Source organism: Pseudomonas sp. YuFO20, from assembly GCF_035064975.1.
Taxonomy (GTDB): domain Bacteria; phylum Pseudomonadota; class Gammaproteobacteria; order Pseudomonadales; family Pseudomonadaceae; genus Aquipseudomonas; species Aquipseudomonas putida_AE.
On the sequence record NZ_JAXDEO010000029.1, the window covers coordinates 1 to 56,726 of the forward strand.

Genomic DNA, 56,726 nt, shown 5'->3' on the forward strand with positions numbered 1-56,726 from the left:
GTCAGTTTCGCATCCTGTTTTCCGAGGCGGCGCTGGAGAGTGAGGAGTTGCATCGGTTGATCGAGATAGCGTTGGGTCAATAAAGCCGCCTTCGCGAGCAAGCTCGCTCCTACAAGGGATCGCGGCCCCCTGTAGGAGCGAGCTTGCTCGCGAAGAGGCCCGGTCAGACACCCGAGATCCAAGGGCCTTTATCCCTGCGACACCCCGCCACGCCACGACCTTGGTCGACACTGACTAACCCCTGCCATCGTGCGAGACTGTCTGTCCGGGCGGGAGGCTCGGGTGTCTTTGGTTGCCTGGAGTTCCCATGTCGCTGTCCAGCGGGCTGATTGCCGTCGTCGCCCTGGCCTATATGGCCATCATGTTCGCCATCGCCTTCTACGGCGACCGTCGCAGCGCGCCCCTGCCGCCGCGGGTGCGAGCCTGGGTGTACAGCCTGTCGCTGGCGGTCTACTGCACCAGCTGGACCTTCTTCGGCGCGGTGGGTCAGGCCGCCGAGCAGCTCTGGTCCTTCCTGCCGATCTACCTCGGGCCGATCCTGTTGTTGATCGGCGCGCCGTGGGTCCTGCAGAAAATGGTGATGATCAGCAAGCAGGAGAACATCACCTCCATTGCCGACTTCATTGCCGCGCGTTATGGCAAATCGCAATCCCTGGCGGTGGTGGTAGCACTGATCTGCCTGGTCGGCGTGCTGCCCTACATCGCGTTGCAGCTCAAGGGCATCGTGCTCGGGGTGAACCTGCTGATCGGTGCCGGCGCCGACGCCATGGGGGTTCGCGCGCAAGACACCGCGCTGGTGGTGTCTCTGGTACTGGCGCTGTTCACCATTGTCTTCGGCACGCGCAACCTCGACGCCACGGAACACCACCGCGGCATGGTGCTGGCGATTGCGTTCGAGTCGCTGGTCAAGCTGTTCGCGTTCCTGGCGGTGGGCGCCTACGTGACCTTCGGCCTGTACGACGGCTTCGACGATCTGTTCGACCAGGCCATGCTCGCCCCGCGCCTGGAAGAATACTGGAAGGAAACCATCAACTGGCCATCGATGGTGGTGCAGACCGGCGTGGCGATGATGGCGATCATCTGCCTGCCGCGGCAGTTCCACGTGACCGTGGTAGAAAACATCGACCCGCAGGATCTGCGCCTGGCCAAATGGGTGTTCCCGGCCTACCTGGCCCTGGCGGCTTTGTTCGTGGTGCCGATCGCGCTGGCGGGGCAGATGTTGCTGCCCAGTTCGGTGTTGCCCGACTCCTTCGTGATCAGCCTGCCCTTGGCCCAGGCGCATCCTGCCCTGGCGCTACTGGCCTTCATCGGCGGCGCATCGGCGGCCACCGGCATGGTGATCGTGGCCAGCGTGGCGCTGTCGACCATGGTCTCCAACGACATGCTGCTGCCCTGGCTACTGCGCCGCAACAATGCCGAGCGCCCGTTCGAGGTGTTCCGCCAGTGGATGCTGTCGGTGCGCCGTGTCAGCATCGTGGTCATCCTGCTCCTGGCCTACGTCAGCTATCGCCTGCTAGGATCGACCGCCAGCCTGGCGACCATCGGCCAGATCGCCTTCGCTGCCGTGACGCAACTGGCGCCGGCGATGCTCGGCGCTCTGTACTGGAAACAGGCCAACCGCCGCGGCGTATTCGCCGGCCTCGCCGCCGGAACCTTCCTGTGGTTCTACACGCTGATCCTGCCGATCGCCGCCCACAGCCTCGGCTTGTCCCTGAACAGCTTCCCGGGCCTGGCTTGGCTGCACAGCAACCCGCTGAACCTGCCGATCACCCCGCTGACCCAGGGCGTGGTGCTATCGCTGGCCGGCAACTTCACGCTGTTCGCCTGGGTCTCGGTGCTGTCTCGCACCCGCGTGTCGGAACACTGGCAGGCAGGCCGCTTCATCGGCCAGGAAATCAGTGCCAGGCCCAGCGCCCGCTCGATGCTCGCGGTACAGATCAACGATCTGCTGCAACTGGCCGCACGCTTCGTCGGCGAAGAACGCGCCCGGCAGAGCTTCATCCGTTTTGCCTACCGCCAGGGCAAAGGCTTCAATCCGAACCAGAACGCCGACGGTGAATGGATCGCCCACACTGAACGCCTGCTCGCCGGTGTGCTGGGGGCCTCATCGACTCGCGCGGTGGTAAAAGCCGCCATTGAAGGCCGGGAAATGCAGCTTGAGGACGTGGTGCGCATCGCCGACGAAGCCTCGGAAGTGCTGCAGTTCAACCGCGCGCTGCTGCAAGGGGCGATCGAGAACATCACCCAGGGCATCAGCGTGGTCGACCAGTCGCTGAAACTGGTGGCCTGGAACCGTCGCTACCTGGAGCTGTTCAACTACCCGGATGGCCTGATCAGCGTCGGCCGACCGATTGCCGACATCATCCGCCACAACGCCGAGCGCGGTTTGTGTGGCCCCGGTGAAGCGGAAGTGCACGTCGCCCGCCGCCTGCACTGGATGCGCCAGGGCCGCGCCCACACCTCCGAACGGCTGTTCCCCAACGGCCGGGTGATCGAGCTGATCGGCAACCCGATGCCCGGTGGCGGCTTCGTCATGAGTTTCACCGACATTACCGCGTTCCGCGAAGCCGAGCAGGCGCTGACCGAAGCCAACGAGGGCCTGGAACAGCGCGTCACCGAGCGCACCCACGAGCTGTCGCAACTCAACGTGGCACTGACCGAGGCCAAGGGCACCGCCGAGGCCGCGAACCAGTCGAAAACCCGGTTCCTCGCGGCCGTGAGCCATGACCTCATGCAACCGTTGAACGCCGCGCGCCTGTTCTCCGCCGCCCTTTCCCACCAGGACGACGGCTTGTCCAGCGAGGCGCAAAAACTGGTCCAGCACCTGGACAGTTCGCTGCGTTCGGCCGAAGACCTGATCAGCGATCTGCTGGATATTTCCCGCCTGGAAAACGGCAAGATCAATCCGGATGCCAAGCCGTTCGCGCTCAATGAGCTGTTCGACACTCTCGGTGCCGAATTCAAGGCGCTGGCGCGGGATCAGGGGCTGGAGTTTCGCGTCAGGAGCAGTACGTTGCGCATCGACAGCGACATCAAGCTGTTGCGGCGCATCCTGCAGAACTTCCTGACCAACGCTTTCCGCTATGCCAAAGGGCCGATACTGCTGGGCGTGCGCCGTCGCCAGGGTGAGTTGTGCCTGGAAGTCTGGGACCGTGGGCCCGGCATTCCGGAAGACAAGCAACAGGTGATCTTCGAAGAATTCAAACGCCTCGACAGCCACCAGACCCGCGCCGAGAAGGGTCTTGGGCTGGGGCTGGCGATCGCCGACGGACTCTGTCGCGTGCTGGGCCACAAGTTGCGCGTGCGCTCGTGGCCGGGGCGCGGCAGTGTGTTCAGCGTCAGCGTGCCCCTGGCCCGCGCGCAAGCCGCGCTGCCGGCCAAGGCGGCCGAACTCAATGGCAAGTTGCCCAGCGGCGCCCACGTGCTGTGCGTCGACAATGAAGACAGCATCCTGATCGGCATGAACAGCCTGCTCACCCGCTGGGGGTGCCAGGTCTGGACCGCGCGTAACCGCCAGGAGTGCATGGCGCTGCTCGGCGATGGGTTGCGCCCGCAACTGGCGCTGGTGGATTACCACCTGGACGATGGCGAAACCGGCACCGAGTTGATGGCCTGGCTACGCACCCGGCTGGGCGAGCCGGTACCCGGGGTGGTGATCAGCGCCGACGGCCGACCCGAGACCATGGCGCAGGTGCACGCGGCGGGGCTCGACTACCTGGCCAAACCGGTGAAACCGGCGGCGTTGCGGGCGTTGTTGAGTCGGCATTTGCCGTTGTAACAACAGAGATCTCAGCCCTGTAGGAGCTGCCGAAGGCTGCGATCTTTTGATGTTTTATTCCGGCAACTCGACCAACCCATCCACATCGGTCATCGCCCGCTCCAGCAAATCTGCCGGCAGACTCTTGCTCGCCCGCGCGCCCAGCAGCTTGAGCTGCTCGCTGCGGCTGACCAGATTGCCGCGTCCTTCTGTCAGCTTGTTGCGCGCCGAGCTGTAGGCCTTGTCCAGTTGCTGCAAGCGATTGCCGACTTCGTCCAGGTCCTGGATGAACAGCACGAACTTGTCGTACAGCCACCCGGCCCGCTCGGCGATTTCCCGGGCGTTCTGGCTTTGCCGCTCCTGCTTCCACAGGCTGTCGATGACCCGCAGGGTCGCCAGCAGCGTGGTCGGGCTGACGATCACGATGTTGCGGTCGAAGGCTTCCTGAAACAGCGTCGGCTCGGCCTGCAACGCGGCGGAAAACGCCGCTTCGATCGGCACGAACAGCAAGACGAAATCCAGGCTGTGCAAGCCGTCGAGACGCTTGTAGTCCTTGCCCGCCAGGCCTTTGACGTGATTACGCAAGGACAGCACGTGCTGCTTGATGGCGATCTGGCCGATAGCGTCGTCTTCGGCCGCTACGTATTGCTGATAGGCCGTCAGGCTGACCTTGGAGTCGACCACCACCTGTTTGTCGCCCGGCAGGTAGATGATCACGTCGGGCTGGAAACGCTCGCCGTCAGGGCCCTTGAGATTGACTTGGGTCTGGTACTCGCGGCCCTTCTCGAGCCCGGCATGCTCGAGCACGCGCTCGAGGATCAACTCGCCCCAGTTGCCTTGGGTTTTCTGCCCTTTCAGGGCCCGGGTCAGGTTGGTGGCTTCGTCGCTCAGGCGTAGATTGAGCTGTTGCAGGCGCTCCAGCTCCTTGGCCAGGGAAAAACGCTCCCGGGCTTCGGCCTGATAACTTTCCTCGACGCGCTTTTCAAAAGACTGGATGCGCTCCTTCAACGGATCGAGCAATTGCCCCAGGCGCTGCTGACTGGTTTCGGCAAACCGCTGCTCGCGCTCATCGAAGATTTTCCCCGCCAGCTCGGCGAACTGCGCACGCAGCTCGTCCCGCGAGCCCTGCAGGTCGTTGAGGCGCTGCTGATGGCTTTCCTGCTGCTCACGCAGCTCGGCCTTGAGGGACGCGGCCTGGGCGTCGAGGCGGCGCAATTCGACGTCTTTGCCAGCGCGTTCGATGTTCCAGGCATGGGCCGCATCGCGGGCATCGTCACGCTCGATCTGCAGCAGCTCGACCTCACGCCGCACGGCGGCGAGGTCCGCATGTTTGGCAGCGTTGGCCTGGCCGAGATCGGCGACTTCATCGCGACTGGCCTCGAGCTGCGCATTCAGGCCATCCTGCGCCAGATTCGCCATGGCCAGGCGCTCTTCCAGCAGCGCCGCCTGGGCCTGGGCGGTGCTCGCCCGGCGCTGCAGTTGCCAGGCCAACACCAGCAACGGCGCCGCCGCACCCGCCAGCCCCAGCAATGCGCTGGTCAAGTCCATAGCCATAGCCACTCCTGCCATTGAAATAAAGCCTGAAGGTTAACCAAGGCGTCAGGTCTTGGACAGCTCAGTCTTCGATCAGGCCCAGTTCCTGTTGTGCGCGCAAGTCCCCTGCCCGCGCCGCCTGGCGCAAGAGATCCTGGCCAATCCGGCGATCCCGGGCATTGCCGCACTCACGGCACATCAGCTGCCCCAAACGGCTCTGTGCGGCGACGACGCCTTCACGGGCCGGTTGCTTGAGCAAGCGGCCGGCGATGTGTTTGACGTTCGGGCTTTCGCCCAGGCGCGGGCTGTCCAGCAGCCACTCGGCCACCCGCATCGAAAAGCGCTTGGGTGAGGCAACCGTGGACGATTTGTCGGAGGAGGAAGTAGGTGGTGTACGAAACTTCATAAAGCACTGTGGGCAGATCGGAAGGCGCGCCACTCTACTCTCTTTTTCTTACAGGTAAAGCCGAAAAAAAACCCGGCACGCCCGTCCTAGAGCAAGCGCTCGGGACAATCCACAGAAGCTGTGGATAACTCAGTGGACAACCGCCATTGAACTCGCGCAAAGGCTTATGGAACGGGGCCTGCAGTCAAACTGACGATTTTTTCACCAGTTAAAAAAAGCGATGTTTTTCATTGACTTAAATTTTGGTTACAGGCACCCACTGCGCTTGAAGGCTGGATGACAGCGCCGTGACAGTCCACGCAACTAATGTGCACAACTACCTTCGTGACGGTTATATCGCTGTGCATTTTCGGCGCGTTTTTCATCGAATGTTGGGGATAACCCCCGGTAAACCCGCGTCCCAGGCCACTTGCGACGGGTCGAATGAGGATGACCGCCGGTCGTTTTCCGGGCTATGACAGGGCAGCTTCCCGGTATCGCCAAGCCGCCGACGGACCATGACGATGAGCCGGCATCAGAGTTTTTTTGCTAGTGCCCTTCCCTTTGCCTGTTCGATCCGTTAGTATCCGCGGCGTTAGTACCAAGCTGAAAGTCAATTCTGGTCGAACAAATCCCCCCGGCACAGCCTTCCAACAGGAAGCTGCCACCGAACAAGCGGGATCGACCACCTCGATGGTTTCCAGGTAAATCTTGCGCCAACACAGCCTTTGAATCGAATGCAAAGGGTGTTGCCAGGCTCACTTACTCTGACCGAACCAGCCTGCAAATTGATCAGGATCTTCACCCCGGGCCCAGAACCTTTGCCCTCGATGTGTTGCCTGCCCTCCTAAGTACCTACCTGCCAGCCCAAGCGCGCCAATTTTTAGCGCTTCAAACTGGCTGCTTTGTTCCAGTCGGGTTCTTCGTTCGACCAACGGTGGTCGTCGTCACTGGAACGTTTTAATTTTGCACGGCTCTTATCCGTGTCGCTTGTAGGAACACCCAATGACTATGTCTACTCAAATCCACACCCAGGATGCCATCCGCACCCTCACCAACGCTTTTGCACCAATGAACTGCCTGATCATGGCCGCTCGCAAAGGCTGTTTCAGCTTCACCCTGGTCAATGAACACGGCATCGCCCGTCACAGCGAACGCCTGTACCCCGACCAGTACTCCAGCGCCGAGCCGCTGCAGGCAGTGATCGAGCGTACGCGCCAGGCCCTGGTGGCCTGAAGCGCCAGCACGACTGAAACACCAGAAGCCCCGCCCCGAAAAGCGGGGCTTTTTGTTGCCCGACGTTTCATGGCGACTAAGCACGGATAGATATAAGGTTTATAACTCGCCAGCGGAAATATTTTAAAAACAGTCCTTTACGCGGTGAATATGACACTAGACTTCAACTCAAGCGGCCTGTTCCGCTTCCGACGAGCCTGAGTCGATTCACCGCTGCCAAAGCCTTTCAGGTTCGTCGCCATATTGATGTATCGAGGGCTTTATGGGTATCGCTGCCAGCGAACTGTGCCGTTATGTGATCCGTCCGACCTTGATCTACCTTGGACGCCATAGCGCAACCGCCGAATCCCTGCTGCTAGGCATCGCCGCCAGCCAGTCAGCCCTTGGTTCCGCCCTGCATGACCGCCGTGGACACGGCCTGTACCGAATCGCCGAACCCCGCCACCAGGCACTTTGGGACCACTACCTGGCACTCGATCCGGAACGCGCGAGCCTGGTTCGTGGCCTGGCCAGCCAGCATGCCTTCCTCAGCGGCCCGCACCTGGAATTGACCGTCAACCTGCGTTACGCCACTGCCATCGCCTGGCTGCTGGTCGAAGAACAGAACACCCCCCTCCCCGAAGCCGACGACCTGCTGGGCATGGCGCGAATCTGGCGCCAGACCTTCCAGCCCCAGGGACGCCTGAGAGACTTCACCTGCGCCTGGCAAACCTGTGTATCACCGCTGAATCAGGTCGCCTGCTGAAACCTCTGGATCCAAAATCGCTCAACTGGTAGCGAATTTGGTCGGATTGTCCTACAAAACCGCTCTAAATCAAGCATTACAGCCTATGGCGCTGGGACGAAAATGTTGGTAATTTTCGCCCCGGTGATCACCAGGAGTTCTAATAATGAAAAAAGTAATGCTCAAAACCACCATTAGCCTCGCCGTTGCCTTGGCATCCACCCAGATCTTCGCAAGTGGCTTTGCCCTCAACGAACAAAGCATCAGCGGGATGGGGACAGGTTTTGCCGGGCGATCTTCTTCTGCCGACGACGCATCCACAGTTGTTGGCAACCCTGCCGGCATGTCTCGCCTAAAGCGCGAGCAAGTGACCGGCGGCGTTGCATTCATCGACGCGCACACTGACATCAGTGATGCCAGCGCCCGCAATGGCGGCACCAACAAAGGTGACATGGTCCCTTTCATGGGCGTGCCGATGGGCTATTACGTCAAGCCTATCGATGACCAGTGGGCGGTCGGTTTCGGCGTCTACGCTCCATTCGGCCTGGTGACCGACTACGAGAACGGCTTTGCCGGCCGTTACTTCGGCAGCAAGAGCGAAGTGCAAATCATCACCCTCCAGCCAACCGTCAGCTATGCCTTCAACGACAAGGTGTCGATCGGTTTCGGCCCGACCATCAACCGTATCGACGGCAAGTTGGAATCGAACCTGTCGCTGAGCCCGAATCCGGCCGCACCGGACGGTGAAGTCAAAATCAAGGGTGACGACACTGCGCTGGGCTACAACATCGGTATCCTGGTTCAAGCCACCGACTCCACTCGCGTCGGCTTGACCTATCACTCGAAAGTGAAATACAAGCTCGACGGTGACACCAAGCTCAGCTACAGCCCGCTCGGCCCACTGGGTCAACAGAAGTTTGATGCTTCGCTGGACATTACCACCCCTGAGTCCGTGGACTTTTCGGTCACTCATCAGCTGGACGACCAGTGGACCCTGTACGCAGGCAGCACCTGGACTCGCTGGAGCCGCCTGAAAGAAATCTCCGTCGAGAACAGTGGCGTGCCTGCTCCTTTGAACCCAGCGTTCGGCACCATCACTGAAGAGCAGAACTGGCATGACACCTGGGCTCACGCAATCGGTGCTTCGTACCAGCTGAACAAGCAGTGGGTACTGCGTACCGGTCTGTCGGTTGACCAGTCGCCAACCAACAACGAAAACCGCTCCCCACGCATCCCGACTGGCGATCGCACGATTTTCAGCCTGGGCGCCGGCTGGAGCCCGACCGACGACCTGACCATCGACTTGGCGTACTCGTACCTGCGTGAAGAGTCGGTGAAGGTCAACGACAACAATGGCCGTCAGAACTACAGCGCCAAGTATGAAAACTGGGCGAATGGTTTCGGTGTCGGTGCGACTTACCGCTTCTGATGACGTGCGGCGAGCCTGAACCCCTCGCCCGAAGCAAAAAAGCCCCGCTCTCTGGCACAGAGGCGGGGCTTTTTCATTTCAACCCGATAACGCAATACCAGTAGGAGCTGCCGCAGGCTGCGATCTTTTGATCTTGTTTGTAAAAATCAAAGTCAAAAGATCGCAGCCTGCGGCAGCTCCTACAGGGTTGCGTCAGGTTCGGTAATGGGTGTCGATCAGGGCGTGGCAGCCAGAGGCGGCGAAGCCAGTGCCTTCTCCACAGCCTCAATGAATTCAGGATCATCGGGCTTGGTCAGGCTGGAGAAGCTGGCGATCACCTTGCCCTGGCGATCGACCACGTACTTGTAGAAATTCCACTTCGGCGCACCGCTCTGATCGGCGAGCACCTTGAACAGGTTGGTTGCATCGTCGCCACGGACTTTCTGCGGTTCGGTCATGGTGAAGGTCACGCCGTAGTTCACGTAGCAGACCTTGGCCGTCTCGGCGCCGTCCTTGGACTCCTGCTTGAAGTCATTGGACGGCACACCAATCACCTCCAGCCCCTGCGCCTTGTAACGCTGATTGAGCGCCTCAAGGCTTTTGAACTGCGGGGCAAAACCACAGAAGCTGGCGGTATTGACCACCACCAGCGGCTTGCCGGCGAAGCGCTGGCACAAATCGATGGATTCGTTGGCGCGCAACTTGGGCAACGAGCCTTGCAGCAGCGCCGGGCACTCGTCCGCCTGAGCCAACCCGGTAAATGCTACCAGTAACGCGGGAACCGCCAGCCAGCGCATCAGCATATCGGTACTTCCTTGAGGATTCTTGTGAGGTCGACGTTACTCGCCCTCGCTTCCTTCTAGCAAGTCTCTAGCAAGCCGCCTTCTAGCATGCCCCGCCCAACTGCATCAGCGCCAGGCCTCCCTGGTGCCAGCCCCACCACGCCAGCGCCAGCAGCAAGGCGCAGACAGCGACGAGCACGATCCGCGGCAAGAGGCTGTTCATGTCGCACTCATCTGGCTTTGCAGGCGCGCCACCGGCCGCTCACGCACAGGCCAGTTCAGGGCCGCGGCCATCAGGCTCAAGAGAATCGCCACCTGCCAGATCAAGTCGTAGCTCCCGGTCCGGTCATACACCACCCCGCCCAGCCAGCCACCGAGAAATGACCCGAGCTGGTGAAACAGGAAAACAATCCCACCGAGCATGGACAGGTTTCGTACGCCGAACAAGGTGGCCACGGTGCCGTTGGTCAAGGGCACGGTCGACAACCACAGCAATCCCATGCCCATCCCGAACAGGTATGCGCTGGTGGTCGTCACCGGCGCCCACAGGAACAGCGCGATCACCACCGCTCGCAACAGGTACAGGGCGGTGAGCAAGCGCGGCTTGGACATGCGCCCGCCGAGCCAGCCGGCGGTATAGGTGCCGAAGATGTTGAACAGGCCGATCAGCGCCAGCACCGTGGTGCCCACGGTCGCCGGCAGATGTTGATCCACCAGGTACGCCGGCAGGTGCACGCCAATGAACACCACCTGGAATCCACAGACAAAAAAACCGAACGCCAGCAGCCAGAATCCCGAATGGGAACAGGCCTCGTGCAGCGCTTCAGAGAGGGTTTGCTCGTGGCCGAGTACCGGCAGCGGTTTGTCCTTGAGCATGCCCACCAGCGGCACGATCAGCGCCACCAGCAGCCCCAGCGCCAGCAACGCCGCGGACCAGCCGAGCCAGCCGATCAACCCGAGCGTGCCGGGCAGCATGGCGAACTGGCCGAACGAACCGGCGGCGCTGGCGATGCCCATGCCCATGCTGCGTTTTTCCGGCGGCACCGCGCGCCCGACCACGCCGAGGATCACCGAGAAGGAGGTGCCCGACAGACCGATCCCGATCAGCAGGCCGGCGCTCAGGGACAAGGTCACCGCCGAGTCAGAGAGCCCCATGCACACCAGCCCCGCCGCGTACAGGACACCGCCGACCAGCACCACTTTCGCCGCGCCAAAACGGTCGGCCAGGGCGCCGGTGAACGGTTGCGCCAGGCCCCAGATCAGGTTCTGCAGGGCGATGGCGAAGGCGAAGACTTCACGCCCCCAGCCGAATTCGGCGCTCATCGGCGCCAGGAACAGCCCGAAACCGTGTCGCACCCCCAGGGACAACGCCAGGATCAGCGCACTGCCCACCAACACCCAACCGCACGTACGCCACATCGAGGTCATTCTTGTTCTCCTGTCGCGGGTATATACCCGCTTATAATCGTACAAACCGGCTTCATGCCAGTTCGTCCAGCAACTTGAGTAACGTTTCGCGCTTTTCGGCGCCCAGGCGATCTACCAATCGCTGTTGCGCCGCCTCCCACGCCGGCAAGGCTGCTTCCAGGCGCTGGGCGCCCGCTTCGGTCAGCCGGACGATGCGGTTGCGCATGTCCTCGCCCTCCACCAGCGTTACCAGGCCTTCACCTTCCAGCACGCGCAAATTGCGCCCCAGGGTGCTGCGATCCAGCCCCATGGCCTCGGCGAGCGTAGAGATACTCGGTTGATCCAGGCGCTGCAGATTGCACAGCAAAGAATACTGGGCAACGTTGATCCCGAAGCCATCGAGAGCGCCGTCGTAATGCCTGCTGACGCCACGGGCGGCGCGACGCAGGTTGATACATAAACATTGGGAGTCGAGCATGATGCGTGTATATACCCGTGGTTACATAAGTGCAAGTCCTGCGAGGATCGCAACTTCCAGCAATTCCAGCAACGCCCCCGCCGTGTCTCCCGTCGTGCCACCCAATCGACGCAGCATCACCTGCCTCAGCCAGACGAAAATCAACGCTGCCAGCAACAGCGCCCATACGGCGCTGAGACCAGCGATCAGCACACACAACAGGCTGCTTGCCGCCAACACCTGCTTGCCCGCCAAGCGCGGAAGATGATCGGCCAGCGCCTGACCCAAGCCACCGGGACGCACGTAAGACGTGGTGAGGAATAATCCCAGCAGCGCACTGCGACTGATCAAGGGAACGATGATCAGGGCCAGTGCATGCTGCTGTTCGATCAGCGCCACCAGTGCGGTAAATTTCAGCAGCAACACCAACACCAGTGTGACCACTGCGATCGGCCCGCTGCGTGGATCCTTCATGATCGTCAATGTACGCTCACGATCGCCGAATCCGCCCAGCCAGGCATCGGCGCTGTCGGCCAGGCCGTCCAGGTGCAGCGCGCCGCTGAGCAGCACCCACACCGCCAGCAACAATGCCGCATGAAGCAACAATGGCGTGCCCAGCAACAGCCAGTTCAGCGCCCATAGAATCGCGCCGAACAGCAAACCCACCAGCGGATAAAACAGCAGCGAGCGCCCCAGTTCCTCAGGCGTTGGCATGCCCGGCAGGCGAATCGGCAGGCTGCTGAGAAATTGCAGGGCGATCCAGAACGGCAACATGTTCAGCGCACTTCCTTTAATACACCACCGGGCTCGACCGCCAGCGAGAACAGCGCCCCATGCGCCACTTCGACATTCAGCAGTTGCTCTCGTGGCAGGCCCCGGGCATGGGCCAGCAATAATCGCATGACCCCGCCATGACTGATCAGCAGCACACGCTCCCCGGCGTACCGCTCATGCAAACGCGCCACCGCCGCCAGCACCCGCGCGGAAAAGTCCGTGACCGGTTCGCCCTCGGGCGGGGTAAAGGCATAAGGATCCGCCCAGAACAAACCCAGGGCCTGGGCGTCGGTTTCCATCAGTGCCGCGGCACTCTGCCCTTCCCAGGCACCGAAGTGCAGTTCTTGCAGGTTGCCGTCCAGCTCGATCGGCAGCCTTGATTGCACCGCCAGTTCATCGGCGAAGCGCGCACAACGCTGCAACGGCGAACTGACCAGGCGATCCCAGGGCCCCTGCTGCGCCACCGCTTCGCGCATCTGCGCCCAGCCCTTGTCCGTCAGCGCGTCGTCGAGACTGCCGCGCAAGCCGCCGCCGAGTTCGGTTTCACCGTGACGCAACAGATCCAGATGCAAAATCATGCCGGACGATCCGCCACCGCCGCTTCGGCGAACGTCGCCATCTGCCCGTGCAGGTCGCAGGCCAGGCGCAGCAATGGCACGGCCAACGCGGCACCACTGCCTTCGCCCAGGCGCAACCCGAGGTCCAGCAAAGGTTGGGCATTGAGGGTTTCCAGCACATGACGATGGCCCGGCTCGGCACCGCGATGACCGAACAACAACCATGGCTGGCACGACGGATTCAAACGCACCGCCACCAACGCCGCGACGCTGCAGATGAACCCGTCCACCAACACCGCGATGCCTTGCTGGGCGCACGCCAGATAGGCGCCAACCAATGCCGCGATTTCAAACCCACCGAGGTTGAACAAGGTCTGCAGCGCATCGCCACGCTGAGCGCCGTGCAAGGCCAACGCACGTTCGATCACTTGAGCTTTATGACTGACACCCGTCGCATCCAGCCCGGTACCCGGCCCGGTCAGATGCACCACCGGACAATCCAGCAAGGCACAGGCCAGGGCGCTGGCCGCCGTGGTGTTGCCGATGCCCATTTCGCCACCAATGAACAGTTGCGCGCCCATCGCGATGGCACGCTGCACGCTGTCGCGACCGGCCTGCAAGGCGCGTTCGCCCTGAGCCACGGTCATCGCCGGACCCTGGGCGAAATTCGCCGTGCCCGGACCGATGTTCAGGTGACGCACACCCGTCAGGTGCAACGACGGCGTGATGGTGCCGAGGTCGACCACTTCCAGGGAGGCGCCCAACTGCCGCGCCAACACGCTGATCGCCGCACCACCGCTGACGAAGTTGTGCAGCATCTGCCCGGTGACTTCCTGGGGATAGGCCGAGACGCCCTCGGCCACCACACCATGGTCACCGGCAAAAATCGCGATCCACAACCGCTCCAGACTCGGCTTGACCTGCCCCTGGAGCCCGGCCAGTTGCACCGCTACCGCCTCAAGCTGGCCGAGGGAGCCGGCCGGTTTGGTCAGTTGCTGTTGACGGGCTTGCGCCTGCTCGATCGCCTGGGCGTCGATCGGTTGGCACGGGGTCAGCCACCACGATGGGCTCATAACGCAGTTCCTTTCAAAGTCAGGGGCAGGCCGGCGACGGTCAGGATGACACGCTGACAACGCTCGGCCAGGGCTTGATGCAGCCAACCGGCTTCATCGACATAACGACGAGTCAATTCGCCCAGCGGCACGACACCCATTCCGGTCTCGTTGCTGACAAAAATGATTTCACCCGGCAATGAGGCCAGGCATTCGAGCAAGGCTTCGCGCTCGGCGTTCAGGCGTTCGGCATCGTCCAGCATCAGCAGGTTGGTCAGCCACAGCGTCAGGCAATCCACCAGCAGGCAGCGCTCGGCGCTGGCGTTCTCGCGCAGGACGCGGGCCAGTTCCAGCGGCTCTTCGATCAACGCCCATTCAGCGGGACGGCGGGCGCGGTGATGGGCGACACGCTCGTTCATTTCGCCGTCCAGGGGTTGGCTGGTGGCGATGTAGGTCACTTGGAGTTGGCTGTCGGTTGCCAGTTTTTCAGCCAGGCGACTCTTGCCGGAGCGGGCGCCGCCGAGGATCAGTTGGAGCATGGTTTATTCCATAAATTGTGCGGTGTCATGACGGGCCCCTTCGCGGGCAAGCCCGCTCCTACAGGGAAACGCGGTCAAACTGTAGGAGCGGGCTTGCCCGCGAAGGGTCCGGTAAAGCCAACTCAAATCCCACAGAGCTCACGCAGCAGCCCGGTATCCAGATGCTTCTCCACCAGATCCGCCAACCGCTCGATATCCCGCTCGCGCAACCCGTGGTAATCCACGTCCTGCACATCCTGCAATCCCGCCCAGCGCAACAGCGCACTACACGCCGCCGGCGACTCGAAGAGGCCATGCAGGTAGGTGCCGAAAATCTGCCCATCAACACTTTGCGCGCCATCGCAGCGACCGTCATCGAGCTGCACGGCAGCGTTTTCCAATGCCGCTCCCGTTGTGACGCCAGCATGGATTTCATAACCACTGACCTCAGCATTCTCCAGCGCCAGGCGCCCACGCACGTTGCGCAGCTGCTTCTCTTCTTCCAACTGCGTTTCAAACGCCAACAGCCCCAACCCCGCACTCGAGCCCGACGCCCCTTCCAGCCCCAGCGGATCATGCACCTGCTCCCCCAGCATCTGCAGACCACCGCAAATACCCAGGACCTTTCCGCCATAGCGCAAATGCCGGGAAATCGCGGTGTCCCAACCATTGGCACGCAGGTACGCGAGGTCGCTGCGCACGCTTTTCGAGCCAGGAAGAATGATCAGGTCGGCCGGTGGAATCGCCTGGCCGGGGCCGATGAATTGCAGGTCCACTTGCGGGTGCAGGCGCAGCGGATCGAAATCGGTGTGGTTGCTGATGCGCGGCAACACCGGCACCACCACTTTCAACAGTTGCCCGGCCTTGTCGGCCTGGCGCTGATCGATGCCGTCCTCGGCTTCCAGGTGCAAATCCATCACGTAGGGCAGCACGCCGATCACCGGTTTGCCGGTGCGCGCCTCGAGCCAGTCGAGGCCGGGTTGCAGCAGCGCGATGTCGCCACGAAAACGATTGATGATGAAGCCTTTGACCCGCGCCTGTTCGCTAGGCGACAGCAGCTCCAGGGTGCCCACCAAATGGGCGAAAACCCCACCGCGATTGATGTCGGCGATCAGCACCACCGGGCAATCCACCGCTTCGGCAAAACCCATGTTGGCGATGTCGCCAGCACGCAGGTTGATCTCGGCCGGTGAGCCCGCGCCTTCGACCATCACCACGGGATAGGCCGCGCTCAAGCGTTCATGGGAGGCCAGCACCGCTTGCATGGCGATAGCCTTGTAGTCGTGATAGGCCACGGCGTTCATGGTCGTGACCGCACGACCATGGATGATCACCTGGGCGCCGGTATCGCTGTTGGGCTTGAGCAGCACCGGGTTCATGTCGGTGTGGGGTTCAAGATGGGCGGCCTGGGCCTGCACCGCTTGGGCGCGGCCGATCTCGCCACCGTCGGCGGTCACCGCGCTGTTGAGCGCCATGTTCTGCGGCTTGAACGGCACCACGCGGACACCCTGGCGTGTCACCCAGCGGCACAGCGCCGTTACCAGGGTGCTTTTACCGGCGTCGGAGGTGGTGCCCTGCACCATCAGCGTGGTCATGGGTGTTCCTTGGCGTAGGCGTCCAGCGCCGAAGCGAGACGTGCCCAGTCGGCTTCATCGCCAGGCAGGCCGAAACGCAAGCTGCTGTTGTGAGTGAACAGGCGCAGCAGAATGCCGCGCCGGGCCATGAAGTCTTGAAGCAGTTCGGCGCGCTCGGTGCTCAGCCACTGGAACAGGGCGCAACCGCCCTGGGGCTCGAGGCCGTATTGCGTCAACAAGGTGGCCAGCCGCGCGCTGGCCTCATCGGTACGCAAGCGCTGACGCGTGTGCCCTTCGGTGTCGCGCAGGCATGCCTGGCCGAGCACCCGGGTCGGCCCGCTGACCGCCCACGGCCCGACCTGCTCGGCGAGCAGCTTGAGCAACCGGCGCTCCGCCAGGACAAAACCCAGGCGCACCCCGGCCAGGCCGAAAAACTTGCCAAAGGAGCGCAGCACGATCAAACCGACCTGATGGGCAAACGGCGCCACGCTCAGGTGCGGCGTGTTGTCCATGAAGGCCTCGTCCACCACCAGCCAGCCACCGCGCGGGGCCAGGCGCGAATGCCAGTCGAGCAGACGCGCGGGCGTCAGGTTCAGCCCGGTCGGGTTGTTCGGGTTGACCACCACCAGCACGTCGAGGCTGTCGACGAAGAAGTCGACTTCCTGCTCCAGCACCTCGCGCACGATGTAGCCATTGCGCCGCCACGCCTCGGCATGCTCGGCGTAACAAGGCGACAGCACGCCGACCTTGCCCGCCCGGCGCAAGCGCGGCAGTAACTGGATGGCCATCTGCGAGCCAGCGACCGGCAATGCCTGCAGGGTGCCGTAATAGTCGCAGGCCGCCTGCTCCAGGCCATCATCGGTTTCCGGCAACCGCGCCCAGGCCCGCAGCGGGATGTCGGGTACGGGAAATGGCCAGGGCGCCAGGCCGCTGGACAGGTCGAGCCAATCGGCTTCGTCAATGCCGTAATCGTGCGCCGCCTTGCGCAGTCGTCCGCCGTGCTCAAGCATAAAATTCAGCCCCCACGCACAAAATCAGCAGCCACAACCATACCCCACGCTGGACCAGCTGCCAGCCGCGGTCGATGGCGTCGGCATCCGCCGGCACGCCCTCGCCCAGCTTCGGGCGCTGATGCAGTTCACCGTGATAAATCGCCGGCCCGCCCAACTCGACGCCCAACGCACCGGCACCCGCCGCCATCACCGGGCCGGCATTCGGGCTATCCCAGGTCGGCCCCTGGGTGCGCCAGCATTTCAACGCCAGGCGGGTCTTGCCCAGCAGCGCGTAGGTCAACGCCACCAGACGTGCGGGAATGTAGTTGAGCACATCGTCAATCTTCGCCGCCGCCCAGCCGAACCGCTCGAAGCGCTCGTTGCGATAGCCCCACATCGCGTCCAGAGTGTTGCTCAAACGGTACAGCACCACGCCCGGTGCGCCAGCCACGGCAAACCAGAACAATGCGGCAAACACCGCGTCACTGCCGTTTTCCAGCACCGATTCGGTGGCGGCACGGGCGACGGCGGTTTCATCCAGATCGCTGGTTTTACGGCTGACCAGGTAACTCACGCGTTGGCGTGCTTCTTCAAGATTATCGCTGCGCAAAGCCTTCGCCACAGGCGTGACATGCTCGCCGAGGCTGCGCATGCCCAGGGCGCAATAGAGCGCAAGAATCTCGACGATCCAGCCGACGTAGGGCGCCCAGGAAAATGCCGTAGCCAACAGGGTCAGCGGCAACACGGCGATCACCCACGCGGTGACCCCATGGCTGCGCCAGCCGCGTCCGCCACCGTTGAAACGTTGCTCGATGCGCTCGGCAAATCGGCCGAACGCCACCAGCGGATGCCAGCGTTTGGGTTCACCCAGCAGCGCATCCAGCGCCACCGCGGCGACACTCAACAACGCCACACTCATTGACTCACTCCCCAATAGTTTTCATACAACAGCTCACTCAGCGGACGCGCCTGCGCCCAGCCTTCGAGTACCAGCATCGGTGCCGGATAAAAGGCCTTGACCGGTCCCAGGCAAAGAATCGCCAAGGGCTTGGCACCCGGCGGCAGGCCCAGCAGGTCCGCCAGGGCTTGCGGCTCGAACAGCGAGACCCAGCCCATGCCCAGCCCTTCGGCGCGGGATGCCAGCCAGAGGTTCTGGATCGCGCAGGACAACGAGGCCAGGTCCATTTCCGGCAGAGTACGACGACCGAAGATATGCCGTTCGCGATCGTCCATCAGCGCGGCGACCAGCACCTCGGCGCAATCGTTGATGCCCTCGACCTTGAGCTGCATGAACTCGTCGGTGCGCTCACCCAGGGCCTCGGCGGTGCGCACGCGCTCCTGCTCCACCAGGACCTGGATCTGGCTGCGTAGCGCGCGGTCACTGATGCGGATGAAGCGCCAGGGCTGCATCAGGCCAACACTCGGGGCCTGATGCGCGGCTTCGAGCAGGCGCCGCAGTAAATCGGGCTCGACCGTGCCGCCGGCGAAGTGGCGCATGTCGCGGCGTTCGCCAATGGCGCGGTAGACCGCATCGCGTTCGGCTTCGGAGAAGGCGTTGTCGGTCATGGCCTCTTCGCTGTAGGAGCTGGCTTGCCAGCGAAGGCGGCCTCAAGGTCGGGCGCAAACAACGCGGCAACCGCCTTCGGATTGGACGGAAAATAAAAATGCACATAAGAGGCCGTCATCCGCCCCTCACGATAAACCGCCTCTGCCCCGCGTCCGCCGTTAGGGCTCAAGCCCCGGGCAATCGGTGTCAGTTCGGTGGTGGTCAAGGAATGATGATAAGTGTGCCCACGCAGTGAACCTTCCGGTAGCTCAACCGCCTGCAAGGCCAACGCAGCCAGGCGCTTCTGCATCACCGCATCGCCCTTCAACAAGCCGACCAGCTCTGCCCGAGTACCCTCGACATCGGTCAACGAGTCGAGCAGATAAAGCATCCCGCCACATTCCGCCAACAAGGGTTTGCCCGCCGCGTGATGCGCGCGGATTGCCGTCAACATCGAGGTGTTCTGCGACAGCGCCACATGGTGCAATTCCGGATAACCGCCCGGCAGATACAAGCTGTCCGCCTCTGGCAAAACAGCGTCACGGATCGGCGAGAAAAACCGCAACTCGGCACCCATCGCCCGCAACAGATCCAGGCTGGCGCCATAGGTGAAGGCAAACGCCTCATCACGGGCCACGGCGATGCGCACGCCAGCCAGAAGCGGTTCGGCCGCGATTACATCCGGCGCGGCGAAGGTCACCGCCGGTGGCAGCGCGACTTCGCAACTACTGGCCAGGGCGTCTGCCGCTGCATCCAGGCGCACGTCCAGGTCGTTCAACTCACTGGCTTGCACCAGGCCCAGGTGGCGACTTGGCAATTCAATGCCGGTCTCCCGAGACAAGGCGCCGTACCAGCGCAGGCCTTCGGTCAGGCTGCCTTCGAGTAGTTGCGCATGGCGCAGGGTGCCCACGCGGTTGGCCAGCACGCCGGCAAACGGTAAGTCCGGCTGATAGCGCGCCAGGCCCAGGGCCAGTGCGCCAAAGGTCTGGGCCATGGCGGTACCGTCGATCACAGCGAGCACCGGCACGCCGAAATGCCGCGCCAGATCGGCACTCGACGGCGTACCATCGAACAGCCCCATGACGCCTTCGATCAGGATCAGGTCAGCTTCAGCGGCGGCCTCCCACAACAGGCGACGGCTTTCCTGTTCGCCGACCATCCACATGTCCAGTTGATACACCGGCGCACCGCTGGCGCGCTCGAGGATCATCGGGTCGAGAAAGTCCGGGCCACACTTGAATACCCGCACCTTGCGTCCCTGGTTGCGATGCAACCGGGCCAGCGCGGCGGTCACGGTGGTCTTGCCCTGGCCGGAGGCTGGCGCGGCAATCAGTACCGCCGGGCAATGACGAGGTTGATTCACAGCTCGACGCCTTTTTGCGCTTTGATACCGGCCTGGAAGGCGTGCTTGATCATGCCCATTTCAGTGACGGTGTCGGCCAGTTCGACCATCTCCGGCTTGGCGCCGCGACCGGTGACCACCACGTGCTGCATTGGCGGGCGCGCTTGCAGGTCGCTGAGCACCTGATCGAGATCGAGGTAGCCGTGCTTGAGGGCGATGTTCAGTTCGTCCAGCACCACCAAGCCGATCGATGGGTCGCGCAGCAGTTGCTGCGATACCGCCCAGGCAGCTTCGGCCGCCGCGATGTCGCGCTGGCGATCCTGGGTCTCCCAGGTAAAACCCTCGCCCATCACATGAAAACGCACCTGCTCGGGGAAGCGCCGGAAGAACAGTTCTTCGCCGGTGCTGTTGCGCCCCTTGATGAACTGCACCACACCGCACTGCATGCCATGCCCCATGGCACGGGCGAGCATGCCGAAGGCCGAGCTGCTCTTGCCTTTGCCGTTGCCGGTCAGCACCAGCAGCAGGCCGCATTCGTTCGGGGAATTGGCGATGCGTTCGTCGATCACGGCCTTTTTGCGCAGCATGCGCGCCAGATGACGTTCGTCACGATCAGGGGTATCAGACATGGGGGAGCTCTCCGTTGAAGCAGGATTAACGGCGGGCAGGCACAAGAATAGACGGCAAGAAGCCTGGCATCGCCCACCGTGATGCCGCTTGGATGGATCAGGCCGGTCTCCGGGCTCATGAGCGGCGTAATGCCGGACTGCGCGCCTTCCCGCATCAAGGATCGACGCAGTGGCTTCTGACGCAGTTTTCACTCATTTACCGTTGCGGGGGCAGCGCCGGGATCGCGGGGCTTCATCGACTGAAGCGCTCAACTCACCGGCTTCCCTGTTTCACTCTGTCGACCCAAAGCCACAGAGCACCTGAAACAAGCGGCGAAGGTTAGAGGGTTGGGGGTGGAGCGTCAATTGAAGACGCGGTGGCGCCGTGAATAACTGCCGCCGATCAATCAAGTGACGTCAATCTTGTGCCACACTCACAGCAGTGATATCAAATAGCCACAAGCCTCAACACAATAACAAGGGTGAACCCCATGCAAGGCATCATCATCAGCAATCCGAAGCTGGAATTCCTGCGTCCGGTCCTGGAACGCTGGTTCGACTGTATCGACCGCTATAACGCCGTGCGCGGCGACACCGAGACGCCCTACTGGCTCGACGAAAAAGCCAACCTCGGCCTGCTGTCCGCTGCGGCCTGGATGGCCGAAATGATCACCCTGCAACAATCACCTACCCGCAAACAGACCGAAGAAGGCGAACGCAACGGCCGCGCCGATCTGTTTATCGCCACGCCCGAAGCACGCGCCTGGCTGCAGACCACGCAACGCTGGCCACGGGTCAACAGCCTGAACTTGACCCAGGCCCTGCTCGACATCACCAGCGACGCGAAAAAAATCAGCTACGCCAGCGACCTGAAAATCGGCTGCCTGTTCGTCGCGCCGCACAAGAACCAGCAAGGCGCCACCCCCGAAGAACTTCAGGACATGGTCGATGACCTGCAAAAGGAGCACAGCTGCGCCGTGGCCTGGTATTTCCCCTATGCCTATCGCAAATTGCGCAACGAAGCCGGCCACTATCACCCCGGCATCGCCGTGCTGCTCAAGGAAGCTCGCGGCTAACGTTGAACCATCGGGCTGCCGCGCTTCTCTATGGTTTAAGTCACTTCATTCATAGGGAAGGTCAGCAATGCGCACGTCTCAGCTGGTTTTCGTTATCGCATTAGCGGGAGGGCTCGCCGCCTGTGGCGAAACCGCCCGCTTGCAAGTCACCGACGGCACCGGGCCGTCCCCCAAGCTCCCGGAACCCAACAAGACCCTGTTCCCGACGATGAACATCGCCCCGGCCATCGGCTGGGCGGACGGCGCCAAACCCGTCGCGGCCAGCGGCACCCAGGTCGGCGCCTTTGCCGAGGGCCTCGATCATCCGCGCTGGCTCTACGTGCTGCCCAATGGCGACGTGCTGGTCGCCGAAACCAACGCCCCGCCCAAACCCGATGACAACAAAGGCATCAAGGGCTGGATCACCAAGAAAGTCATGGGACGTGCCGGTGCCGCCGTGCCGAGCCCAAACCGCATCACGCTGCTGCGCGACAGCAACCACGATGGCATCGCCGAAACCCGCACGGTGTTCCTGGAAAACCTCAACTCGCCCTTTGGCATGACCCTGGTCGGCAATGACCTGTACGTTGCCGACACCGACCGGCTGTTGCGCTTTCGCTATGTCGATGGCGACACGGCCATCAAGTCGCAGCCGATCAAAGTCGTCGACCTGCCAGGGGGCACCCTGAATCACCACTGGACCAAGAACGTCATCGCCAACAAGGACGGGAGCAAGCTGTACGTCACGGTGGGCTCCAACAGCAACGTCGGCGAAAACGGCATGGACCAGGAGCAAGGGCGCGCGGCGATCTGGGAAGTGGATCGTGCCACCGGCAACCACCGGATCTTCGCTTCAGGCCTGCGCAACCCCAACGGCATGGCCTGGGAGCCACAAAGCGGCGCGCTGTGGACCGCCGTCAACGAGCGCGACGAAATCGGCAGCGACCTGGTGCCGGACTACATCACCTCGGTCAAGGACGGCGCTTTCTATGGCTGGCCATTCAGCTATTACGGCCAGCACGTCGACGTGCGCGTCGAGCCGCCAAACCCCGACCTTGTGGCCAAGGCGATTGCCCCGGACTACGCGGTCGGCCCGCACACCGCCTCACTGGGCCTGACGTTTGCCGAGGGCAACAAGCTGCCGGCGCAGTTCAAGGAAGGCGCTTTCATCGGCCAGCACGGCTCATGGAACCGCAAGCCGCATAGTGGCTACAAAGTGATATTCGTGCCCTTCAGCGGCGGCAAACCGAGCGGTCAACCGGTGGATGTGCTCAGCGGTTTTCTCAATGATGAGGAAAAAGCCATGGGCCGGCCGGTGGGTGTGGTGGTTGATCAGCAAGGGGGTTTGCTCGTGGCCGATGATGTGGGGAACAAGGTGTGGCGGGTGTCGGCGGTGCAATAACCTGCACATGAAACAGGCCTGTCGGTCTGCCGCCTTGCTTTGGCTCTGGCTCTTGATGTTGATTTTGATCTTCTTGCCCCCTCGAGAGGCCGAGTGGAGGTTCTGCGCAGCGGGCAACCCGGCATGGATGCCGGGTTAGCCGCGGGGTGTCAGACTTCCCGCGTTATCGTTGACCTCCATCGCGAGCAAGCTTGCTCCTACAGGCTTTTCCAAGTGACTCGCCGTAAGGGCGAAACCATAGGTGGGCGTTACCGAAGGAATGGATATGTACTCGGTCAACAAAATCCAGGTCGGCTGTCAGGCCGCCATCGCTGGCAAGCCAGCTCCCACAGTTGATCGGGTACAGCCGGGAGAGATTGGTCGGCTGTCAGGCCGTCATCGCTGGCAAGCAAGCTACTACAGTGGATCGTGTACAGCCGTGGGAGATGGGTCGGCTGTCAGGCCGCCTTCGCCAGCAGGCTGGCTCCCACAGTAGATCGGGTACGGCCGTGGGGAGATGGGTCGGCTATCAGGCCGTCATCGCTGGCAAGCCAGCTCCTACAGTGGATCGTGTACAGCCGTAGGAGATGGGTCGGCTGTCAGGCCGCCATCGCCAGCAGGCTGGCTCCCACAGTAGATCGGGTACGGCCGTGGGGAGATGGTGCGGTTGTCAGGCCGTCATCGCTGGCAAGCCAGCTCCTACAGTGGATCGTGTACAGCCGTGGGAGATGGGTCGGCTGTCAGGCCGTCATCGCTGGCAAGCCAGCTCCTACAGTAGATCGGGTACGGCCGTGGGAGATGGGTCGGCTTTGAGGCCGCCATTGCTGTGTGCCTGGAGATCAGCGTTTACGGCAGAGCGTCAGCCCATCCCCCAACGGCAACAGCGATAGATCCACTCGCGCATCATCCCTCAAGGCACGATTGAGCGCCTGGATGGCGCGGGTATCTTCACTTTCGGGATTCTCCTCAAGCACCCGGCCACTCCACAGGGTGTTATCGAATACTGCCAGGCCGCCGGTACGCAACAGGCGTAGTGCATGTTCCAGATAGGCCGGGTAATTGGCCTTGTCGGCATCGATGAACACCAGATCGAACTGGCCCGGTGCGTCCAGCCTGCCAAGGGTTTCCAGCGCCGGCGCCAAATGCAGATCTATCCGCCCGGCCACGCCGGCCTCCTGCCAATAGCGGCGCGCGGTGGCGTTGTAGTCGCCGGGCAGGTCACAGCAGATCAGCGAACCGTCATCCGGCAATGCCGCCGCCATGCACAGGGCGCTATAGCCGGTGAACGTGCCCACTTCCAGCACACGCCGTGCACCGATGAGTTTGACCAGCAAGGCGAGAAATTGCCCTTGCTCCGGCGCCACCTGCCAGCGCGCCATGGGCAGCGCCTGGGTTTCGTCGCGCAGGCGCTTGAGCAGCGGCGTTTCGCGCAGGGAAACGTCGAGCAGGTATTGATACAGCGAATCGTCGAGGTTGAGCGTGCGGGCAGTCATGACAACACCCTCGGGCGGTTAAGGATTGCGCGCCAAATGCTCGGGTTGCAGAACGCGCTTGGCACTCAGGTAGGCTCTCTGCCAATACGCCTTGGACAAGCTGTCGAGCTTGACCGTGCCACCGGTGGCCGGCGCATGGACGAAGCGCCCTTCACCGACATAGATGCCAGCATGGCTGACCTGGGAACCGCCATTGGTGGCGAAGAAGATCAGGTCACCGGTTTGCAGGCCTTCCTTGCCGACACTGGCCGCTTGCATGGAAATCATTTCGCGGGTGGTGCGTGGCAGGGAAATACCGGCAACATCACGGTAGACGTAGCCAATCAGCCCACTGCAATCGAACCCGGAGTCCGGCGTGTTACCGCCCCAGCGATAAGGCGTGCCGACCAGCCCCAACGCGCGAAACAGCACGTCTTCCGCTTCCGGAGAAAAGGCCTGGGAGGGACCGAATACGATGGGTGCGCGAACCACGGGCGCAGGTGGCGGTGTACGGCTGGCGCAAGCGCTGAGCAGCGCTGCGAACAGCATGATTGCGAGGCGGGCCGACTTCGTCATAGCAGAGCATCCTGATCAGGCTGCGGCTTTTTTCTGCGCGAGTGCAGAAAAGAAAACCGCCTGCGGATCACGCAGGCGGTTTGCCATCATTCATGGATCAGAATTTTAGCGCTTATATGGCAAACTTCAAGTAAGACTTTAAGTTCGCCCTACGAAAAGTATGTTTACTTGCGAGCGGTGACGATTGGAGTCGCCGCGGGTGCCATCGCGAGAGCCCGCTTGGCTTCGATGAAGGTCTTGCTCCAGTAGCTGTCGCCCAGGCTATCGATGCGCACACCACCGCTACGGCGGCTGCTGGAGTGGATGAACTGGTTGTCGCCCAGGTAGATCCCGGCGTGACTCACACGACCGCGACGACCGTTAGTGGCGAAGAACAGCAGGTCGCCCGGCTCGAGCTTGCTGCGCGAGACCAGTGGTGCATCCACGTTGATCATTTCCCGAGTGGAGCGTGGCAGGTTCATGCCCGCTTCTTCACGGAACAGATAACCGATGAACCCGCTGCAATCGAAGCCGGCTTCAGAGGTACCGCCGAAACGGTAACGGGTACCGATCAGGGACATGCCGCGTTCGAGGATGCTGTCGGCCAGAACCGGAAGCTGGTAAGACTTGCCATTGCCGAAGCTGGCCAGTTCTTTTTCGGTGGCCGCTTCTTCCTGTTCAAGCGCTTGCTGATAAAGCGCGGAAGACTGGGCGGTAACGGAATTTTGAACCTGCTGTTGTTGTGCTTGCTGGGACACTGGCGTGTGGGCAGCGCAACCGAACAACAGGGTAACGAGTGCGAGAGGCACGAGGGGTGCAAAGCGATTTAGCATGGGCACGACCGTGGCTGATTGATGTCAAGAAGCCGAGACTATGCCCGCTATCATCCTCATTTGCAAATTCAATCGAACTTTTTGTGACTTCTTCGTTTCTCGCTGACATCTAAGCGCTAAAGCCCATTCTAGACACTTACGCAGTCGGCGCCCCCGCCGGAAAGCGGATTTTCTGCCGTCCGAAATATTCGATATATCGCTGTGGGCCTTGAATTTACAGGGCCTTGGCTACCAGCCCAAGGTCTCTTTAAGGAAAGGAATGGTCAGCTTGCGCTGGGCTTGAAGAGAGGCCTGGTCGAGTTGCTCGAGCAGTTCGAACAGCGCGCTCATGCTGCGGGTACCGCGAGTCAGGATAAAGTGCCCGACTTCGTCGGTCAGGTGCAGGCCGCGACGTGACGCGCGCAATTGCAGGGCGCGCAGCTTGTCTTCGTCGGAGAGTGGGCGCATCTGGAAGATCAGCGCCAGGGTCAGGCGCGACTTGAGGTCAGCCAGCTTTACCGGCAGCTCGCGGGGCGAAGTCGATGCGGCAATCAGCAGGCGCCGACCACTGTCGCGCAGTCGATTGAACAGGTGAAACAACGCCTCTTCCCAGTCAGCCTTGCCTGCCACCGCCTGCAGGTCGTCCAGGCAGACCAGCTCGTATTGCTCGAGGTTGTCGAGGATTTCGATGCCGCGATCCATCAACTCGGCCAGCGGCAGGTAAACCGCCGGTTCGCCCATCTGTTCGAAACGCAGGCACGCGGCCTGCAACAGATGCGTGCGCCCTACCCCGTGCTTGCCCCAAAGGTAAATCAGGCTTTCGGTCCAGCCGGCGTCGGCTTCGCACAGACGCTCGACATAGCCGAGTGCAGCGGCATTGGCGCCTGGGTAGTAGTTGATGAAGGTGGCGTCGTCACGCAGACGCACACCTAGGGGCAGCTGAATCGGTTTCATGCTGACTGAACAGTTCCAAAGGAACCGTTAGTGGCCTCTGTGTAAAGTTTGCGAAGTTTATACCCGTGAGGCCGACCGCACAATGCGACAGACCACAAGCAAAATCAAAGGTTTGCGTTAGCGCACCGGTTTTATGACAGATTCTTTGGCGCTGCGGGCAGCCCGCCGGGGTCTATCCGGGCTGCCCGTGACCCCGTCTATAGCTCGGGTTCGTCAACACCACTGTACATATCAGAATCCTTATACAAATCATGCACATGGCGCAGCAGCACCATGATCACCGCCGCCACCGGCAGTGCCAGCAAAACGCCGGTAAACCCGAACAGCTCGCCTCCGGCCAGAATCGCGAAGATCACCGCCACCGGATGCAGACCGATGCGGTCGCCCACCAGCAATGGCGTCAGCACCATGCCCTCCAGCGCTTGACCGACCATGAACACTGCGACAATGCCCATCATGGGATACAAATCGCCACCAAACTGGAACAGACCCGCAATCAGCGCCGCGCCAATACCAATGATGAAGCCCATGTACGGCACGATGGCCGCCAGCCCGGCAATCATCCCGATCAACAGGCCCAACTCCAGGCCCACCAACATCAGGCCCGCGGCGTAGATCACGCCCAAGGCGACCATCACCAGCAATTGCCCGCGTATGAAGGCGCCGAGCACCTCATGGCACTCTTCGGCCAGTGACACCGCCTGCTCTTCGCGGTCCCGCGGCAGCAGGCTGCGGATCTTCGCCACCATCAAGTCCCAATCCCGCAGCAGGTAGAAACTCACCACCGGAATCAGCACCAGGTTCGCCAGCAAGGCTATCAACGCCAGGCCCGACGCCGTCGCCTGGGTCAGGACCACGCCAACGATGTCGGTGGTCTGCCCCATGTGCTCGCTGATCGCCGCCTTGAGCTTGTCGAACCTCCAGAAGCCTTCCGACAAGCCAAACTTAGACTGCGTCCATGGCAATGCCGTGTGTTGCAGCCAATCGAGCATTTGCGGCGCCAGCTCATACAAGCGAAACAGCTGCTTGGCGAGCATCGGCACCAACACCAGCAACAGCGTGGTGAAGATCAGGGTGAACAGGGCAAATACCGCGATCACGCCCCAGGTGCGTGACAGGCCGGCCTTTTCCAGCCGATCCACCAGGGGGTCAAACAGATAGGCCAACAACAACGCCACCAGGAACGGCGTGAGGATCGGGTGCAACAGCCAGATAAACGCGCAGAGCAAGAGCACTCCACCCAACCAGAACCAACGCCGCGTATCGGCCATGTACCACTCCATTGCTTCTATATAAAGAAAGAAAATCCTACCAGCGGAAACGCAATTGCGGCGTCGGCGCAGGCGCGACCGCAGGGGCCGAACCACCGGCTACAGACTGGACCGGAACCGCTGGCACCGGTGGCGGCGCCTGATCTGCCGTGACCTCCTGCAATTTTGCCAGCGACAACTGCGCGCGCAATTGATCGGTACTGCCATTGACCCGGTAAAGAATCCGGTCGCCGTCGACACTTTGCGGACGACCGCCGAAAGGCTCGAGTAAACGCCCAAGGCTCGCATAACGCTCCAGGTTCATGCCCTGGACTTCGAGCAACTGCGCGGCAGAAGACCCCGGCTTGGCGACAAATCGCGGCGCCAGTCGCTGGTTCACCGCCAGCATCACCGCGTCGGCCAAAGCGGCCTGATCGGCGCCCTGGGCACTGCCCGCCTCTTTCTGATCGCCCAGCCACAATTGCCACTTGGCTTGCCATTGGCCGCCCTCTTCCCGGGCATGCACCGCCAGCAAGGCGTCGGCATTGTAACGCTGCGATGCGTTGCGCAGTGCCGACGGATCAGCACTTTCCAGATTCGGCGCGGTGGCGACGATTTGTTCGTTGAGGTCCGCCAGCGGTAGACGCAGGGGCAGACCACGGTGCTGCGCAGCGCGGCGCAGTGGTGTCGCACCGGCCTGGCCATCACCCACCAGGCTCGCGCCCTCGGTGTAGTCGTTCAACCACCAGCCCAGGATCGACGGCCGATTGGCGCCCCACATCGCCAGCCCGGCCCGGCGCAAGGCCTGCTCGGTGGTACCCGGGTCGAAATCGACTTTCAACACTTCCGGCGGGCCGGCCTCGAAGCCGTACTGGCTGATGATTTGCTGCGGGTCTTTGCGAACCGCCGCCAGCCCGGGATTCTGGGGCGCCTTGGGGTCGCCAGTGAGGCGCAGGACCAGCGTATCGAGCGCCCGTTGTGTCGCTTCGTCACGCTCTTGCGCCGACTGGCCGTTGACCGGTTCGCGCACCTGATAAAGGCCTTTGACGGTTTCAGCCTGGCTGACAAGGCTGACCACTGACAAGCAGCCCACAAACAAGAATTTACAAAAACCCATGGAAGATTCCTGAGGACAAAAGCGGCTGGAACAGACCGCATGAAGACGAACGAACAAGGCTGTGACCCTCGCCCGACGCAAAACATTCACACGCCCTGGGTAAGTTTTCGCACTGTGATAACGATAGACGGTTAATGACGACAACTTGTGCAGGCGAGCAGGATGTCAGCCACAGGGGGCGATGGCGGTTTTTTTTCGGCCGATATGCCCCCTGCCGTCGGCCTGAGGATGGCCGCTGACCGTCAAGCCTGATAAAATCGCGCGCCTTCGCAGACCGGCAACAGCCGGGCACCCTCGAATATCGCGTGAGGCAATCACCTTCGTCGATGTCGGCGGTCCCGCTGGACTCGGTCGTTACCCAGAAATCCCCCCTAAAGGCCTGGATCATGAGCAAGCAACCCTCCCTGAGCTACAAGGACGCCGGTGTAGACATCGACGCCGGTGAAGCATTGGTCGAACGCATCAAGAGCGTCGCCAAGCGCACTGCGCGCCCGGAAGTCATGGGCGGCCTGGGCGGTTTTGGCGCCCTCTGCGAAATCCCGGCCGGCTACAAGCAGCCCGTGCTGGTTTCCGGTACCGACGGCGTCGGCACCAAGCTGCGCCTGGCATTGAACCTGAACAAGCACGACAGCATCGGCATCGACCTGGTTGCCATGTGCGTCAACGACCTGGTGGTGTGCGGCGCCGAGCCGCTGTTCTTCCTCGACTACTACGCCACCGGCAAACTCAACGTAGAAACCGCGACCCAGGTCGTGACCGGCATCGGTGCTGGCTGCGAACTGTCCGGTTGCTCCCTGGTGGGCGGCGAAACCGCTGAAATGCCAGGCATGTACGAAGGCGAAGACTACGACCTGGCCGGCTTCTGCGTCGGCGTCGTGGAAAAATCCGAAATCATCGACGGCTCCAAAGTCGCTGCCGGCGATGCCCTGCTCGCCCTGCCTTCTTCGGGTCCGCACTCCAACGGCTACTCGCTGATCCGCAAGATCATCGAAGTGTCCGCTGCCGACATCGAGAATATCCAGCTCGACGGCAAGCCGCTGACCGACCTGCTGATGGCCCCGACCCGTATCTACGTGAAGCCGCTGCTCAAGCTGATCAAGGAAACCGGCGCCGTCAAAGCCATGGCCCACATCACCGGTGGCGGCCTGCTGGACAACATCCCGCGCGTTCTGCCAAAAGGCGCACAAGCGGTGGTTGACGTAGCAAGCTGGACCCGCCCGGCGGTGTTCGACTGGCTGCAGGAAAAAGGCAACGTCGACGAAAACGAAATGCACCGCGTGCTGAACTGCGGCGTGGGCATGGTTATCTGCGTGGCTCAAGAGCACGTGGAAACCGCACTGAACGTGCTGCGTGAAGCTGGCGAGCAGCCTTGGGTCATCGGTCAGATCGCCACCGCTGCCGAAGGCGCTGCCCAGGTTGAACTGAAGAACCTCAAGGCTCATTAATGTCAGCCACCTGTGATGTTGTGGTGCTGCTATCCGGCACCGGCAGTAACTTGCAGGCCTTGATCGACAGCACGCGGACCGGCGACAGCCCGGTCCGCGTCGCTGCGGTGATTTCCAACCGCGCCGATGCCTATGGCCTGCAACGCGCCAGGGACGCGGGTATCGACACCCGCACCCTGGATCACAAGGCTTTCGAGGGCCGCGAGGCCTTCGACGCCGCGCTGATCGAACTGATCGACGCCTTCAATCCCAAACTCGTGGTCCTGGCCGGGTTCATGCGCATTCTAAGCGCTGACTTCGTGCGCCACTACGCGGGCCGCCTGCTCAATATCCATCCCTCGCTGCTACCCAAATACAAAGGGTTACACACTCATCAGCGCGCGCTGGAGGCCGGCGACGCTGAACACGGCTGCTCCGTGCACTTCGTCACCGAGGAACTCGATGGCGGACCACTGGTCGTACAAGCAGTAATACCGGTAGAGTTGCATGACTCGCCGCAGAGTCTGGCGCAGCGGGTCCATGTACAGGAACACCTGATCTACCCCATGGCTGTACGCTGGTTTGCCGAAGGCCGGTTATCCCTCGGCGAGCAAGGTGCTTTACTGGATGGACAGTTGCTTGCGCCCAGCGGCCACTTGATTCGAACCTAGGAGATTTTATGCGTCGCGCCCTGCTCTTCGCTTGCGCTCTGCTCGCCTTGCCCTTCGCACAGGCTGCAGACCTTCAACCTTTCTCCGCCAGCTACACCGCCGACTGGAAGCAGTTGCCCATGAGCGGCACGGCTGAACGCAGCCTGACCAAGGAAGCCAACGGCGTCTGGAAGCTCAATTTCAAGGCGTCGATGATGATCGCCAGCCTGTCCGAAGAAAGCACCCTGACTGTCGACAAGGACACCCTGCTGCCACAGTCCTACCACTTCGAACGCGGTGGCCTGGGCAAAGCCAAGAAGGCTGACCTGGACTTCGACTGGACCGCCAAGAAGGTCACCGGCACCGATCGTGGCGACGCGGTCAATATTGCCCTCAACCGCGGCATGCTCGACAAATCCACCTACCAGCTGGCGCTGCAGCATGACGTGGCCGCCGGCAAGAAAAGCATGAGCTATCAGGTTGTCGATGATGGCGAAGTCGATACCTATGACTTCCGCGTGCTGGGTTCGGAAAAAGTCGAAACCAAGGCTGGCCAGATCGATGCAATCAAGGTCGAGCGCGTCCGCGACCCGACACAAAGCAAGCGCATCACCGTGCTGTGGTTCGCCAAGGATTGGGATTACCTCCTGGTTCGCCTGCAACAGGTCGAGACCGACGGCAAGGAGTACAACATCATGCTCCTGGACGGTACGGTGAACGGCAAGCCGGTTAAAGGCAGCTGATACTCATATGTTTGAAGGAGCCCCGCACTTGCGGGGCTTTTTTTAAGATCAAAAGATCGCAGCCTTCGGCAGCTCCTACACGGGAATTCGGTCTCTTGTAGGAGCTGCCGAAGGCTGCGATCTTTTAAAGGAACGCACAACTGGCGCAATGCTCTATACCTTCAAGGTCTTTTTTGATCGAATGACTTTTCCTGCTGCCTGCGAGGTTTCCCATGACTGTTACCGTCAACACCGTTTCCGCCGAAGGTCTTCGCCATACCGTCCAGATCGATGACCACGAGTTGTTTGCCGACGCTCCCGTCTCCGCCGGTGGCGAAGGCAGCGCGCCAGAGCCTCATGATTATTTCGACGCAGCGCTGGGCGCCTGCAAAGCCTTGACCTTGAAGATCTACGCGAAGAAAAAGGACATTCCGCTAACGGGCGTTGGTGTGGAGGTCAAACGCGACAACAGCGAAGAGCAGAAAGGCAAATATGCCCTGCATGTGAAACTGACCCTCAAGGGCGTGCTCACCGACGCCCAGCGCGATGAGCTGCACCGGGTGGCCGATCGCTGCCCGGTGCACAAGCTGATGACCACCTCTGAAGTCAGCATCGAAACCCATCTGGCCGAAGGCGCGTTCAGCCAATAGCGGCAAGGGCTGCGCAAGCGGGTTATGCTCGACGCATTACCCGCTCAGCCTGGAACGCACCATGAACACTCCGCTCGTGATCCGCCCCCGCGCCGAAGATGTCGAAGGCCAGCCGATTCTTCGCCCGTTACCGTCAGCCAAATGCCGCAATGTCGGGCCCTTCGTGTTTTTCGACCACATGCTCGAAACCCGTTATGCGGCGGGCACGGGCATGAACATCCGCCAGCATCCACACATCGGTCTCTCCACGCTCACCTACCTGTTTGAAGGCCAGTTGCAGCACAAGGACAGCCTCGGTTCGGACCAGGTGGTCAACGCCGGGGATGTCAGCTGGATGACCGCCGGCAGCGCCATCGCTCATGTCGAGCGCACACCCGAAGCCCTCAAGGAAAGCGGCTTCACCATGCACGGCCTGCAGATCTGGCTGGCCTCGCCCAAAGACCGGGAACAGGGCCCCGGACACTACAGCCACCACCCCGCTGCCACCCTGCCGGTCAGCGAAAACCTCGGGGTGAAGATCCGCATGATCGCCGGCTCGGGCTTTTGCCTCGAATCGCCGGTTCCGGTGCTTTCACCGACGCTGTATGCCGAATTGAACCTGCAAACGGCGACAACCCTGCTGATTCCTACCGAGCATGAAGAGCGCGCGCTGTATGTGTTGAGCGGTGACGTGCAGCTCGATGGCGAGCCGATAGAGCCGCATTCGCTGGTGGTGTTGCCGGCCGGTGAAGAGATGACCTTGTTCGCCGAGAGCGACAGTCATGCGGTGTTGTTCGGGGGTGCGCCGCTGGATGGGCCGCGGCGAATCAACTGGAATTTCGTGGCGAGCGACCCGGCAGCCATCGATGAAGCGCGCCGGCGTTGGGCGGCCGGGGATTGGCCGACGGTGCCGGGGGAAGTTGAGCGGATCGAACTTCCTTAAGACTTTTTGTGAGTTTCACATCGCCTTCGCGAGCAAGCCCGCTCCCACGGTTGACCGCATTCCAATGTGGGAGCGGGCTTGCTCGCGAAGAGGCCGGCACTATCGCAATCAGCCCTTGAACACTTCATCCAGCAGATTGTGCATCGAAGTGAAGGCCCGAGCGGCGACCTTGGCGTCGTACATCATCATGCCCGGTACGTTCGCATGGGGATCGGTAAACGAGTGGAACGCGCCGCCGTAGCTCAGCAGCTGCCAATCCACGCCCGCGGCATTCATTTCATCTTCGAAAGCCGGCAGTTGCTCCTTAGGCACCAACGGATCGGAAGCACCGTGCAGCACCAATACCGAGCCCTTGATGTTTTTCGCATCATTGACGTCCGGGGTATCCAGCGTACCGTGGAACGACACCGCCGCCTTCACGGGCGCACCCGTACGCGCAAACTCCAGCGCGCAGCAACCACCGAAACAGAAACCGAACGTGGCCAGTTTCGACGTATCGACAGCGGCCTCTCCCTGGCTTTGCAACTGCTCGAACGCCACCCGCATGCGCTTGCGCAGCAACGGCCGATCGTTCTTCAGCGGCATCATTGCCGCGCCTGCCTCATCGTTGTTCTGCGGACGAACCGATTGACCATAGAGATCCGCGATCAGCACCACGTAGCCCTTGGCCGCGACCGACTTGGCGATCTCCTCGGCACCGGCACCGACGCCCATCCAGTTCGGCGCCATCAACAGGCCTGGACGTGGCCCTTTGTGGTCAGCGTCGAACGCCAGGCGGCTTTCGTAGGATTGGCCATCAATCTGATAGGCAACAGAACGTACAGTGATTTGGCTCATTTCTGACTCCTGATTTTTTTACACCAGAATGAAAAAACCCGCCGAAGCGGGTTTTTCTACAACGAAGTTAAGCCGACAGCTCAACCAATAGCTTGTTCAGACGGCGCACATAGGCCGCCGGGTCTTTCAAGCTGTCGCCGGCCGCCAGGGCCGCCTGATCGAAGAGGATGTGCGACAGATCGCCAAAGCGCTCGTCGCTCTGCTCGTTGTCGAGCTTCTCGATCAGTGGGTGAGCCGGGTTGAATTCGAAGATCGGCTTCGAATCCGGAACCTTCTGCCCGCTGGCTTCGAGGATCTGACGCATCTGCAGGCCCAGGTCCTGCTCGCCGATGGCCAGGATCGCCGGGGAGTCGGTCAGGCGATGGGATACCCGTACTTCAGCCACGGATTCGCCCAGTGCAGACTTCAGACGCTCGACCAGACCTTCTTTGGACTTGGCGACTTCTTCCGCGGCCTTCTTGTCCTCTTCCGAGTCCAGGTTGCCCAGGTCCAGGTCACCGCGCGCCACGTCAACAAAGCTCTTGCCGTCGAAATCGCTGAGGTAGCTCATCAGCCACTCGTCGATACGGTCAGTCAGCAGCAGCACTTCGATGCCTTTCTTGCGGAAGACTTCCAGGTGCGGGCTGTTCTTGACCTGTGCGTAGGTTTCGCCGGTCAGGTAGTAGATCTTGTCCTGACCTTCCTTGGCGCGTGCCAGGTACTCGGCCAGGCCGACAACCTGTTCGCCGTCATCACCGATGGTCGATGCAAAACGCAACAGGCCGGCGATTTTCTCTTTGTTGGCGAAGTCTTCTGCCGGGCCTTCTTTCATGACCTGGCCGAAGTTTTTCCAGAAGCCTTTGTATTGCTCTGGGTCGTTCTTCGCCAGTTTTTCGAGCATGTCCAGCACGCGCTTGGTCAGCGCCGACTTCATGGAGTCGATGATCGGGTCTTTCTGCAGGATTTCCCGCGACACGTTCAGCGACAGGTCGTTGGAGTCGACCACGCCTTTGATGAAGCGCAGGTAAAGCGGCAGGAAAGACTCGGCCTGATCCATGACGAACACGCGCTGCACGTACAGCTTCAGACCTTTCGGTGCTTCACGCTGGTACAGGTCGAATGGCGCTCGGGCCGGCACGTACAGCAGCGAGCTGTATTCCAGCTTGCCTTCAACCTTGTTGTGGCTCCAGCTCAGCGGGTTTTCGAAGTCGTGGGCGATGTGCTTGTAGAACTCCTGGTATTCCTCGTCCTTGATTTCGGTACGCGGTCGGGTCCACAGGGCGCTGGCGCGGTTGACGGTTTCCCATTCAACGGCCGGCTTCTCTTCACCCTCGGCAGCGGCCACTTCTTTCGGCAGCTCGATCGGCAGAGCGATGTGGTCGGAGTACTTCTTGATGATGTTACGCAGGCGCCAGCCATCGGCGAACTCGTCTTCACCGGACTTCAGGTGCAGGACGATGCGAGTACCACGGTCAGCCTTGTCGATGGTGGCGACTTCGAAATCGCCCTCACCTTTGGACGACCAGTGCACGCCTTCGCTGGCCGGGCTACCGGCGCGACGGCTGAACACGTCGACTTTGTCGGCGACGATGAAAGCGGAGTAGAAACCGACACCGAACTGGCCGATCAGGTGCGAGTCTTTCTTCTGGTCGCCGGTCAGGTGCTTCATGAAATCGGCGGTGCCCGACTTGGCGATGGTGCCCAGGTGGGTGATCGCGTCTTCGCGGCTCATGCCGATGCCGTTGTCTTCGAGGGTGACGGTCTTGGCGTCCTTGTCGAAGCTCACGCGGATTTTCAGTTCGGCGCCACCTTCCAGCAGCTCTGGCTTGGCCAAGGCTTCGAAACGTAATTTGTCTACAGCGTCAGAGGCGTTCGAGATCAGTTCGCGAAGGAAAATTTCCTTGTTGGAATACAGCGAATGGATCATGAGGTGCAGCAGTTGCTTCACCTCGGTCTGGAAGCCCAGGGTTTCCTTTTGAGTTTCCACACTCATGGTCATCAAACTCCAATCAGATGGCATAAGCCGCGACCATGAGGGTCGGCGGCGGGTTGTCATCAGAGTTGGGGGCAGCATTCAGGATTTCAAGGGCTCATCCAGTTTGAAATGCGCCCGGGCCGTGGCGATGGGTTCCGCTTCGGTGCTTTGCCAGGCGGTAATCGCCACGTTGGCGACCCGGCGCCCCTGGCGACACACCTGGCAACGGGCCCAGGTATCGCGAAACTGCCCGGCGCGCAGGTAATCGAGGGAGAAGTCGATGATCTTCGGCACGCCCGGCGAACCGGTCGCCACCAGCAGGTGCAGCGCGGCGGAAAGCTCCATGAAACCGGCGATCACGCCGCCATGGATGGCCGGCAACAACGGGTTGCCGATGTTGTCCTTGTTGGCCGGCAGGCGAAACAGCAGCTCGTCCCCCACCCGCGAGCATTCGACACCGATCAATCCGGCGTAGGGAATCAGGTTCAACAGCGGCGCATATTCGCCCTGCTCATGGGCCTGTTGCAGTTGCTCCTTGAACGACTCGCTCACTTCGCACCTCCTGCAATCACGCCGCCAAAACCCTTGGTCCCCTTGATGCCCTTGCCCATGCGCATGAAAGTGCCCACGACATGGGCAATCGGCTGCTCCGGGTCATCCTGATAGGCAAATCCGCGGGCGAATATCACGTCGGTGGTCACCCGATAGCACTGGGCGAAGCCATAGACATCCTTATGCGGTTCGGCAGCGTGCATGTAGTCGATGCGCAGGTCGAGGGTCGGGCAGACTTCGAACTCAGGCAGTACGCAGAGGGTAGACATGCCACAGGCGGTGTCCATCAAGGTGGTCAGGGCGCCGCCGTGAATTACCCCGGTCTGGGGGTTGCCGACGATTTGCGGGCTGTATGGCAGCACTACGGTGAGCCCTTCGGCACTGGCGCTGTGAACGCGCAATCCAAGCACCGAACAATGTCGCAGTGCCGACAGGAACCGTGTCGCACGCTCAAAAACGGGGTTTTCGGCCATGTTGATAAAGACTCTTGTTTAGTTGGCAGTGAAGTAGAGAGCCAGGTAAAGGTTCCGCGCTAGAACAAACTTATATATCTGAAATAATTTGTGGAACTTAACCATGACGCCAAGGCTCTTAAGGCCAGATAGATCTTTTCCACAAGGAGAAACACCCCATGCGTAAGACTTTTGCTATTGCCTTGATGTTGACCGCTTCCCTCGGTCTCGCTGCTTGCGATAAAAAATCCGAGGACAAAGCTCAAGATGCCGCCGAACATGCTGAGCAAGCACAGCAAGACATGAACAAAGCTCAGGATAAAGTGAACGACGCTGCAAAAGAAAATGCCGAAGCCGCCAAAGCTCAGGCTGAATCGAACGAAGCCGCAGCAAAAGAAGCCGCGCCTAAAAACTGATCCGGTTTTTAGCGTGGTAAAGAAAACCCGCCAAGTGCGGGTTTTCTTTTGCCTGCGATTTACTCGCTAGAGCAAAATCGTTCGAAAAGTCGGACTAATCATCAGCAACAAGGAACAGATCAAACCCACCAGCCAGACCAGGCTTCGTTGCCAGGCCAGGTCTTTCCAATAACACAGCAGGTAAAGGACTCGTGTAACCACAAAGATGATCGCCAGGGAGTCGATCAGCCAACCCGCCGTTTGTGTGGTGTGAGCCATCAACACCCCCACCGCAAACAATATGAAGGCCTCGAAACTGTTCTGATGCGCCGCCACCGCGCGCGCGCCCAGCCCTGTGAGCTGCGCTTGCTGTTGGCGCGGCAGGTGATTGTTGTAACCGCCCTGCTCTTTCATGGCCGTCGTCACGGGCATGCGCGCCACGTAAATCAGTACGGCACTGATAAACACGCACCAGAATGGAATACTCATCAAGCGGCCTCTTTATTCACCTCGGGCAATGGCGCCTCTGTAGGGGTATAGACCATCACATCGAGAACGTCGGAGTGAAACTCGCGACGGTAGAGCACAAACACAACGCCAGCACTCATCAACATGAACAACCAGGGGCTGACGAACCAGGCCAGCATGGTCATGCCGAAATAGTAAGAGCGCAGGCCGAAGTTGAACTGGTTGGCGGCCATGGAAATAACCCGGGCGGCCCGATTGGCAAAGGCTTTGCGCTCCTGCTCCGAGACATGACGCTCACCGACCATGGGGGCCGAGCCCACCAGGATGGCGGCGAAGTTGTACTGGCGCATGCACCAGCTGAAGGTAAAAAATGCATAGACGAACACCAGCGCCAGGCACAGCAACTTGATCTCCGACATTCCCTGGGATGCCTGCTGCACCATCGGGATATCCGCCAGCAACGACACCGCCCTTTCCGACGCCCCAAGGACCGTGAGAATACCGGCCAGGATAATCAGGGTGCTGGAGGCAAAGAACGACGCATTGCGCTCCAGGTTGCCGATCACGCTGGCATCGGCGATGCGGTTGTCACGCAGGAGCATGCGGCGCATCCAGTCTTCACGATACAGGTGCAGCACGCTGGCCAGGCAGGCCGTGTCACGGCCCTTCCAGGTCGCATAGCGGGTGTAACCGCCCCAGCAGATGACGAACCAGATGGCAGCAAGGATGTGGATCAGGTTGGCTTGGATGAACGACATGCAGGTCCTTGTGATGGAGTGGCGGAACACTGAAACCCTGTGGGAGCGGGCTTGCTCGCGAAAGCGGTGGGTCAGTCGACATCGATGTTGAATGATTAACCGCTTTCGCGAGCAAGCCCGCTCCCACATTGAGTTTTGCAATGCTTCGACGTTAGCGCAACGCAAAAGACACCGCACTCCAGGTAAAAAAAATGCCCCGTATCGATTGATACGGGGCATTTCTGTATTTGCCTGCAAGCCCGCTCGTGGCGGGCCGGCAACGCTTAAGCCAGCGCTTCTTCGCGCTTGCCCAGCAGACGGTCGCAAACCACCGCAACCACCAGGGTCATCACCGAGGGCACCAGCCATGCCAGGCCTTGCTCGCTGAGCGGCAGGTGGGACAGTTGGGTCGGCATCCAGTCCGCCAGGCCCGCGCCCTTGAGGGCGTCGATCAGGCCGAAGAGGAACGACACCAGCATCACCGGGCCGACGATGCGGCCTTGTTCATGCCAGAAGTCCTTGCAGAAGCTCAGGGCCACCAGGGCGATGCACGGCGGGTAGATCGCGGTCAGTACCGGGATCGAGAACGCGATCAGCTTGGTCAGGCCCAGGTTGGACACCAGCAGGGAGAACGCCGCGAGGATGATCACCAGCGTCTTGTAGGACAGTGGCAGCACCCGGCTGAAGTACTCGGCGCAGGCACAGGTCAGGCCGACCGCCGTGACCAGGCAGGCCAGAGAGATCAGGACGGCGAGAAAACCGCTGCCCAGGGAGCCGAAGGTGTGCTGCACGTAGGCGTGCAACACGGCCGCTCCATTGGTGGCACCAGCAGCGACTTCATGGCTGCCCGAACCCAGGCGGAACAGGCTGATGTAGACCAGCGCCAGGCCCACGCCGGCAATCAGGCCGGCAATGATCGCGTAACGGGTGATCAACGCCGGCGACTCGACGCCGCGCGAGCGGATGGCGTTGACGATGACGATGCCGAACACCAGTGCACCCAGGGTATCCATGGTCAGGTAACCATTGATGAAGCCTTGGGAGAACGGAGCCGCCACGTATTCCGGCGTTGCATGGCCAATGTCACCCGCCGGCAACGCGAACGCGGCGATGCCGAGCGCGGCCAGGGCGATGATCTTCAGCGGCGCGAGGAAGCGCCCTACGGTATCGAGCAAACGGCCCGGGTACAGCGAGATGAAGAACACCACCAGGAAGTACACGGAACTGTAGAGGAACAGCGCCAACGGGCTTTCGCCGGTCAGGGGTGCCAGGCCGACTTCGAACGACACGGTCGCGGTACGCGGGGTGGCGAACAGCGGGCCGACAGCCAGGTAGCAGGCCGCCGCGAGCAGGCCACCGGCGATCTTGCCGATCGGGCTGCTCAGGGCATCCATGGCGCCACCGACCTTGGCCAGGGCGACGACGGTGACCACGGGCAGGCCGACCGCGGTGATCAGGAAGCCCAGCGCCGCCATCCAGACGTGAGGCCCGGACTGCAAACCGACGATAGGCGGGAAGATGATGTTGCCAGCCCCGACGAACAGGGCAAACGTCATAAAACCAAGTGCCAGGATGTCCTGGCCTTTCAACACTTTCATTAAGGAAATACCACACTACTGAATCGGAATTTAGAGAGGGATTTCCCTATGGGTGAGGGAAATGCTGTCGGTCCGTATGGGACCAACCCTTTTAGCGCGTTGCAGCCTTGTGGGCCGCAGACGCAAAAATGGCGCGTATCCTAACGAATTTGGGCGGTAAACGCACTGTTAGAGGGCGGACTATCCGATACACGACATTTCCGTGTCGCATTTATGCATGTAAATGGTTGTCGCCTGTAAGTCCGTCTTCGCGAGCAAGCCCGCTCCCACATTGGAACGCGGTCAACTGTGGGAGCGGGCTTGCTCGCGAAGAGGCCGGCACCCTCTGCGCAAATCCCGGAAACGACAAAGGCCACCCGAAGGTGGCCTTTGTTTGGTGAAGCGTCAGCTAAGCGCGAGGCTTACTTGACAGCCCAACCAGTCAGCTCGGCCAGGGCCTTGCCGATGTCTGCCAGCGAACGCACGGTTTTAACGCCTGCGTCTTGCAGAGCAGCGAATTTCTCGTCTGCAGTGCCTTTGCCGCCAGAGATGATTGCGCCAGCATGGCCCATGCGCTTGCCCGGAGGAGCAGTCACACCAGCGATGTAGGAAACAACCGGCTTGGTCACGTGTGCCTTGATGTAGGCAGCCGCTTCTTCTTCAGCCGAACCGCCGATCTCACCGATCATCACGATCGCTTCGGTCTTCGGGTCTTCCTGGAACAGCTTCAGGATGTCGATGAAGTTCGAACCCGGGATCGGGTCACCACCGATGCCGACGCAAGTCGACTGACCGAAACCGGCGTCAGTAGTCTGCTTCACAGCTTCGTAGGTCAGGGTGCCGGAACGGGAAACGATACCGACCTTGCCTGGCAAGTGAATGTGACCTGGCATGATGCCGATCTTGCACTCGCCCGGAGTGATAACGCCTGGGCAGTTAGGGCCGATCAGGACTACGCCCAGCTCGTCGCACTTAACTTTAGCGTCCAGCATGTCCAGGGTAGGAATGCCTTCGGTGATGCAAACGATCAGCTTGATGCCGCCGAAGGCAGCTTCCAGGATCGAATCTTTGCAGAAAGGAGCCGGAACGTAGATCACGGAAGCGGTAGCGCCAGTGGCTTCTACTGCGTCTTTAACGGTGTTGAACACTGGCAGACCCAGGTGCTCGGTGCCGCCTTTGCCAGGAGTAACGCCACCAACCATCTGGGTGCCGTATTCGATGGCTTGCTGGGTGTGGAAACTACCTTGCGAACCGGTAATACCCTGGCAGATAACTTTGGTGTCTTTATTGATCAGGACGCTCATTATTTGCCCTCCGCAGCTTTGACAACTTGTTGAGCAGCGTCGGTCAGGCTGGTAGCAGCGATGATGTTCAAACCGCTTTCTGCCAGTACTTTAGCGCCCAGCTCAGCGTTGTTGCCTTCAAGGCGAACAACAACCGGGATTTTCACGCCGACTTCTTTCACTGCACCGATGATGCCTTCGGCAATCATGTCGCAACGAACGATGCCGCCGAAGATGTTAACCAGTACTGCGGCGACGTTGGTGTCGGACAGAATGATTTTGAAAGCTTCGGTAACGCGTTCTTTGGTAGCGCCGCCGCCCACGTCGAGGAAGTTGGCTGGCTTGCCGCCATGCAGGTTGACGATGTCCATGGTACCCATGGCCAGGCCAGCACCGTTGACCATGCAACCGATGTTGCCTTCCAGCGCTACGTAGTTCAGTTCGAACTTGGCAGCGTGCGCTTCGCGCGGATCGTCTTGCGACGGATCGTGGAAAGTCTTCAGCTTAGGCTGACGGTACATGGCGTTGGCGTCGATGTTGATCTTGGCGTCCAGGCAGTGCAGATCGCCGTCAGCCTTGATCACCAGCGGGTTCACTTCCAGCAGCGCCAGGTCGTGATCCTTGAACAGCTTGGCCAGACCTACGAAGATCTTGGCGAACTGGGCAACCTGCTTGCCTTCCAGACCCAGCTGGAATGCCAGCTCGCGACCCTGGAATGGCTGAGCGCCAACCAGTGGATCGATAGTGGCTTTCAGAATTTTTTCTGGAGTGTCGTGAGCGATTTTCTCGATGTCCACGCCACCTTCGGTGGAAGCCATGAACACGATACGACGGCTCGAACGGTCAACGACAGCGCCCAGGTACAGCTCTTTAGCGATATCAGTGCACGATTCAACCAGGATCTTGGTGACTGGCTGGCCATTGGCGTCAGTCTGGTAAGTCACCAGACGCTTGCCCAGCCACTGCTGTGCGAAGGCTTTGGCGTCTTCTTTGCTGCGAACCAGCTTGACGCCGCCCGCTTTACCGCGACCACCGGCGTGGACCTGGGCTTTGACAACCCACTCGCTGCCGCCGATTTTGTCGCAAGCTTCTGCTGCTGCTTCTGGGGTGTCTACTGCGTAACCAGTGGAAACTGGCAGGCCGTACTCAGCGAACAGCTGCTTACCCTGATACTCGTGAAGATTCATGCTTATTACCGTCTTCGTTAGGTACTGCGCATTCGGTGCTGCACTTGTTCAAGTGCCGCACCACCTGTGACTGCTGCTTGCGTAGCCTTTCCGGACAACCGGTGCAGCTACGCAAGACTGCGTCCAGCGGATATTCCGCGGTGAGTCTTGCATGCAAGGCTCACGACGGGCCAAACCGCCGTGGTTTCTTATTGTCTTAACGCTTCTTGCGGTTGGCGATGTGGATGGCGCCGCCATTCACTGCCAGAGCAGCTTCGTGCAAGGCTTCAGACAGGGTCGGATGGGAGAAAACCATCATGCCCAGGTCTTCAGCGCTGGTGCCGAATTCCATACCGATCGCGCCCTGCTGAACCAGTTCTGCAGCGCTTGGGCCAATCACGTGGACGCCCAGCACGCGGTCTGTCTTGGCATCTGCGATGACCTTGACGAAACCACCGGTGTCGTTGGCAGCCATGGCACGGCCGGAGGCTGCAAACGGGAAGGTGCCGACGTTAACTTCAACGCCTTCAGCTTTCAAGGCCTGCTCGGTTTTACCTACCCACGCGATTTCCGGGTGAGTATAAATAACCGAAGGGATCAAATCATAGTTCATCTGGGCCTTGTGGCCCTTGATGCGCTCGACAACCATGATGCCTTCTTCGGACGCCTTGTGCGCCAGCATCATGCCGCGAACCACGTCACCAATGGCGTAGACGCCCGGTACAGTGGTGGCGCAGTGATCGTCGACGTGCACGAAACCGCGCTCGTCCAGGGTCACGCCGCAGTCGGCAGCCAACAGATCAGTGGTCACTGGACGGCGACCAACGGCTACGATCAGCTTGTCGAACGTGATGGTCTGTTCGCCCTTGGCATCGGTGTAGTTAACAACGACTTCGTCGCCGTTCACTTTGGAGCCGGTCACGCGAGCGCCCAGCTTGATGTCCAGGCCCTGCTTGGTCAGGGTTTTCAGCGCTTCCTTGGAAACAGCGGCGTCAGCGGCCATCAGGAAGGTGTCCAGGGCTTCCAGGACAGTCACTTCTGCACCCAGACGCGACCACACCGAACCCAGTTCCAGACCGATTACGCCAGCGCCGATCACGCCCAGACGCTTAGGTACGGATTGGAATTCCAGGGCGCCCGTCGAATCGACGATCACATTCTGGTCAACCGGAGCCGGTGGAATGTCGATCGGACGCGAACCTGGAGCCAGGATGACGTTTTCGGCTTCGATGATTTCTACCGAACCGTCCGGCTTGGTGACTTCGACTTTCTTGCCGGCCAGCAGCTTGCCGTGACCCTCGATGGAGGTCACACCGTTGGCTTTGAACAGGGTCGCAACGCCAGAGGTCAGGCCTTTGACGATGGTGGCTTTACGGCCAACCATTGCACCCACGTCCATGGTCACGCCAGCGTGATTGATACCGTGGATCGCGAAGCCTTCTTTGGCTTCCTTGTATTTCCAGGAGCTGTCCAGCAGCGCCTTGGAGGGAATGCAGCCGACGTTCAGGCAAGTACCGCCCAGAGCCAGTTTGCCTTCCTTGTCGGTGTACTTCTCGATGCAGGCGGTCGAAAGACCCAGTTGGGCGGCCTTGATGGCAGCCACGTAGCCGCCAGGGCCCGCGCCGATCACTACTACGTCAAATTTCTGCGACATTCAAAAAATCCTCTTTAGCGAAAAGCTTCAAGCCGCAAGCTGCAAGCCAAGCTGCGGGTTTTCCGACAGCTCGGGCTTGCAGCTCATGGCCGCTTCTATCAGATATCCAGCAACAGACGAGCCGGATCTTCCAGCAGGTTCTTGATGGTCACCAGGAAAGTCACAGCTTCTTTGCCATCGATCAGACGGTGATCGTAGGACAGTGCCAGGTACATCATCGGACGAATCACGACCTGGCCGTTGATGGCCATAGGACGCTGGATGATGTTGTGCATGCCCAGGATGGCGGCTTGTGGCGGGTTGACGATCGGGGTCGACATCATCGAACCGAAGGTACCGCCGTTGGTGATGGTGAAGGTACCACCGGTCATTTCGTCCATCGACAGTTTGCCGTCGCGGGCTTTCTTGCCGAAAGTGGCGATGCCGCCTTCGATTTCAGCCAGGCTCATCAGTTCGGCGTTACGCAGAACCGGTACAACCAGGCCGCGATCGCTGGAAACTGCAACGCCGACGTCAGCGTAGCCGTGGTAAACGATGTCGCCGCCGTCGATCGACGCGTTGACAGCCGGGAAGCGCTTCAGTGCTTCGGTAGCTGCTTTCACGAAGAACGACATGAAGCCCAGGCGTACGCCGTTGTGGGACTTCTCGAACAGATCCTTGTACTTCGAACGCAGGGCCATGACTTCGGTCATGTCGACTTCGTTGAAAGTGGTCAGCATCGCCATGTTCGATTGAGCTTCTACCAGACGCTTGGCCACGGTAGCGCGAACGCGGGTCATCGGCACGCGCTTCTCGATGCGATCGCCTGCAGCGAACACAGGAGCAGCGGCAGCAGGTGCGGCAGCCTTGGCAGGCGCGGCAGCCGGAGCGGCTTTCTTGGCAGCAACGGCTGCAACCACGTCTTCCTTGGTCACACGACCGCCTTTGCCGGTGCCGGCAACGGAAGCGATGTTGATGCCGTTTTCTTCAGCCAGCTTGCGCGCAGCCGGTGCAGCAACAGGATCGTCTTCGCCTTCAGCGGCAGGAGCAGCGGCTTGAGCAGCGGCGGCCGGAGCAGCAGCGGCTGGAGCGGCAGCAGCGCCGCCCGCTTCGATGGAGCCCAGGACTTCGTCGGACAGAACGGTGTCGCCTTCGTTCTTGACGATAGCGCCCAGCACGCCGTCAGCAGTCGCCAACACTTCCAGTACGACTTTATCGGTTTCGATGTCGACGATCAGTTCGTCACGCTTGACCGCGTCGCCCGGTTGTTTGTGCCAGGTGGCAACGGTGCCATCGGCAACCGATTCCGGGAAAGTGGGGGCTTTGATTTCGATAGCCATTATCTGTGGGTCCTTAAATTCGGTTTCAGGTGCGCGAAGGCGTTAAACAGTAAAGGCGTCTTGCAGCAGTTTTTCCTGCTGCTCAGCGTGCATCGATGCGTAACCGCATGCCGGTGCAGCAGAAGCCTCACGGCCCGCGTACTCGAGTACGAGAGACTTGTTGAGGTTGCTGATGCTACGACGCATGTGGTGTTGGCTGCAGTACCACGCCCCCTGGTTCATCGGCTCTTCCTGGCACCAGACGGCAGCTTTGACGTTGGTGTAAGGAGCCAGGACTTCTTTCAAGTCGTCCTCAGGGAATGGGTACAGCTGCTCGATACGCACGATGGCGATATCGTCACGGCCTTCGGCACGACGTTTTTCCAGCAGGTCGTAGTAGACCTTGCCGCTACACAGGACAACGCGCTCGACCTTTTTCGGGTCCTGGGCATCGATTTCCGGGATAACGGTCTGGAAGGAACCTTCGGCCAGATCTTCCAAAGTCGAGATGGCCAGCTTGTGGCGCAACAGCGACTTCGGAGTCAGGACTACCAATGGCTTGCGCAGCGGGCGAATCACCTGACGGCGCAGCAAGTGGTAGATCTGTGCCGGCGTCGTCGGCATGCACACCTGGATGTTGTGCTCGGCGCACAGCTGCAGGTAACGCTCCAGACGAGCCGAGGAGTGCTCCGGCCCCTGACCTTCATAACCGTGCGGCAGCAGCATGGTCAGACCGCACAGACGGCCCCACTTGTGCTCGCCACTGGTGATGAACTGGTCGATAACGACCTGGGCGCCGTTGGCGAAGTCGCCGAACTGGGCTTCCCAGATGACCAGGGCATTTGGCGTGGTGGTCGAGTAACCGTACTCGAACGCCAGCACCGCTTCTTCGGACAGGAACGAGTCGTACAGGTCGAAACGTGGCTGACCGTCGTACAGGTTCTGCAGCGGGACGTAGGTGCCCGCGTCCTTCTGGTTGTGCAACACGGCATGACGGTGCGAGAACGTACCGCGGCCGATGTCCTGGCCAGTCATGCGAATCGGGTGACCTTCGAACGCCAGGGTCGCGTACGCCATGGTTTCGGCGTAACCCCAGTTGATCGGCAGGCCGCCGGCTTGCATCTTCTGACGGTCTTCGTAGATCTTCGCAACCTGGCGCTGAACCACGAAGCCTTCCGGGATTTCCAGCAGCTTGGCGGACAGTTCCTGCAAGGTCTTGAGGTCGAAGCGAGTGTCGTGACGCGCGGTCCAGGCGTGGCCCAGATACGGACGCCAGTCCACGAACAGCTCTTTGTTCGGCTCCTTGACCAGGCTTTTCACTACGTGCAGACCGTTGTCCAGCGCGTTGCGGTATTCGTCGACCTTGGCCTGAACACGCTCCGCGTCGAGTACACCGGCCTGGGTCAGGCGATCGGCATACAGCTCACGGGTGGTGCGCTGCTTGGTGATCTGCTGGTACATGATCGGCTGGGTGCCGCTTGGCTCGTCGGCCTCGTTGTGGCCGCGACGACGGTAGCAGACCAGGTCGATCACCACGTCACGCTTGAACTGCATGCGGTAGTCGATGGCCAGCTGGGTCACGAACAACACGGCTTCCGGATCATCGCCATTCACATGGAGGATCGGCGCCTGGATCATTTTCGCAACGTCGGTGGCGTACTCGGTGGAACGCGAGTCCAGCGGGTTGCTGATGGTGAAACCAACCTGGTTGTTGATCACGATGTGCACGGTACCGCCGGTCTTGAAACCGCGGGTCTGCGACATCTGGAAGGTTTCCATCACCACGCCTTGACCGGCGAATGCCGCGTCACCGTGGATGGAGATCGGCAGGACCTTCTCACCGGTCACGTCGTTACGACGATCCTGACGGGCGCGAACCGAACCCTCGACCACCGGGGAAACGATTTCCAGGTGGGACGGGTTGAACGCCATGGCCAGGTGAACTTCACCGCCGGTGGTCATTACGTTGGACGAGAAGCCCTGGTGGTATTTAACGTCACCGGAACCCAGCTCGACCTTCTTCTTGCCTTCGAACTCGTCGAACAGCTCGCGCGGGTTCTTGCCGAAGGTGTTGACCAGCACGTTCAGACGGCCACGGTGGGCCATGCCGATGACGATTTCCTTGGTGCCGTAGGAACCGGAACGCTGGATCAGCTCGTCGAGCATCGGAATCAGGCTCTCGCCGCCTTCCAGGCCGAAACGCTTGGTACCCGGGTATTTGGTGCCCAGGTATTTTTCCAGGCCTTCACCGGCGGTCACGCGCTCGAGCAGGTGGCTCTTGATGTCGGCGGAGTACGTCGGACGGCCACGCACGCTTTCCAGACGCTGCTGGAACCACTGGCGCTGCTCGGAATCGGTGATGTGCGTGAACTCAGCGCCGATGGTGCGGCAATATGTCTGCTGCAACGCTTCGTGAATTTCGCGTAGGCTCGCTTCCTCTTTGCCGATGAACAGGTCGCCGGCACGGAAGGTCGTATCAAGATCGGCATTGGTCAAGCCGTAATGATTGATCGACAGGTCTGCAGGTGCAGGACGCTGCCACAGCCCCAGCGGGTCAAGCTGGGCTGCCTGGTGGCCACGCATACGGTAGGCCTGGATCAATCGCAGCACTTCAACTTGCTTCTTCTCGTGCTCACTGCTCACGCTGCCGGCGGAAACCGGTTGGGCGCGGCGCTGGTTCTTTGCCAGCAAGACGAAATGATCGCGAATTGTGGAGTGCGAAACATCGGTGGCAGAGTTGCCGTCAGCAGGCAACTTCTGGAAGTAGGTGCGCCACTCTTCTGGCACAGCGTTAGGGTCGTGCAGGTAGAGCTCGTAGAGCTCTTCCACATAGGCAGCGTTACTACCGGATAGGTAGGCGCTGTTCCACATGCGCTGCATCACGCTTTCTTGCATGCTTGGTCACCCTCGGTTAGGGGAACACCACCGGTGTCGACACCGAGCAAACTTGCAGAAGTCCGAATGCAGCGACCAAAACAAGCCACTAGGATCACACTGATAGTCCGGGTACCAGCCCGGATGCCCCTGCTTGTCTCATTTCTTCAAAATAAGAGCCGCAGCCTTATAGGCTGCTGCTCAGGTTAAAACTACGGCGCCGGTTGAAGCCTGCGCCGCAGCATCCACGGGTACAACGGTCTAGCGGGTACTACAGCTGAATCACACGCCGCTCGAGAGCAACATGTTACGGATGTGACCGATGGCCTTAGTCGGGTTCAGGCCTTTCGGACATACGTTGACGCAGTTCATGATCCCGCGGCAGCGGAATACGCTGAACGGGTCATCCAGCGAAGCCAGACGCTCGGACGTCTTGGTGTCACGGCTGTCTGCCAGGAAGCGGTACGCTTGCAGCAGGGCAGCTGGACCCAGGAACTTGTCCGGGTTCCACCAGAAGGACGGGCACGAGGTCGAGCAGCAGGCGCACAGGATGCACTCGTACAGACCGTCGAGCTTTTCACGCTCTTCAGGGGACTGCAGACGCTCGATGGCCGGAGCCGGCGTGTCGTTCTGCAGGTAAGGCTTAACCTTCTCGTATTGCTTGTAGAAGATGCTCATATCGACGACCAGGTCACGGATTACCGGCAAACCTGGCAGAGGACGAACGATCAACTTGTTACCTTTTACAACGGCAGACAGCGGCGTGACGCACGCCAGGCCGTTCTTGCCGTTGATGTTCATGCCGTCGGAACCGCAAACGCCTTCACGGCAAGAGCGACGATAGGAGAAACCTTCGTCCTGCTCTTTGATCAGGGCCAGCACGTCCAGCACCATCAGGTCTTTACCACCGGTATCAACCTGGAATTCCTGCATGAACGGCGCAGCGTCCTGATCAGGGTTGTAACGATAAACACTGACTTGCAACATGGCGGCCACCCTTAATAAGTCCGAATCTTAGGTTCAAAAGTCGGAACCGTCTTCGGCGAGAAGTTTACGGCACGCTTGGCAACGCGCTTCTCACCCGGGAAGTACAGGGTGTGGCACAGCCAGTTTTCGTCGTCACGGTCTTCGAAGTCTTCACGGGCGTGAGCGCCGCGGGACTCTTTACGCACTTCGGCAGCGATCGCAGTAGCTTCGGCCACTTCCAGCAGGTTCTGCAGTTCCAGAGCTTCGATACGCGCAGTGTTGAACGCCTGCGACTTGTCGTTGATCTTGACGTTGGCGATGCGCTTGCGCAGATCAGCCAGCTGGGCAATACCCTTCTGCATGTATTCGCCGGTACGGAATACACCGAAGTAGTTCTGCATGCAGTTCTGCAGCTCGCGACGCAGGGTTGCCACGTCTTCGCCATCGGTACGCTCGTTCAGGGCGGACAGACGAGCCAGGGCCGCATTGATGTCGGCGTCGGTAGCGTCGTCGTATTCGATACCGTCGGTCAGCGCCTTTTCCAGGTGCAGGCCGGCAGCACGGCCGAAGACCACCAGGTCGAGCAGCGAGTTGCCGCCCAGGCGGTTGGCACCGTGAACCGATACGCAAGCCACTTCGCCTACAGCGAACAGGCCCGGGATGATGGTGTCTACGCCATCGGCGTCCTGGGTGATCGCCTGACCGTGAATGTTGGTGGCAACGCCGCCCATCATATAGTGGCAGGTCGGAACAACCGGAACTGGAGCAACCACCGGGTCAACGTGAGCGAAAGTCTTGGACAGTTCGCAGATGCCTGGCAGACGGCTGTGCAACACTTCCTCGCCCAAGTGGTCGAGTTTCAGCATTACGTGGTCACCGTTCGGGCCACAGCCGTTACCGGCGATGATCTCTTTAACCATCGAACGGGCAACAACGTCACGACCAGCAAGGTCTTTGGCGTTCGGAGCATAACGCTCCATGAAACGCTCGCCGTGCTTGTTGATCAGGTATCCACCTTCACCACGGCAACCTTCGGTTACCAGTACACCGGCGCCGGCGATGCCGGTCGGGTGGAACTGCCACATTTCGATGTCTTGTACCGGTACGCCAGCACGCAGGGCCATGCCAACGCCGTCACCGGTGTTGATCAGGGCGTTGGTGGTCGAAGCGTAGATACGACCTGCACCGCCGGTGGCCAGAACGGTAGCCTTGGCGCGGATGTAGGTGGTTTCGCCGGTTTCGATGCAGATGGCGATCACGCCGACGAAGTCGCCTTGACCGTTCTTCACCAGGTCAACGGCGTAGTACTCGTTCAGGAACGTGGTACCGGCTTTCAGGTTGCCCTGATAAAGGGTGTGCAGCAGGGCGTGACCGGTACGGTCGGACGCAGCGCAAGTACGCGCAGCCTGGCCGCCTTTACCGTAGTCCTTGGACTGGCCACCGAACGGACGCTGGTAGATACGGCCGGTTTCGGTACGCGAGAACGGCAGACCCATGTGGTCCAGCTCGAAAACGGCGGCTGGGCCTTCCTGACACATGTATTCGATAGCGTCCTGGTCACCGATGTAGTCGGAACCCTTGACGGTATCGTACATGTGCCAGCGCCAGTCATCGTTCGGGTCAGCGGACGCGATGGCACAGGTGATGCCGCCCTGGGCGGATACAGTGTGCGAACGGGTCGGGAAAACCTTGGTGATTACCGCAGTCTTGTGACCGCCTTGCGCCAGTTGCAGCGCTGCGCGCATGCCGGCACCGCCACCACCAATGATGATGGCGTCGAAAGAAATCGTTGGAATGTTAGCCATGAATCAGATACCCCAGAGAATCTGCACACCCCAGACGAAGTAAGCGAACATCGCGACGCCGCATACTGCCTGGAAGAGGAAACGTATAGCCGTCGCGGACTTGCCGAACGCCATTGGCGTCAGGTAGTCGGTCGCGATGGTCCACATGCCGACCCAGGCGTGAGCGCCCAGAGCAACAAGGGCCAGCAGGCTGAAAATACGCATCCAGTTGTTGGCGAAGAGCGCGTGCCATTGGTCATAGCCAAGGCCCGGGTTCGCCACGAGGTATCCGATCAGGAAAATGAAGTAAGCCGCGAGAACGACCGCAGACACACGTTGCGCCATCCAGTCATAGAGGCCCGAACGCGAGAGGTTCGTGACGTTAGTTACCATATCCAAACTCCTGCCAGAACGATTACCACCACGGAAACGGCGATAATGATTTTCGAGCCCAGTTTGCCGCCTTCCAGCGTCTCACCGATGCCCATGTCCATGATCAAATGGCGCACACCGGCAACCAGGTGATACAGCAAGGCGGACAGGATGCCCCAAATCACTAGCTTGGCTAGCGGACTGGTCAGACACGCTTTCACCTGACCGAAGCCTTCCTCGGAGCTCAGCGACTTGTCCAATGCATAAAGCATGATGGCAAGGCACACGAAGAGGATGACACCGGAGATACGGTGAAGAATGGACGTGTAAGCAGTGACTGGGAGTTTGATGGTCCTTAGGTCTAGGTTTACAGGTCGTTGGCTTTTCACGGCTTTTTTTTCACACTGAAGAGCCCCTAACAATCAGGGCAAAGTTGTTGGGGAGTGCACTGGTCAGGTAACCACCACCCAGGGAGGCGACCCCCAATAACGCAAGCCCAAAAGCCCTTGGCGGTCGGCTGCCGAGTATAGACAGTTAGGCTACTAATGACAACGCAAAGACCTCACCCAAACAGCTGATTGCACAACGGACATAAAAGGCGTAAATGGCAGGCAATTTCGAGAAAAAAGTAGGGTTAAAGCCTTCTGGAGCAAGACTTTAGGCAAATTGACATTCGAATTTATCTCACTATAGTGGTGCGGGCCCTGCGTGGGGGGTCTGTCTGATGATTTCAAGCATAAATAGGAGGCCACATGGCTGACAAAAAAGCGCAGTTGATCATCGAGGGCGCAGCCCCCGTCGAGCTGCCCATTTTAACCGGCACCGTTGGTCCCGATGTTATCGATGTTCGGGGTCTGACGGCCACGGGCCGCTTCACCTTTGACCCTGGTTTCATGTCGACCGCTTCCTGCGAGTCGAAGATCACCTATATTGACGGTGACAACGGCATTTTGTTGCATCGCGGTTACCCGATCGAGCAACTGGCTGAAAAATCGGACTACCTGGAAACCTGCTACCTGCTGCTCAATGGCGAACTGCCGACCGCAGAGCAGAAGGCCCAGTTCGTCAGCACCGTGAAGAACCACACCATGGTTCACGAGCAGTTGAAGACCTTCTTCAACGGCTTCCGTCGCGACGCTCACCCGATGGCCGTCATGTGCGGCGTAGTCGGCGCCCTCTCGGCCTTCTACCACGACTCCCTCGACATCAATAACCCGCAGCATCGCGAAATCTCCGCGATCCGCCTGGTTGCCAAGATGCCGACCCTGGCCGCGATGGTTTACAAGTACTCCATGGGCCAACCCATGATGTACCCGCGCAACGACCTGTCGTACGCGGAAAACTTCCTGCACATGATGTTCAACACCCCGTGCGAGATCAAACCGATCAGCCCGGTACTCGCCAAGGCCATGGACCGGATCTTCATCCTCCACGCCGACCACGAGCAGAACGCATCGACCTCTACCGTACGTCTGGCCGGCTCGTCGGGTGCCAACCCGTTCGCCTGTATCGCCGCCGGTATCGCTGCACTGTGGGGCCCTGCCCACGGCGGCGCCAACGAAGCCGTCCTGACCATGCTTGATGAAATCGGCGATGTCTCGAACATCGACAAGTTCATCGCCAAGGCCAAGGACAAAAACGATCCGTTCAAGCTGATGGGCTTCGGTCACCGCGTTTACAAAAACCGCGACCCACGCGCCACCGTGATGAAGCAGACCTGCGACGAAGTGTTGAAGGAACTGGGCATCCAGAACGATCCGCAACTCGAACTGGCCATGCGCCTGGAAGAGATCGCCCTGACCGACCCGTACTTCATCGAACGCTCGCTGTACCCGAACGTCGACTTCTACTCGGGGATCATCCTCAAGGCGATCGGCATTCCAACCAGCATGTTCACCGTGATCTTCGCCCTGGCGCGGACCGTCGGCTGGATCTCCCACTGGAAGGAAATGCTCTCCAGCCCGTACAAGATTGGCCGTCCGCGCCAGCTGTACACCGGCTACGAGTCGCGTGACATCACCAAGCTGGAAGACCGCAAGTAAGATCGTTCTTGCTGTAGCGTGTTGAGTTGTACCGGGAACGGCCTCTATCCATATAGAGGCCGTTTTTGTTTACACCTGCCTGAAACCTTGCGGTGATCTGACCCACCGCTTTCGCGAGCAAGCCCGCTCCCACAGGGGGAATGCATTCCAAATGTGGGAGCGGGCTTGCTCGCGAAGACGGAGCATCAGTCACCATTGATATTGGATGTACCGGCTCTTTCACGAGCAGGCTCGCTCCTGCAATTATTAGTGCGATAACCGCCCAACAAAAATGCCCCGATCTCTCGATCGGGGCATTTGCTTGCAGCTTACAACTTGCAGCTTCTAACTGATCTTAGTGCGAAACCGCTCCACTAGCACCCAAACCCGTCTGCGAACGAACAAACTGCGGGAAGAACAGCGCCCGCTCGTTATCAGCCGCGGTCGACTTGTCGGTAATCGAGAAGAACCAGATCCCGACAAAAGCAATGATCATCGAGAACAGCGCCGGGTACTCGTACGGGAAGATCGCCTTCTCGTGATGCAGGATCTGCACCCAGATGGTTGGGCCAAGGATCATCAAGCCCACAGCGCTCACCAGGCCCAGCCAGCCACCGATCATCGCACCGCGAGTGGTCAGCTTCTTCCAGTACATGGAAAGCAGCAGGACCGGGAAGTTGCAGCTCGCCGCGATGGAGAACGCCAGGCCGACCATGAACGCGATGTTCTGGCTTTCGAACAGGATGCCCAGGCCGATTGCCAGCACCGCCAGGGCGATGGTGGTGATTTTCGAGACGCGGATCTCATCCTTCTCGTTGGCCTTGCCCTTCTTGATCACGCTGGCGTACAGGTCGTGGGACACCGCCGAGGCACCGGCCAGGGTCAGGCCGGCAACCACTGCCAGGATGGTCGCGAACGCTACCGCCGAGATGAAGCCCAGGAAGATGCTGCCACCGACCGCATTGGCCAGGTGCACCGCCGCCATGTTATTACCGCCCAACAGCGCGCCAGCCGCATCCTTGAACGCAGGGTTGGTGCTGACCAGCAGGATCGCGCCGAAGCCGATGATGAAGGTCAGGATGTAGAAGTAGCCAATGAAACCGGTTGCGTACAGCACGCTCTTGCGCGCTTCTTTCGCATCACTCACGGTGAAGAAGCGCATCAGGATGTGTGGCAGGCCCGCGGTACCGAACATCAGTGCCAGCCCAAGGGAGAACGCCGAGATCGGATCTTTCACCAGGCCGCCCGGGCTCATGATCGCTTCACCTTTAGGGTGAACCTTGATCGCCTCGGAGAACAGAGCGTTGAAGTCGAAGTTGACGTGCTTCATCACCATCAGCGCCATGAAGGAAGCGCCGGACAGCAGCAACACCGCCTTGATGATCTGCACCCAGGTGGTCGCCAGCATGCCGCCAAACAGCACGTACATGCACATCAGGATACCGACCAGGATCACGGCAACGTGATAGTCGAGACCGAACAGCAGCTGGATCAGCTTGCCGGCACCGACCATTTGCGCGATCAGGTAGAACGCCACCACCACCAGCGAACCGCAAGCGGACAGCGAGCGGATCTGGGTTTGCCCAAGGCGATAGGACGCCACGTCGGCAAAGGTGTACTTACCAAGGTTACGCAGGCGCTCGGCGATCAGGAACAGGATGATCGGCCAGCCCACCAGGAAGCCGATCGAGTAGATCAGGCCGTCGTAGCCGGAGGTGAACACCAGCGCGGAAATACCCAGGAAGGACGCCGCGGACATGTAGTCACCGGCAATCGCCAGGCCGTTCTGGAAACCGGTGATCTTGCCGCCCGCCGCGTAGTAGTCGGAGGCCGACTTGTTTTTCTTCGACGCCCAGTAGGTGATGCACAGGGTTGCACCAACGAACGCGACGAACATCAGGATCGCGGAAACGTTGAGCGGTTGCTTCTGCACGGCGCCGGTCAGGGCGTCAGCGGCCCAGGCGCCAGGTGCGAATGCTGCGATGCTCAAAAGAACCATTAGACGCCGGATCATTGCTGAGCCTCCTTGAGAATCGCATTGTTCAGGTCGTCGAATTCGCCGTTGGCGCGTCGTACGTAGATGCCGGTCAGGATGAAGGCCGAGACAATCAGCCCGACACCAATCGGGATGCCCCAGGTAATCGATGACTCAGGGCTGATTTTCGCCCCCAGTACATGCGGCCCGTAAGCAATCAAAAGGATGAATCCGGAGTAAAGCCCTAGCATGATCGCCGATAGAATCCAGGCGAATCGTTCCCTCTTGCTAACCAGCTCCTTGAAGCGCGGGCTGTTTTGAATCGAGAGGTAAATGCTGTCGTTCATTGTTTTTATCCTCGCAGCACAGATTTAGTTGGAACGGTATCCACTCTATGCGGCTGCGGGGCAGGTTCCAGACGACCTTAGTCTTAGAACCACGTGACGTATTCGCCAATCTCAAGCACTACTGAATAAAAGTGGGAGCTAGCCTGCTGGCGATTGCGGTCTGTCAGTCAACACTTCAGTTAACTGACAGACCGCAATCGCCAGCAGGCTAGCTCCCACAGGGTACAGCGGGGTATCTGTTACTTGGTCCAGTCAGCCACGCGCTCCGGGTGCTTGGCTACCCAATCCTTTGCCGCCGCTTCAGGCTTGGCGCCTTCCTGGATTGCCAGCATGACTTCGCCGATTTCGTCTTTCGACGCCCACTGGAAGTTCTTCAGGAACTTGGCCACTTCCGGTGC

Annotated in this window: 53 protein-coding genes and 1 riboswitch (1 of these 54 running past the window's edge); of the genes, 13 read left to right on the forward strand and 40 right to left on the reverse strand. The window is 60.6% G+C overall.

Going from position 1 to position 56,726, the window contains the following annotated elements; genetic code table 11:
* Positions 1-307: 307 nt before the first annotated feature.
* On the forward strand, positions 308-3,778 hold the full coding sequence (locus tag SOP85_RS17265; RefSeq protein WP_323627637.1) for a hybrid sensor histidine kinase/response regulator: 3,471 nt from the start codon (positions 308-310) through the stop codon (positions 3,776-3,778).
* 54 nt (positions 3,779-3,832) lie between these two features.
* Here the strand turns inward: SOP85_RS17265 and rmuC are convergent, their stop codons facing one another.
* Both rmuC and SOP85_RS17275 read right to left on the reverse strand, forming a co-directional pair.
* A complete protein-coding gene (gene rmuC, locus SOP85_RS17270; RefSeq protein ID WP_323627689.1) occupies positions 3,833-5,197 on the reverse strand; it encodes a DNA recombination protein RmuC in 1,365 nt (454 codons plus the stop codon).
* A 175-nt stretch (positions 5,198-5,372) separates the two neighbouring features.
* Entirely contained in the window at positions 5,373-5,696 is a 324-nt protein-coding gene (locus tag SOP85_RS17275; protein WP_323609143.1) for a sel1 repeat family protein, read from the reverse strand.
* A 990-nt stretch (positions 5,697-6,686) separates the two neighbouring features.
* On the opposite strand from SOP85_RS17275, the gene SOP85_RS17280 reads away from it, so the two are divergent.
* From SOP85_RS17280 to SOP85_RS17290, 3 genes are all read left to right on the forward strand, one after another.
* Positions 6,687-6,911, forward strand: a complete 225-nt coding sequence (locus SOP85_RS17280; protein WP_007898912.1) for a hypothetical protein — start codon at positions 6,687-6,689, stop codon at positions 6,909-6,911.
* Between the two features lie 262 nt (positions 6,912-7,173).
* On the forward strand, positions 7,174-7,656 hold the full coding sequence (locus SOP85_RS17285; RefSeq protein WP_046819412.1) for a hypothetical protein: 483 nt from the start codon (positions 7,174-7,176) through the stop codon (positions 7,654-7,656).
* A 145-nt stretch (positions 7,657-7,801) separates the two neighbouring features.
* A complete protein-coding gene (locus SOP85_RS17290) occupies positions 7,802-9,064 on the forward strand; it encodes an OmpP1/FadL family transporter (protein ID WP_274074930.1) in 1,263 nt (420 codons plus the stop codon).
* 215 nt (positions 9,065-9,279) lie between these two features.
* Here SOP85_RS17290 and SOP85_RS17295 read toward each other — a convergent pair whose 3' ends face one another.
* From SOP85_RS17295 to cobO, 13 genes are all read right to left on the reverse strand, one after another.
* A complete protein-coding gene (locus SOP85_RS17295; protein ID WP_323627638.1) occupies positions 9,280-9,846 on the reverse strand; it encodes a glutathione peroxidase in 567 nt (188 codons plus the stop codon).
* A gap of 198 nt (positions 9,847-10,044) precedes the next feature.
* Complete coding sequence (locus SOP85_RS17300) at positions 10,045-11,253, reverse strand: MFS transporter (protein ID WP_274074928.1); 1,209 nt, start codon at positions 11,251-11,253, stop codon at positions 10,045-10,047.
* Between the two features lie 52 nt (positions 11,254-11,305).
* On the reverse strand, positions 11,306-11,710 hold the full coding sequence (locus SOP85_RS17305) for a MarR family winged helix-turn-helix transcriptional regulator (protein ID WP_274074927.1): 405 nt from the start codon (positions 11,708-11,710) through the stop codon (positions 11,306-11,308).
* A 21-nt stretch (positions 11,711-11,731) separates the two neighbouring features.
* Positions 11,732-12,463 carry an adenosylcobinamide-GDP ribazoletransferase gene (locus SOP85_RS17310; protein WP_323627639.1) on the reverse strand — a complete coding sequence of 244 codons (732 nt, stop codon included), beginning with the start codon at positions 12,461-12,463 and terminating at the stop codon, positions 11,732-11,734.
* 2 nt (positions 12,464-12,465) lie between these two features.
* Entirely contained in the window at positions 12,466-13,041 is a 576-nt protein-coding gene (gene cobC / locus SOP85_RS17315; RefSeq protein ID WP_323627640.1) for an alpha-ribazole phosphatase family protein, read from the reverse strand.
* Entirely contained in the window at positions 13,038-14,093 is a 1,056-nt protein-coding gene (cobT, locus tag SOP85_RS17320; protein WP_323627641.1) for a nicotinate-nucleotide--dimethylbenzimidazole phosphoribosyltransferase, read from the reverse strand. The genes cobC and cobT overlap by 4 nt, the downstream gene beginning before the upstream one ends.
* The gene (cobU, locus tag SOP85_RS17325) at positions 14,090-14,611 is read right to left on the reverse strand and encodes a bifunctional adenosylcobinamide kinase/adenosylcobinamide-phosphate guanylyltransferase (RefSeq protein WP_323627642.1); all 522 of its coding nucleotides are present in this window, start codon (positions 14,609-14,611) and stop codon (positions 14,090-14,092) included. Before cobU ends, cobT begins: the two co-directional genes overlap by 4 nt.
* Positions 14,612-14,733: 122 nt before the next feature.
* Positions 14,734-16,185, reverse strand: a complete 1,452-nt coding sequence (locus tag SOP85_RS17330) for a cobyric acid synthase (RefSeq protein ID WP_323627644.1) — start codon at positions 16,183-16,185, stop codon at positions 14,734-14,736.
* Entirely contained in the window at positions 16,182-17,174 is a 993-nt protein-coding gene (gene cobD / locus SOP85_RS17335; RefSeq protein WP_323627645.1) for a threonine-phosphate decarboxylase CobD, read from the reverse strand. The genes SOP85_RS17330 and cobD overlap by 4 nt, the downstream gene beginning before the upstream one ends.
* Positions 17,167-18,075 (reverse strand): adenosylcobinamide-phosphate synthase CbiB, encoded by a 909-nt coding sequence (gene cbiB, locus SOP85_RS17340; protein WP_274074920.1) that lies wholly within the window; start codon positions 18,073-18,075, stop codon positions 17,167-17,169. The genes cobD and cbiB overlap by 8 nt, the downstream gene beginning before the upstream one ends.
* Entirely contained in the window at positions 18,072-18,722 is a 651-nt protein-coding gene (gene bluB / locus SOP85_RS17345) for a 5,6-dimethylbenzimidazole synthase (protein WP_323608837.1), read from the reverse strand. The genes cbiB and bluB overlap by 4 nt, the downstream gene beginning before the upstream one ends.
* Positions 18,719-20,065 carry a cobyrinate a,c-diamide synthase gene (locus tag SOP85_RS17350; RefSeq protein WP_323627647.1) on the reverse strand — a complete coding sequence of 449 codons (1,347 nt, stop codon included), beginning with the start codon at positions 20,063-20,065 and terminating at the stop codon, positions 18,719-18,721. Before SOP85_RS17350 ends, bluB begins: the two co-directional genes overlap by 4 nt.
* Positions 20,062-20,673 carry a cob(I)yrinic acid a,c-diamide adenosyltransferase gene (gene cobO, locus SOP85_RS17355; RefSeq protein ID WP_008065287.1) on the reverse strand — a complete coding sequence of 204 codons (612 nt, stop codon included), beginning with the start codon at positions 20,671-20,673 and terminating at the stop codon, positions 20,062-20,064. The genes SOP85_RS17350 and cobO overlap by 4 nt, the downstream gene beginning before the upstream one ends.
* Before the next feature lie 83 nt (positions 20,674-20,756).
* A riboswitch (cobalamin riboswitch) is annotated at positions 20,757-20,992 on the reverse strand.
* A gap of 151 nt (positions 20,993-21,143) precedes the next feature.
* Here cobO and SOP85_RS17360 point away from each other — a divergent pair.
* Together SOP85_RS17360 and SOP85_RS17365 are read left to right on the forward strand one after the other, a co-directional pair.
* Positions 21,144-21,728, forward strand: coding sequence for a hypothetical protein (locus SOP85_RS17360; protein WP_274074917.1), 585 nt, complete (start codon positions 21,144-21,146; stop codon positions 21,726-21,728).
* Positions 21,729-21,795: 67 nt separating this feature from the next.
* On the forward strand, positions 21,796-23,109 hold the full coding sequence (locus tag SOP85_RS17365; protein WP_323627648.1) for a PQQ-dependent sugar dehydrogenase: 1,314 nt from the start codon (positions 21,796-21,798) through the stop codon (positions 23,107-23,109).
* 818 nt (positions 23,110-23,927) lie between these two features.
* On the opposite strand, the gene SOP85_RS17370 is transcribed toward SOP85_RS17365, so the two are convergent.
* The 6 genes from SOP85_RS17370 to SOP85_RS17395 form a co-directional block, all read right to left on the reverse strand.
* The gene (locus tag SOP85_RS17370) at positions 23,928-24,581 is read right to left on the reverse strand and encodes an O-methyltransferase (protein ID WP_323627649.1); all 654 of its coding nucleotides are present in this window, start codon (positions 24,579-24,581) and stop codon (positions 23,928-23,930) included.
* Between the two features lie 18 nt (positions 24,582-24,599).
* Positions 24,600-25,136 carry a C40 family peptidase gene (locus SOP85_RS17375; RefSeq protein WP_274074914.1) on the reverse strand — a complete coding sequence of 179 codons (537 nt, stop codon included), beginning with the start codon at positions 25,134-25,136 and terminating at the stop codon, positions 24,600-24,602.
* A gap of 164 nt (positions 25,137-25,300) precedes the next feature.
* Positions 25,301-25,948, reverse strand: coding sequence for a C40 family peptidase (locus tag SOP85_RS17380; protein ID WP_323608830.1), 648 nt, complete (start codon positions 25,946-25,948; stop codon positions 25,301-25,303).
* Positions 25,949-26,176: 228 nt separating this feature from the next.
* Positions 26,177-26,881, reverse strand: coding sequence for a DnaA regulatory inactivator Hda (gene hda, locus SOP85_RS17385; RefSeq protein WP_008063324.1), 705 nt, complete (start codon positions 26,879-26,881; stop codon positions 26,177-26,179).
* A 197-nt stretch (positions 26,882-27,078) separates the two neighbouring features.
* Complete coding sequence (locus tag SOP85_RS17390; protein ID WP_323627650.1) at positions 27,079-28,152, reverse strand: AI-2E family transporter; 1,074 nt, start codon at positions 28,150-28,152, stop codon at positions 27,079-27,081.
* A gap of 37 nt (positions 28,153-28,189) precedes the next feature.
* A complete protein-coding gene (locus SOP85_RS17395) occupies positions 28,190-29,248 on the reverse strand; it encodes a DUF2066 domain-containing protein (protein ID WP_323627651.1) in 1,059 nt (352 codons plus the stop codon).
* A gap of 386 nt (positions 29,249-29,634) precedes the next feature.
* On the opposite strand from SOP85_RS17395, the gene purM reads away from it, so the two are divergent.
* The 5 genes from purM (at position 29,635) to SOP85_RS17420 (ending at position 33,616) form a co-directional block, all read left to right on the forward strand.
* On the forward strand, positions 29,635-30,693 hold the full coding sequence (gene purM / locus SOP85_RS17400; protein WP_274074910.1) for a phosphoribosylformylglycinamidine cyclo-ligase: 1,059 nt from the start codon (positions 29,635-29,637) through the stop codon (positions 30,691-30,693).
* Entirely contained in the window at positions 30,693-31,343 is a 651-nt protein-coding gene (purN, locus tag SOP85_RS17405; RefSeq protein WP_323627653.1) for a phosphoribosylglycinamide formyltransferase, read from the forward strand. The genes purM and purN overlap by 1 nt, the downstream gene beginning before the upstream one ends.
* Before the next feature lie 8 nt (positions 31,344-31,351).
* Positions 31,352-32,065, forward strand: a complete 714-nt coding sequence (locus SOP85_RS17410) for a DUF3108 domain-containing protein (protein ID WP_274074908.1) — start codon at positions 31,352-31,354, stop codon at positions 32,063-32,065.
* A 212-nt stretch (positions 32,066-32,277) separates the two neighbouring features.
* Complete coding sequence (locus tag SOP85_RS17415) at positions 32,278-32,694, forward strand: OsmC family protein (protein ID WP_323627655.1); 417 nt, start codon at positions 32,278-32,280, stop codon at positions 32,692-32,694.
* A 61-nt stretch (positions 32,695-32,755) separates the two neighbouring features.
* Positions 32,756-33,616 (forward strand): pirin family protein, encoded by an 861-nt coding sequence (locus SOP85_RS17420; RefSeq protein WP_323627656.1) that lies wholly within the window; start codon positions 32,756-32,758, stop codon positions 33,614-33,616.
* Between the two features lie 108 nt (positions 33,617-33,724).
* Here the strand turns inward: SOP85_RS17420 and SOP85_RS17425 are convergent, their stop codons facing one another.
* The 4 genes from SOP85_RS17425 to SOP85_RS17440 all read right to left on the reverse strand — a co-directional run bounded on the left by SOP85_RS17425 (position 33,725) and on the right by SOP85_RS17440 (position 37,432).
* Positions 33,725-34,453, reverse strand: coding sequence for a dienelactone hydrolase family protein (locus SOP85_RS17425; RefSeq protein WP_323627658.1), 729 nt, complete (start codon positions 34,451-34,453; stop codon positions 33,725-33,727).
* A 67-nt stretch (positions 34,454-34,520) separates the two neighbouring features.
* Positions 34,521-36,425, reverse strand: a complete 1,905-nt coding sequence (gene htpG / locus SOP85_RS17430; protein WP_323627660.1) for a molecular chaperone HtpG — start codon at positions 36,423-36,425, stop codon at positions 34,521-34,523.
* An 81-nt stretch (positions 36,426-36,506) separates the two neighbouring features.
* Complete coding sequence (locus SOP85_RS17435; RefSeq protein WP_323627662.1) at positions 36,507-36,959, reverse strand: PaaI family thioesterase; 453 nt, start codon at positions 36,957-36,959, stop codon at positions 36,507-36,509.
* The gene (locus SOP85_RS17440) at positions 36,956-37,432 is read right to left on the reverse strand and encodes a PaaI family thioesterase (RefSeq protein WP_323627664.1); all 477 of its coding nucleotides are present in this window, start codon (positions 37,430-37,432) and stop codon (positions 36,956-36,958) included. Before SOP85_RS17440 ends, SOP85_RS17435 begins: the two co-directional genes overlap by 4 nt.
* Before the next feature lie 158 nt (positions 37,433-37,590).
* Here SOP85_RS17440 and SOP85_RS17445 point away from each other — a divergent pair, with 158 nt between their 5' ends.
* Positions 37,591-37,827 carry a hypothetical protein gene (locus SOP85_RS17445; protein WP_046819383.1) on the forward strand — a complete coding sequence of 79 codons (237 nt, stop codon included), beginning with the start codon at positions 37,591-37,593 and terminating at the stop codon, positions 37,825-37,827.
* Positions 37,828-37,893: 66 nt separating this feature from the next.
* Here the strand turns inward: SOP85_RS17445 and SOP85_RS17450 are convergent, their stop codons facing one another.
* The 12 genes from SOP85_RS17450 to sdhC form a co-directional block, all read right to left on the reverse strand.
* The gene (locus SOP85_RS17450; RefSeq protein ID WP_323608821.1) at positions 37,894-38,295 is read right to left on the reverse strand and encodes an MAPEG family protein; all 402 of its coding nucleotides are present in this window, start codon (positions 38,293-38,295) and stop codon (positions 37,894-37,896) included.
* Positions 38,295-39,032: a DUF599 domain-containing protein gene (locus tag SOP85_RS17455; protein ID WP_180202787.1), complete on the reverse strand. Its 738-nt coding sequence runs from the start codon at positions 39,030-39,032 to the stop codon at positions 38,295-38,297. The genes SOP85_RS17450 and SOP85_RS17455 overlap by 1 nt, the downstream gene beginning before the upstream one ends.
* A gap of 263 nt (positions 39,033-39,295) precedes the next feature.
* Entirely contained in the window at positions 39,296-40,609 is a 1,314-nt protein-coding gene (gene brnQ / locus SOP85_RS17460; protein WP_323627666.1) for a branched-chain amino acid transport system II carrier protein, read from the reverse strand.
* A 401-nt stretch (positions 40,610-41,010) separates the two neighbouring features.
* Positions 41,011-41,892: a succinate--CoA ligase subunit alpha gene (gene sucD, locus SOP85_RS17465; protein WP_323627667.1), complete on the reverse strand. Its 882-nt coding sequence runs from the start codon at positions 41,890-41,892 to the stop codon at positions 41,011-41,013.
* A complete protein-coding gene (gene sucC / locus SOP85_RS17470; protein ID WP_007919879.1) occupies positions 41,892-43,058 on the reverse strand; it encodes an ADP-forming succinate--CoA ligase subunit beta in 1,167 nt (388 codons plus the stop codon). The genes sucD and sucC overlap by 1 nt, the downstream gene beginning before the upstream one ends.
* Before the next feature lie 196 nt (positions 43,059-43,254).
* Positions 43,255-44,691, reverse strand: coding sequence for a dihydrolipoyl dehydrogenase (gene lpdA / locus SOP85_RS17475; RefSeq protein ID WP_323627668.1), 1,437 nt, complete (start codon positions 44,689-44,691; stop codon positions 43,255-43,257).
* Between the two features lie 98 nt (positions 44,692-44,789).
* A complete protein-coding gene (gene odhB, locus SOP85_RS17480) occupies positions 44,790-46,010 on the reverse strand; it encodes a 2-oxoglutarate dehydrogenase complex dihydrolipoyllysine-residue succinyltransferase (protein ID WP_046819378.1) in 1,221 nt (406 codons plus the stop codon).
* A 42-nt stretch (positions 46,011-46,052) separates the two neighbouring features.
* A complete protein-coding gene (locus SOP85_RS17485; protein ID WP_274074899.1) occupies positions 46,053-48,884 on the reverse strand; it encodes a 2-oxoglutarate dehydrogenase E1 component in 2,832 nt (943 codons plus the stop codon).
* Between the two features lie 261 nt (positions 48,885-49,145).
* Complete coding sequence (locus SOP85_RS17490) at positions 49,146-49,850, reverse strand: succinate dehydrogenase iron-sulfur subunit (RefSeq protein WP_008063297.1); 705 nt, start codon at positions 49,848-49,850, stop codon at positions 49,146-49,148.
* A gap of 11 nt (positions 49,851-49,861) precedes the next feature.
* Positions 49,862-51,634: a succinate dehydrogenase flavoprotein subunit gene (gene sdhA / locus SOP85_RS17495; protein WP_274074898.1), complete on the reverse strand. Its 1,773-nt coding sequence runs from the start codon at positions 51,632-51,634 to the stop codon at positions 49,862-49,864.
* A gap of 3 nt (positions 51,635-51,637) precedes the next feature.
* A complete protein-coding gene (gene sdhD, locus SOP85_RS17500; RefSeq protein WP_008063295.1) occupies positions 51,638-52,006 on the reverse strand; it encodes a succinate dehydrogenase, hydrophobic membrane anchor protein in 369 nt (122 codons plus the stop codon).
* The gene (sdhC, locus tag SOP85_RS17505; RefSeq protein ID WP_274074897.1) at positions 52,000-52,374 is read right to left on the reverse strand and encodes a succinate dehydrogenase, cytochrome b556 subunit; all 375 of its coding nucleotides are present in this window, start codon (positions 52,372-52,374) and stop codon (positions 52,000-52,002) included. Before sdhC ends, sdhD begins: the two co-directional genes overlap by 7 nt.
* Before the next feature lie 363 nt (positions 52,375-52,737).
* Here sdhC and gltA point away from each other — a divergent pair, with 363 nt between their 5' ends.
* Positions 52,738-54,027 (forward strand): citrate synthase, encoded by a 1,290-nt coding sequence (gene gltA / locus SOP85_RS17510; RefSeq protein ID WP_007977501.1) that lies wholly within the window; start codon positions 52,738-52,740, stop codon positions 54,025-54,027.
* 334 nt (positions 54,028-54,361) lie between these two features.
* Here gltA and SOP85_RS17515 read toward each other — a convergent pair whose 3' ends face one another.
* From SOP85_RS17515 to SOP85_RS17525, 3 genes are all read right to left on the reverse strand, one after another.
* Positions 54,362-56,020 carry a cation acetate symporter gene (locus tag SOP85_RS17515; RefSeq protein ID WP_323627669.1) on the reverse strand — a complete coding sequence of 553 codons (1,659 nt, stop codon included), beginning with the start codon at positions 56,018-56,020 and terminating at the stop codon, positions 54,362-54,364.
* Positions 56,017-56,328, reverse strand: coding sequence for a DUF485 domain-containing protein (locus SOP85_RS17520; RefSeq protein ID WP_008061165.1), 312 nt, complete (start codon positions 56,326-56,328; stop codon positions 56,017-56,019). The genes SOP85_RS17515 and SOP85_RS17520 overlap by 4 nt, the downstream gene beginning before the upstream one ends.
* A 239-nt stretch (positions 56,329-56,567) precedes the next feature.
* A protein-coding gene (locus tag SOP85_RS17525) for a glycine betaine ABC transporter substrate-binding protein (RefSeq protein ID WP_323608815.1) crosses the window boundary here: on the reverse strand, positions 56,568-56,726 show its end. 693 nt of this gene lie beyond the right edge of the window; 159 of the gene's 852 nt are visible here — the last part of the coding sequence; its start codon lies beyond the right edge, outside the window — the gene reads right to left on this strand; the stop codon is at positions 56,568-56,570.

What these genes read in the sequence shown, in the direction of transcription:
- SOP85_RS17390 (WP_323627650.1), bottom strand. Translation starts at nt 28,152, where the DNA reads ATGGCCGATACGCGGCGTTGGTTCTGGTTGGGTGGAGTGCTCTTGCTC.
- SOP85_RS17280 (WP_007898912.1), top strand. Translation starts at nt 6,687, where the DNA reads ATGTCTACTCAAATCCACACCCAGGATGCCATCCGCACCCTCACCAAC.
- sdhD (WP_008063295.1), bottom strand. Translation starts at nt 52,006, where the DNA reads ATGGTAACTAACGTCACGAACCTCTCGCGTTCGGGCCTCTATGACTGG.
- SOP85_RS17520 (WP_008061165.1), bottom strand. Translation starts at nt 56,328, where the DNA reads ATGAACGACAGCATTTACCTCTCGATTCAAAACAGCCCGCGCTTCAAG.
- SOP85_RS17285 (WP_046819412.1), top strand. Translation starts at nt 7,174, where the DNA reads ATGGGTATCGCTGCCAGCGAACTGTGCCGTTATGTGATCCGTCCGACC.
- SOP85_RS17485 (WP_274074899.1), bottom strand. Translation starts at nt 48,884, where the DNA reads ATGCAAGAAAGCGTGATGCAGCGCATGTGGAACAGCGCCTACCTATCC.
- cobC (WP_323627640.1), bottom strand. Translation starts at nt 13,041, where the DNA reads ATGATTTTGCATCTGGATCTGTTGCGTCACGGTGAAACCGAACTCGGC.
- hda (WP_008063324.1), bottom strand. Translation starts at nt 26,881, where the DNA reads ATGAAACCGATTCAGCTGCCCCTAGGTGTGCGTCTGCGTGACGACGCC.
- SOP85_RS17265 (WP_323627637.1), top strand. Translation starts at nt 308, where the DNA reads ATGTCGCTGTCCAGCGGGCTGATTGCCGTCGTCGCCCTGGCCTATATG.
- SOP85_RS17375 (WP_274074914.1), bottom strand. Translation starts at nt 25,136, where the DNA reads ATGACGAAGTCGGCCCGCCTCGCAATCATGCTGTTCGCAGCGCTGCTC.
- htpG (WP_323627660.1), bottom strand. Translation starts at nt 36,425, where the DNA reads ATGAGTGTGGAAACTCAAAAGGAAACCCTGGGCTTCCAGACCGAGGTG.
- cobO (WP_008065287.1), bottom strand. Translation starts at nt 20,673, where the DNA reads ATGTCTGATACCCCTGATCGTGACGAACGTCATCTGGCGCGCATGCTG.
- SOP85_RS17380 (WP_323608830.1), bottom strand. Translation starts at nt 25,948, where the DNA reads ATGCTAAATCGCTTTGCACCCCTCGTGCCTCTCGCACTCGTTACCCTG.
- purN (WP_323627653.1), top strand. Translation starts at nt 30,693, where the DNA reads ATGTCAGCCACCTGTGATGTTGTGGTGCTGCTATCCGGCACCGGCAGT.
- cbiB (WP_274074920.1), bottom strand. Translation starts at nt 18,075, where the DNA reads ATGAGTGTGGCGTTGTTGAGTGTCGCCGCGGTGGCGCTGGATGCGCTG.
- cobU (WP_323627642.1), bottom strand. Translation starts at nt 14,611, where the DNA reads ATGCTCCAACTGATCCTCGGCGGCGCCCGCTCCGGCAAGAGTCGCCTG.
- SOP85_RS17290 (WP_274074930.1), top strand. Translation starts at nt 7,802, where the DNA reads ATGAAAAAAGTAATGCTCAAAACCACCATTAGCCTCGCCGTTGCCTTG.
- cobD (WP_323627645.1), bottom strand. Translation starts at nt 17,174, where the DNA reads ATGCTTGAGCACGGCGGACGACTGCGCAAGGCGGCGCACGATTACGGC.
- lpdA (WP_323627668.1), bottom strand. Translation starts at nt 44,691, where the DNA reads ATGTCGCAGAAATTTGACGTAGTAGTGATCGGCGCGGGCCCTGGCGGC.
- SOP85_RS17365 (WP_323627648.1), top strand. Translation starts at nt 21,796, where the DNA reads ATGCGCACGTCTCAGCTGGTTTTCGTTATCGCATTAGCGGGAGGGCTC.
- SOP85_RS17300 (WP_274074928.1), bottom strand. Translation starts at nt 11,253, where the DNA reads ATGACCTCGATGTGGCGTACGTGCGGTTGGGTGTTGGTGGGCAGTGCG.
- cobT (WP_323627641.1), bottom strand. Translation starts at nt 14,093, where the DNA reads ATGAGCCCATCGTGGTGGCTGACCCCGTGCCAACCGATCGACGCCCAG.
- SOP85_RS17360 (WP_274074917.1), top strand. Translation starts at nt 21,144, where the DNA reads ATGCAAGGCATCATCATCAGCAATCCGAAGCTGGAATTCCTGCGTCCG.
- SOP85_RS17440 (WP_323627664.1), bottom strand. Translation starts at nt 37,432, where the DNA reads ATGGCCGAAAACCCCGTTTTTGAGCGTGCGACACGGTTCCTGTCGGCA.
- SOP85_RS17445 (WP_046819383.1), top strand. Translation starts at nt 37,591, where the DNA reads ATGCGTAAGACTTTTGCTATTGCCTTGATGTTGACCGCTTCCCTCGGT.
- SOP85_RS17425 (WP_323627658.1), bottom strand. Translation starts at nt 34,453, where the DNA reads ATGAGCCAAATCACTGTACGTTCTGTTGCCTATCAGATTGATGGCCAA.
- purM (WP_274074910.1), top strand. Translation starts at nt 29,635, where the DNA reads ATGAGCAAGCAACCCTCCCTGAGCTACAAGGACGCCGGTGTAGACATC.
- SOP85_RS17415 (WP_323627655.1), top strand. Translation starts at nt 32,278, where the DNA reads ATGACTGTTACCGTCAACACCGTTTCCGCCGAAGGTCTTCGCCATACC.
- SOP85_RS17395 (WP_323627651.1), bottom strand. Translation starts at nt 29,248, where the DNA reads ATGGGTTTTTGTAAATTCTTGTTTGTGGGCTGCTTGTCAGTGGTCAGC.
- sdhA (WP_274074898.1), bottom strand. Translation starts at nt 51,634, where the DNA reads ATGGCTAACATTCCAACGATTTCTTTCGACGCCATCATCATTGGTGGT.
- SOP85_RS17370 (WP_323627649.1), bottom strand. Translation starts at nt 24,581, where the DNA reads ATGACTGCCCGCACGCTCAACCTCGACGATTCGCTGTATCAATACCTG.
- brnQ (WP_323627666.1), bottom strand. Translation starts at nt 40,609, where the DNA reads ATGAAAGTGTTGAAAGGCCAGGACATCCTGGCACTTGGTTTTATGACG.
- odhB (WP_046819378.1), bottom strand. Translation starts at nt 46,010, where the DNA reads ATGGCTATCGAAATCAAAGCCCCCACTTTCCCGGAATCGGTTGCCGAT.
- SOP85_RS17275 (WP_323609143.1), bottom strand. Translation starts at nt 5,696, where the DNA reads ATGAAGTTTCGTACACCACCTACTTCCTCCTCCGACAAATCGTCCACG.
- sucC (WP_007919879.1), bottom strand. Translation starts at nt 43,058, where the DNA reads ATGAATCTTCACGAGTATCAGGGTAAGCAGCTGTTCGCTGAGTACGGC.
- SOP85_RS17295 (WP_323627638.1), bottom strand. Translation starts at nt 9,846, where the DNA reads ATGCTGATGCGCTGGCTGGCGGTTCCCGCGTTACTGGTAGCATTTACC.
- SOP85_RS17305 (WP_274074927.1), bottom strand. Translation starts at nt 11,710, where the DNA reads ATGCTCGACTCCCAATGTTTATGTATCAACCTGCGTCGCGCCGCCCGT.
- sucD (WP_323627667.1), bottom strand. Translation starts at nt 41,892, where the DNA reads ATGAGCGTCCTGATCAATAAAGACACCAAAGTTATCTGCCAGGGTATT.
- SOP85_RS17410 (WP_274074908.1), top strand. Translation starts at nt 31,352, where the DNA reads ATGCGTCGCGCCCTGCTCTTCGCTTGCGCTCTGCTCGCCTTGCCCTTC.
- SOP85_RS17490 (WP_008063297.1), bottom strand. Translation starts at nt 49,850, where the DNA reads ATGTTGCAAGTCAGTGTTTATCGTTACAACCCTGATCAGGACGCTGCG.
- SOP85_RS17455 (WP_180202787.1), bottom strand. Translation starts at nt 39,032, where the DNA reads ATGTCGTTCATCCAAGCCAACCTGATCCACATCCTTGCTGCCATCTGG.
- gltA (WP_007977501.1), top strand. Translation starts at nt 52,738, where the DNA reads ATGGCTGACAAAAAAGCGCAGTTGATCATCGAGGGCGCAGCCCCCGTC.
- SOP85_RS17420 (WP_323627656.1), top strand. Translation starts at nt 32,756, where the DNA reads ATGAACACTCCGCTCGTGATCCGCCCCCGCGCCGAAGATGTCGAAGGC.
- SOP85_RS17310 (WP_323627639.1), bottom strand. Translation starts at nt 12,463, where the DNA reads ATGTTGCCGTTCTGGATCGCCCTGCAATTTCTCAGCAGCCTGCCGATT.
- SOP85_RS17450 (WP_323608821.1), bottom strand. Translation starts at nt 38,295, where the DNA reads ATGAGTATTCCATTCTGGTGCGTGTTTATCAGTGCCGTACTGATTTAC.
- bluB (WP_323608837.1), bottom strand. Translation starts at nt 18,722, where the DNA reads ATGACCGACAACGCCTTCTCCGAAGCCGAACGCGATGCGGTCTACCGC.
- SOP85_RS17515 (WP_323627669.1), bottom strand. Translation starts at nt 56,020, where the DNA reads ATGATCCGGCGTCTAATGGTTCTTTTGAGCATCGCAGCATTCGCACCT.
- SOP85_RS17330 (WP_323627644.1), bottom strand. Translation starts at nt 16,185, where the DNA reads ATGACCACGCTGATGGTGCAGGGCACCACCTCCGACGCCGGTAAAAGC.